The sequence below is a fragment of the Thermocatellispora tengchongensis genome (assembly GCF_014202315.1).
Classification (GTDB): domain Bacteria; phylum Actinomycetota; class Actinomycetes; order Streptosporangiales; family Streptosporangiaceae; genus Thermocatellispora; species Thermocatellispora tengchongensis.
In genome coordinates this window covers 514143-571263 of record NZ_JACHGN010000003.1, presented here as the reverse complement: position 1 = coordinate 571263, position 57121 = coordinate 514143, and the positions used below count along the sequence as shown (strand labels likewise).

48 protein-coding genes (1 of these 48 running past the window's edge) are annotated in these 57121 nt (G+C 73.4%); 23 read left to right on the top strand and 25 right to left on the bottom strand.

The features are described from left to right. Positions 1-84: 84 nt before the first annotated feature. Both HNP84_RS08860 and HNP84_RS08855 read right to left on the bottom strand, forming a co-directional pair. Positions 85-1617, bottom strand: a complete 1533-nt coding sequence (locus tag HNP84_RS08860; protein WP_185048882.1) for a protein kinase domain-containing protein — start codon at positions 1615-1617, stop codon at positions 85-87. A gap of 280 nt (positions 1618-1897) precedes the next feature. After that, positions 1898-2905: an alpha/beta hydrolase gene (locus tag HNP84_RS08855; protein WP_185048881.1), complete on the bottom strand. Its 1008-nt coding sequence runs from the start codon at positions 2903-2905 to the stop codon at positions 1898-1900. A 318-nt stretch (positions 2906-3223) separates the two neighbouring features. Here HNP84_RS08855 and HNP84_RS08850 point away from each other — a divergent pair, with 318 nt between their 5' ends. Genes HNP84_RS08850 through HNP84_RS08840 form a run of 3 tightly spaced genes read left to right on the top strand, consistent with a single transcriptional unit; the run spans position 3224 to position 5664 of the window. Continuing rightward, positions 3224-4069: an ABC transporter permease gene (locus HNP84_RS08850; RefSeq protein WP_312924163.1), complete on the top strand. Its 846-nt coding sequence runs from the start codon at positions 3224-3226 to the stop codon at positions 4067-4069. Further along, positions 4062-4850: an ABC transporter permease gene (locus HNP84_RS08845; RefSeq protein ID WP_185048880.1), complete on the top strand. Its 789-nt coding sequence runs from the start codon at positions 4062-4064 to the stop codon at positions 4848-4850. Before HNP84_RS08850 ends, HNP84_RS08845 begins: the two co-directional genes overlap by 8 nt. A gap of 7 nt (positions 4851-4857) precedes the next feature. After that, positions 4858-5664 carry an ABC transporter ATP-binding protein gene (locus tag HNP84_RS08840; RefSeq protein ID WP_185048879.1) on the top strand — a complete coding sequence of 269 codons (807 nt, stop codon included), beginning with the start codon at positions 4858-4860 and terminating at the stop codon, positions 5662-5664. Here the strand turns inward: HNP84_RS08840 and HNP84_RS08835 are convergent. Further along, on the bottom strand, positions 5658-6137 hold the full coding sequence (locus HNP84_RS08835; protein ID WP_185048878.1) for a hypothetical protein: 480 nt from the start codon (positions 6135-6137) through the stop codon (positions 5658-5660). The genes HNP84_RS08840 and HNP84_RS08835 overlap by 7 nt on opposite strands. Positions 6138-7262: 1125 nt before the next feature. Here HNP84_RS08835 and HNP84_RS08830 point away from each other — a divergent pair. Continuing rightward, positions 7263-7877, top strand: a complete 615-nt coding sequence (locus tag HNP84_RS08830; RefSeq protein WP_185048877.1) for an MFS transporter — start codon at positions 7263-7265, stop codon at positions 7875-7877. A gap of 77 nt (positions 7878-7954) precedes the next feature. Then, positions 7955-8695: a YcnI family copper-binding membrane protein gene (locus tag HNP84_RS08825; RefSeq protein WP_185048876.1), complete on the top strand. Its 741-nt coding sequence runs from the start codon at positions 7955-7957 to the stop codon at positions 8693-8695. Between the two features lie 48 nt (positions 8696-8743). Here the strand turns inward: HNP84_RS08825 and HNP84_RS08820 are convergent, their stop codons facing one another. From HNP84_RS08820 to HNP84_RS08810, 3 genes are all read right to left on the bottom strand, one after another. Next, complete coding sequence (locus HNP84_RS08820; protein WP_312924161.1) at positions 8744-9613, bottom strand: DUF2705 family protein; 870 nt, start codon at positions 9611-9613, stop codon at positions 8744-8746. Positions 9614-9722: 109 nt separating this feature from the next. Next, positions 9723-10712, bottom strand: coding sequence for an ABC transporter ATP-binding protein (locus HNP84_RS08815; RefSeq protein WP_185048874.1), 990 nt, complete (start codon positions 10710-10712; stop codon positions 9723-9725). After that, on the bottom strand, positions 10709-11845 hold the full coding sequence (locus HNP84_RS08810; RefSeq protein ID WP_246517924.1) for a LolA family protein: 1137 nt from the start codon (positions 11843-11845) through the stop codon (positions 10709-10711). The genes HNP84_RS08815 and HNP84_RS08810 overlap by 4 nt, the downstream gene beginning before the upstream one ends. Before the next feature lie 211 nt (positions 11846-12056). Here HNP84_RS08810 and HNP84_RS08805 point away from each other — a divergent pair, with 211 nt between their 5' ends. From HNP84_RS08805 to HNP84_RS08785, 5 genes are all read left to right on the top strand, one after another. After that, positions 12057-12731 (top strand): response regulator transcription factor, encoded by a 675-nt coding sequence (locus HNP84_RS08805; protein ID WP_185048872.1) that lies wholly within the window; start codon positions 12057-12059, stop codon positions 12729-12731. Continuing rightward, on the top strand, positions 12721-14235 hold the full coding sequence (locus HNP84_RS08800) for a sensor histidine kinase (RefSeq protein WP_185048871.1): 1515 nt from the start codon (positions 12721-12723) through the stop codon (positions 14233-14235). Before HNP84_RS08805 ends, HNP84_RS08800 begins: the two co-directional genes overlap by 11 nt. Positions 14236-14268: 33 nt before the next feature. After that, positions 14269-14898 carry a TetR/AcrR family transcriptional regulator gene (locus tag HNP84_RS08795; protein WP_185048870.1) on the top strand — a complete coding sequence of 210 codons (630 nt, stop codon included), beginning with the start codon at positions 14269-14271 and terminating at the stop codon, positions 14896-14898. Positions 14899-15019: 121 nt separating this feature from the next. Further along, the gene (locus HNP84_RS08790; RefSeq protein ID WP_185049038.1) at positions 15020-16384 is read left to right on the top strand and encodes a pyridoxal phosphate-dependent decarboxylase family protein; all 1365 of its coding nucleotides are present in this window, start codon (positions 15020-15022) and stop codon (positions 16382-16384) included. A 133-nt stretch (positions 16385-16517) separates the two neighbouring features. After that, positions 16518-18128 (top strand): FAD-binding oxidoreductase, encoded by a 1611-nt coding sequence (locus HNP84_RS08785; protein WP_185048869.1) that lies wholly within the window; start codon positions 16518-16520, stop codon positions 18126-18128. A 10-nt stretch (positions 18129-18138) separates the two neighbouring features. Here HNP84_RS08785 and folP read toward each other — a convergent pair whose 3' ends face one another. Both folP and HNP84_RS08775 read right to left on the bottom strand, forming a co-directional pair. Continuing rightward, on the bottom strand, positions 18139-18978 hold the full coding sequence (gene folP, locus HNP84_RS08780) for a dihydropteroate synthase (RefSeq protein WP_185048868.1): 840 nt from the start codon (positions 18976-18978) through the stop codon (positions 18139-18141). Positions 18979-19083: 105 nt separating this feature from the next. Continuing rightward, the gene (locus tag HNP84_RS08775; RefSeq protein WP_185048867.1) at positions 19084-19953 is read right to left on the bottom strand and encodes a LysR family transcriptional regulator; all 870 of its coding nucleotides are present in this window, start codon (positions 19951-19953) and stop codon (positions 19084-19086) included. A gap of 302 nt (positions 19954-20255) precedes the next feature. Here HNP84_RS08775 and HNP84_RS55915 point away from each other — a divergent pair, with 302 nt between their 5' ends. Together HNP84_RS55915 and HNP84_RS08765 are read left to right on the top strand one after the other, a co-directional pair. Beyond that, on the top strand, positions 20256-21704 hold the full coding sequence (locus tag HNP84_RS55915) for a neutral zinc metallopeptidase (protein ID WP_312924158.1): 1449 nt from the start codon (positions 20256-20258) through the stop codon (positions 21702-21704). Positions 21705-21855: 151 nt separating this feature from the next. Beyond that, complete coding sequence (locus tag HNP84_RS08765) at positions 21856-24060, top strand: LCP family glycopolymer transferase (RefSeq protein WP_246517999.1); 2205 nt, start codon at positions 21856-21858, stop codon at positions 24058-24060. A gap of 45 nt (positions 24061-24105) precedes the next feature. Here the strand turns inward: HNP84_RS08765 and HNP84_RS08760 are convergent, their stop codons facing one another. Next, positions 24106-24759 carry a TetR/AcrR family transcriptional regulator gene (locus HNP84_RS08760; protein WP_185048865.1) on the bottom strand — a complete coding sequence of 218 codons (654 nt, stop codon included), beginning with the start codon at positions 24757-24759 and terminating at the stop codon, positions 24106-24108. A 76-nt stretch (positions 24760-24835) separates the two neighbouring features. Between HNP84_RS08760 and HNP84_RS08755 the strand changes: the two genes are divergently transcribed. The 3 genes from HNP84_RS08755 (at position 24836) to HNP84_RS08745 (ending at position 28467) form a co-directional block, all read left to right on the top strand. Continuing rightward, a complete protein-coding gene (locus HNP84_RS08755) occupies positions 24836-25585 on the top strand; it encodes an ABC transporter ATP-binding protein (RefSeq protein WP_185048864.1) in 750 nt (249 codons plus the stop codon). 5 nt (positions 25586-25590) lie between these two features. After that, positions 25591-26313 (top strand): ABC transporter permease, encoded by a 723-nt coding sequence (locus HNP84_RS08750; protein WP_221336078.1) that lies wholly within the window; start codon positions 25591-25593, stop codon positions 26311-26313. 90 nt (positions 26314-26403) lie between these two features. Continuing rightward, positions 26404-28467 carry a spermine/spermidine synthase domain-containing protein gene (locus tag HNP84_RS08745; RefSeq protein ID WP_185048862.1) on the top strand — a complete coding sequence of 688 codons (2064 nt, stop codon included), beginning with the start codon at positions 26404-26406 and terminating at the stop codon, positions 28465-28467. Here HNP84_RS08745 and HNP84_RS08740 read toward each other — a convergent pair. The 5 genes from HNP84_RS08740 to HNP84_RS08720 all read right to left on the bottom strand — a co-directional run bounded on the left by HNP84_RS08740 (position 28464) and on the right by HNP84_RS08720 (position 34389). Beyond that, complete coding sequence (locus HNP84_RS08740) at positions 28464-30014, bottom strand: sensor histidine kinase (RefSeq protein ID WP_221335989.1); 1551 nt, start codon at positions 30012-30014, stop codon at positions 28464-28466. The two genes, HNP84_RS08745 and HNP84_RS08740, sit on opposite strands and share 4 nt — an antisense overlap. Continuing rightward, positions 30011-30742, bottom strand: coding sequence for a response regulator transcription factor (locus HNP84_RS08735; RefSeq protein ID WP_185048861.1), 732 nt, complete (start codon positions 30740-30742; stop codon positions 30011-30013). The genes HNP84_RS08740 and HNP84_RS08735 overlap by 4 nt, the downstream gene beginning before the upstream one ends. Next, positions 30739-32463 carry a hypothetical protein gene (locus HNP84_RS08730; RefSeq protein ID WP_185048860.1) on the bottom strand — a complete coding sequence of 575 codons (1725 nt, stop codon included), beginning with the start codon at positions 32461-32463 and terminating at the stop codon, positions 30739-30741. The genes HNP84_RS08735 and HNP84_RS08730 overlap by 4 nt, the downstream gene beginning before the upstream one ends. 166 nt (positions 32464-32629) lie before the next feature. Beyond that, on the bottom strand, positions 32630-33478 hold the full coding sequence (locus HNP84_RS08725) for an ABC transporter permease (RefSeq protein WP_185048859.1): 849 nt from the start codon (positions 33476-33478) through the stop codon (positions 32630-32632). Further along, positions 33475-34389, bottom strand: a complete 915-nt coding sequence (locus HNP84_RS08720; RefSeq protein WP_185048858.1) for an ABC transporter ATP-binding protein — start codon at positions 34387-34389, stop codon at positions 33475-33477. The genes HNP84_RS08725 and HNP84_RS08720 overlap by 4 nt, the downstream gene beginning before the upstream one ends. Positions 34390-34612: 223 nt before the next feature. Between HNP84_RS08720 and HNP84_RS08715 the strand changes: the two genes are divergently transcribed. After that, positions 34613-35401, top strand: a complete 789-nt coding sequence (locus tag HNP84_RS08715) for an ion transporter (protein ID WP_185048857.1) — start codon at positions 34613-34615, stop codon at positions 35399-35401. Positions 35402-35432: 31 nt separating this feature from the next. Here HNP84_RS08715 and rpsD read toward each other — a convergent pair whose 3' ends face one another. Next, a complete protein-coding gene (rpsD, locus tag HNP84_RS08710; protein WP_185048856.1) occupies positions 35433-36047 on the bottom strand; it encodes a 30S ribosomal protein S4 in 615 nt (204 codons plus the stop codon). Between the two features lie 77 nt (positions 36048-36124). Here rpsD and HNP84_RS08705 point away from each other — a divergent pair, with 77 nt between their 5' ends. Beyond that, positions 36125-36886, top strand: a complete 762-nt coding sequence (locus tag HNP84_RS08705; protein ID WP_185048855.1) for a DUF2470 domain-containing protein — start codon at positions 36125-36127, stop codon at positions 36884-36886. Here the strand turns inward: HNP84_RS08705 and HNP84_RS08700 are convergent. After that, a complete protein-coding gene (locus HNP84_RS08700; RefSeq protein ID WP_185048854.1) occupies positions 36842-38092 on the bottom strand; it encodes an ROK family transcriptional regulator in 1251 nt (416 codons plus the stop codon). The two genes, HNP84_RS08705 and HNP84_RS08700, sit on opposite strands and share 45 nt — an antisense overlap. A gap of 158 nt (positions 38093-38250) precedes the next feature. On the opposite strand from HNP84_RS08700, the gene zwf reads away from it, so the two are divergent. Genes zwf through eda form a run of 4 tightly spaced genes read left to right on the top strand, consistent with a single transcriptional unit; the run spans position 38251 to position 43224 of the window. After that, the gene (zwf, locus tag HNP84_RS08695; protein WP_185048853.1) at positions 38251-39747 is read left to right on the top strand and encodes a glucose-6-phosphate dehydrogenase; all 1497 of its coding nucleotides are present in this window, start codon (positions 38251-38253) and stop codon (positions 39745-39747) included. Beyond that, the gene (edd, locus tag HNP84_RS08690) at positions 39744-41618 is read left to right on the top strand and encodes a phosphogluconate dehydratase (protein ID WP_185048852.1); all 1875 of its coding nucleotides are present in this window, start codon (positions 39744-39746) and stop codon (positions 41616-41618) included. The genes zwf and edd overlap by 4 nt, the downstream gene beginning before the upstream one ends. Further along, positions 41615-42595: a glucokinase gene (glk, locus tag HNP84_RS08685; protein ID WP_185048851.1), complete on the top strand. Its 981-nt coding sequence runs from the start codon at positions 41615-41617 to the stop codon at positions 42593-42595. Before edd ends, glk begins: the two co-directional genes overlap by 4 nt. Before the next feature lie 14 nt (positions 42596-42609). Further along, positions 42610-43224, top strand: a complete 615-nt coding sequence (gene eda, locus HNP84_RS08680) for a bifunctional 4-hydroxy-2-oxoglutarate aldolase/2-dehydro-3-deoxy-phosphogluconate aldolase (protein ID WP_185048850.1) — start codon at positions 42610-42612, stop codon at positions 43222-43224. A 275-nt stretch (positions 43225-43499) separates the two neighbouring features. On the opposite strand, the gene HNP84_RS54785 is transcribed toward eda, so the two are convergent. Continuing rightward, a complete protein-coding gene (locus HNP84_RS54785) occupies positions 43500-44393 on the bottom strand; it encodes a carbohydrate kinase family protein (RefSeq protein WP_185048849.1) in 894 nt (297 codons plus the stop codon). A 22-nt stretch (positions 44394-44415) separates the two neighbouring features. Further along, the gene (locus tag HNP84_RS08670; protein ID WP_185048848.1) at positions 44416-45438 is read right to left on the bottom strand and encodes a LacI family DNA-binding transcriptional regulator; all 1023 of its coding nucleotides are present in this window, start codon (positions 45436-45438) and stop codon (positions 44416-44418) included. Positions 45439-45958: 520 nt separating this feature from the next. Here HNP84_RS08670 and HNP84_RS08665 point away from each other — a divergent pair. Beyond that, the gene (locus HNP84_RS08665; protein WP_185048847.1) at positions 45959-47248 is read left to right on the top strand and encodes an ABC transporter ATP-binding protein; all 1290 of its coding nucleotides are present in this window, start codon (positions 45959-45961) and stop codon (positions 47246-47248) included. Between the two features lie 3 nt (positions 47249-47251). Here the strand turns inward: HNP84_RS08665 and HNP84_RS08660 are convergent, their stop codons facing one another. From HNP84_RS08660 to HNP84_RS08630, 7 genes are all read right to left on the bottom strand, one after another. Next, positions 47252-47971, bottom strand: a complete 720-nt coding sequence (locus HNP84_RS08660; RefSeq protein WP_246517923.1) for an ACT domain-containing protein — start codon at positions 47969-47971, stop codon at positions 47252-47254. Between the two features lie 669 nt (positions 47972-48640). Then, positions 48641-49951 carry a right-handed parallel beta-helix repeat-containing protein gene (locus HNP84_RS08655; protein WP_185048845.1) on the bottom strand — a complete coding sequence of 437 codons (1311 nt, stop codon included), beginning with the start codon at positions 49949-49951 and terminating at the stop codon, positions 48641-48643. A 158-nt stretch (positions 49952-50109) separates the two neighbouring features. Next, entirely contained in the window at positions 50110-51156 is a 1047-nt protein-coding gene (locus HNP84_RS08650; RefSeq protein ID WP_185048844.1) for a LacI family DNA-binding transcriptional regulator, read from the bottom strand. Further along, complete coding sequence (locus tag HNP84_RS08645; RefSeq protein ID WP_185048843.1) at positions 51146-52783, bottom strand: glycoside hydrolase family 13 protein; 1638 nt, start codon at positions 52781-52783, stop codon at positions 51146-51148. Before HNP84_RS08645 ends, HNP84_RS08650 begins: the two co-directional genes overlap by 11 nt. Before the next feature lie 61 nt (positions 52784-52844). Beyond that, positions 52845-53705 (bottom strand): sugar ABC transporter permease, encoded by an 861-nt coding sequence (locus tag HNP84_RS08640; RefSeq protein WP_185048842.1) that lies wholly within the window; start codon positions 53703-53705, stop codon positions 52845-52847. Further along, positions 53702-54691: a carbohydrate ABC transporter permease gene (locus HNP84_RS08635; RefSeq protein WP_312924153.1), complete on the bottom strand. Its 990-nt coding sequence runs from the start codon at positions 54689-54691 to the stop codon at positions 53702-53704. The genes HNP84_RS08640 and HNP84_RS08635 overlap by 4 nt, the downstream gene beginning before the upstream one ends. A gap of 25 nt (positions 54692-54716) precedes the next feature. Then, on the bottom strand, positions 54717-56012 hold the full coding sequence (locus HNP84_RS08630) for an extracellular solute-binding protein (protein WP_185048840.1): 1296 nt from the start codon (positions 56010-56012) through the stop codon (positions 54717-54719). A 489-nt stretch (positions 56013-56501) separates the two neighbouring features. Between HNP84_RS08630 and pulA the strand changes: the two genes are divergently transcribed. Then, positions 56502-57121, top strand: the start of a protein-coding gene (pulA, locus tag HNP84_RS08625) for a pullulanase-type alpha-1,6-glucosidase (protein WP_312924150.1). Its footprint extends 5032 nt past the window's final position; only the first 620 of its 5652 coding nucleotides appear in the window; the start codon lies at positions 56502-56504; its stop codon lies beyond the right edge, outside the window.

Genomic DNA, 57121 nt, shown 5'->3' with positions numbered 1-57121 from the left:
CCCCACGTTCTCCCGTCGATTCGCAGGGAGCCAGCTTAGGAGAGCGGCGATCACGGCGGCCCCCCGCCCCTCCGGGGTCCGCCCTCAGGACGGCGTGGGCGTCGGAGTGGGCGTGAGGGTGACCGACGGCGTCGGCGTGGGGGTCTCCTCCCCGTCGCCCCACTGCGGCTCGGTGCTGATGCCGCCGCTGGGCCGCGGCCGGGGGCCGCCGCCGCCCTGGCACGGGCGCGGCTTGCCGCGCGGGTTGTAGCACGTCGAGGGGGCGCCCGACGGCTGCGGGCCCGGCTCGTACGGGTCCGACGCGCCCGGCTGCGGCGCGGTCCAGGTGCCCTGCGGGGTGGGGTAGGGGGGCGGCTTCAGTGCGGTCCGCGTGGTCGTGACCACCACCACGGGGGGCGTCCGCGTGCCGCCGTCGAGCCGGCCGGGTCCCACGGAGGTGCCCGCCACCCGCGGTTCCGGCGGCCTGGCGGTGGACAGCGCGGTGCCGTCCTGGCTCGCGTACGCGCCGCCGCCGTACTGGCTCGCCTCCCCCACCCCGGTCCCCCCGCCGCTCGCCGCGATCACGGTGACGGCGGCGATGGACACGGTGGCCAGCGCGGCGAAACCGGCGTGGGACATGTTGTTGCCCTGCCGCCGCCGCGCGGCCCTCCTGTCGCGCCCGTCGCGCTTGCGCTCCGCCCCGTCCCGCGGCGGCGGGGCGGGCCTGGGCGCCAGCCGTACGACGCCCGCCCCCGGCGGGTACGGCACCGGCGTCCAGATCTCCTCCAGCACCCCGGCGACCGCCTCGCGCAGGTCCCAGGGCGCGCCCACGCCCCCGGCGGCCAGCAGCGCGCCGAGCAGTTCGGCGGCCTCGGGACGCTCGGCCGGGTTCTTGGCGAGGGCGGCCTGGACGGCGGGGGCGAGGAGCGTGGGGACCCCGGTGAGCCGCGGCGGCTCGACCAGGATGCGACGGGTCACCACGTCCGCCTCGCCCGAGCCGAAGGGGTGGCAGCCGGTCGCGGCGTACGCGACCAGGCACCCCCACGCGAAAATGTCCGACGCCGGGAGCGCCGGGCCCCCGGTCAGCCGTTCCGGCGCCACCCACCCCGGGCTGCCCATCACCTGGCCCGCCTGGGTGTGCGCGGTCACCGTGTCCACGTCCCTGGCGATGCCGAAGTCGATCACCCGCGGCCCCTGGGGCGACAGCAGCACGTTGGCGGGTTTGAGGTCCCGGTGGACCAGCCCGGCCGCGTGCACCGCGACCAGCGCCGCGGCGGCGCCGAGCGCGACGCCGTACGCCAGGTCGGGGGTGAGCGGGCCGCGCGCCGCGACGACCTGCGACAGGGCGGGGCCCTGGATGTACTCGGTGACCAGGTACGGGCGGTCGCGGTCGGTGCCGTCCTCGATCACCGCGGCGGTGCAGAACGGCACGACCCTGCGGGAGAACTCGACCTCCTCGGCGAACCGCGCCCGCAGGGTCGGGTCCTTGAGGTGGACGGCGTGCGGGGTCTTCAGCGCGACCAGCCCGCCCTTGGGGTGCTCGGCCAGGTAGACCACGCCCATGCCGCCGGCGCCGAGGCGGCCGAGGAGCAGGTAGCGTCCGATGATGACGGGGTCGCCCACCGTCAGGGGACGCACGCCTGGCGGCATACCGTTCGCAGGACTGGATCCACCGCGTGCCATCCGGGTCTGGCCTCTCCTTCATGGGTTCCGGCAAGCACACTGTGGCTGGATATGGGCGATATTTGCCCGTAAGTAGTACCAAGCAGCATCGAAGGTAAGGCGACTGATACCCGCGGGTTAGGAACCAGTGTGACTGCGCTGGTCAGCGGGGCGGAACGGATCGTTGTGACCGGCCGCCGCAGACAGGTCCGGCGGGGGTTCAGGGGGCAGGAGTCAGGCGAGGGTCAGGCGAGGGTCAGGCAGCCGCCGTGCCGGCACCGGGGCCGTCGGGGGACGTGCAGACGGGCTCCGGGATGGCCTGCGCGGCGGCCAGGAAGCGGGAGATGTGCCGGAACAGCAGGCGGGCCTCCGGCATGACGTCGGCCAGGATCGCGAACACGTGCGGCATCCGGCGCCACTCCTCGTAGCGCACCGGCACCCCGGCGCGGCGCGCCTGCTGGGCCACCCGGCGCGCCTCGTCGCGCAGCACCTCGGTGGAGCCGGTGACGATCATCAGCGGGGGCAGGCCGGTGTAGTCGCCGTACGCCGGCGAGACCAGCGGGTCCTTGGGGTCGAGCCCGTCGGTCCACCGGCGGGCCAGCCACTCGACCCGGCCGGCGGGCAGCATCGGGTCCAGCCAGCGGTTGGTCTGGCGGGGGGCGTCGGTGAGGTCCGTCCACGGGGACAGGCAGATCGCGGCGGCGGGCAGCGGCATCCGGGAGTCGCGCAGCGCGAGCAGGGTGGCGAGGGTGAGGTGGCCGCCGGCGGAGTCGCCGCTGAGGATGATGTCCGAGCCCGAGTAGCCGCGGCCGAGCAGGCACTCGTACGCCGCCACCGCGTCGGTCAGCGACTCGGCGAGCGAGTACACCGGCCCCTGCCGGTAGTCCAGGGCCAGCACCGGGCGCCGGGAGACCGCCGACAGGCGCCAGGTGATCGGCCGGTGCGTGGCCGGGGAGCAGAAGAAGTAGCCGCCGCCGTGGAAGTAGAGCAGCACCTTGCCCTCGTCTAGATCCTCCCCGGCGCGCACCCACTCGCCGCCGCACGCCCCGAAGCGCTCCTCCGCGATGCGGACGTGCTCGGGCAGCCGGCTCGGCAGCCTCCGGGTGAGCTCGACGGCGCGGCAGGCCATGGTGAGCGCGGCGGGATGGCGCAGGAAAATGCTGGAGATCGGTCGCATGGTGCTTCGCATCAGGCTGATCATCGCCACCGCCTGCCAGCTCACGGGGTAGTCTGGCCGCACGTCCTTGTCGATCTCGCGGTGCATTTCAGGGACCTCCGAACCGGACGATGCCCCACGTAGAACGTGTTCTACCGATCAGTAAGTATATTCTCGCTTACACGGACATTACACCTGAGTTTCGGTGATGTAACACGCCCGGCACACGAGAATCCCCTGCTCAACGGCTATCCGGCCCCCTCTCCGCTCGCGTCCCAGGCGCTCCCCGGCACCTGCGGCCGGGGCGCGAGCCGTACGGCGTGATCCTGCTCCTCTGCCCACACGCGCGCGCCGTGCACCCCCGCTCCGAGACCCGCCGCTGAATTCGATTGCCCGCCTCCCGGGCCCGGTGGCAAAGTCGGAGGGTTGCCCATCTTCCGAAACCCGCCGCGGATCGCGCCCGCGGCCGCACCCCGGGAGGTCGTCTTCCAGCTCTATCTGCGAGTCGCCCGATACGGCTTCCGCAAGCACGCCGCCTACCGCGCCGCGGCCGTCGCCGGAGCCTTCACCAACACCGTATTCGGCATACTCCGGGCGTACGTCCTCATCGCCCTGTGGGAGGCCAGGCCCGGCCTGGCCGGCTACGACGTCGCCCAGGCGGTCACGTTCTGCTTCCTCACCCAGGCGTTCATCGGCCCCATGCAGGTCTTCGGCGGCGGGATCGAGCTGGCCGAACGCGTGCGCAGCGGCGACGCCGCCATCGACCTGGTACGCCCGGCGTCCCTGCAGCTCTGGTCGCTGGCCGACGACCTCGGACGGGCGGCGTACCTGTTCCTGATGCGCAGCGTGCCGCCCACGCTCGCCGGCGCCGCCCTGTTCGGCATCGTCGTGCCGCCCTCCCCCGCCGCCTGGGGGCTCGTCGCGGTCAGCGTCGTGCTCGGCATCGTGGTCAGCTTCGGCGTGCGCTACCTGCTGGCCCTGTCGGCCTGCTGGATCCTGGACGACCGCGGCCTGCAGCAGGTCGCGCTGGTGCTCATGATGTTCTTCAGCGGCATGGTCGTGCCGCTGCGGATCATCCCGGGCTGGCTCGGCGCCCTCGCCGAGGCCCTGCCCTGGGCGGCCATGGTGCAGGTCCCGGCCGACGTCTACCTCGGCGCGACCGACGTGCCCCGGGCGCTGGCCTTCCAGGCCGCCTGGGCCGTCGCGCTGCTCGCCCTCGGCGCCCTGCTCACCAGGGCGGCCCGGCGCAAGGTGGTGATCCAGGGTGGTTAGGACGTACGCGCTGCTGGCCGCGACCTGGATGCGCGCCGCCGCGCAGTACCCGGCGTCGCTGGTCATGCTCACCGCCGGCTCCTTCGCCGCCAACGCGCTGGACATCGCCGCCATCTGGATCATCTTCCGGCACACCGGCACGCTGGGCGGCTTCACCCTGGCCGAGGTCATGTTCCTCTACGGCACCGGCGGCGTCTCCTTCGCCCTGGCCGACATGCTCTTCGGCAACGTGGACAAGCTCAGCCGGCACATCCGGGCCGGCTCCTTCGACACCATGCTGATCCGCCCGGCGAGCCCGTTCGTGCAGATGGCGGTGGACCGCTTCACCCCGCAGCGCTTCGGCAGGCCGGCCCAGGCGGTGGTCGTCCTGTGGCTGGCGCTCGCCGAGCTGCACGTGCCCTGGTCCCGGGCCTGGATGATCCCGGTGATGATCCTGTGCGGGACCGTCATCTTCACCGCGGTGTTCACCCTCGGCGGCGCGCTGCAGTTCCTGCTCACCGACGCGCCCGAGGTCGCCAACGCCTTCACCTACGGCGGCAGCACGCTGACGCAGTACCCGCTCAGCGTCTACGGCGCCGAGCTGGTCCGCGCGGTCACGTACATCGTGCCGCTCGCGTTCGTGAACTGGCAGCCGGGCCTGTACGTGCTGGGCCACGAGGACCCCTTCGGCCTGCCGCACTGGCTCCGGTACGCCGCCCCAGTGGCGGCGCTCACGCTGGCGGGGGCGGCGGCGCTGGCCTGGCGCGCCGGCGTACGCCGCTACCGATCGACGGGAAGCTGAGGGGGACATGGAAGCACCGCGTACACCGGAGACCGTCATCGAACTGGCCCAGGTGGGCCGGACCTTCACCGTGAGCAGACGCACCGGCGTGCTGCGGCGCGAGCGCCGCGTCGTGCACGCCGTGCGCGACCTGTCCTTCACCGTGCGGGCCGGGGAGTTCGTGGGCTACCTCGGGCCGAACGGCGCGGGCAAGTCCACCACGATCAAGATGCTGACCGGCATCCTCGCCCCCACGGCGGGCCGGATCAGCGTGGCCGGCCTCGACCCGGCCCGGCGCCGCACGGCGCTGGCGCGACGGATCGGAGTGGTGTTCGGGCAGCGTACGACGCTGTGGTGGGACCTGCCGCTGCGGGACAGCTTCGAACTGATCCGGCACCTTTACAAAGTAGATCGCGTCCGGTACCGGGAGCGGCTGGACCGGCTCACCGAACTGCTCGGCCTGGGCGAATTCCTCGCCACGCCCGTACGCCAGCTCAGCCTGGGCCAGCGGATGCGCGGCGACATCACCGCCGCCCTGCTGCACGACCCGGCCGTGCTCGTCCTCGACGAGCCCACCATCGGCCTGGACGTCGTCAGCAAGGCCGCCATGCGCGAGTTCCTGCGCGACCTCAACGCCCAGCAGGGCACCACCGTCCTGCTGACCACGCACGACCTGGGCGACATCGAGCGCCTGTGCCGCCGCGTCATGCTGATCGACCACGGCCGCCTCGCCTTCGACGGCACCCTGGACGACCTGCGCGCCACCGCCCCCGGCGAGACCTCACTGGAGGCCGTCGTCACCCGCCTCTACACCCGCGACAGGCTGTTTCAGTAGTAGCCCTGCTCGGTGGACTCCCCGTACTCCTCCTCCTCGTCGTCCTCCAGCCGCCCCGCCCACCGCGACGGCATCAGCACCGGGATGAACAGCGCGACGCCCAGCAGCGCGAACACGCCCGTCGTCAGCAGCGCGGTCACCCCATTGCCGGCCTGGAGGAGGAGTTCGTGCATCGTGGGGTCGTCGGGCACCAGCGACAGCGCCCGGTTCATGTCCAGCGCGTACACCACGGTCCAGGCGAGCAGCACCATCGACGGTACGAACGTCGCCAGCGGCGAGACCCGCCCGGCCACCACCAGCCCCACCACGAGCCCGACCCCCGCCATCGCGCCGAGCGCGATCCACAACTGCACGTCCCCCGTAGTGGCCGGCGTCGCCCCCTCGGCCATCGCCTTCTGCATCGCCCACCCCCCGCCGAACAGCAGCACGGCGGTGACAACGACGCCGATGAGCACTCCCACGAAATGCCGCATGATTACCACCTAGCGTCCAGGGGGCGCAGCACACGCACCGACGACCCACGGGCCGCCGCCGAGCCACGATCGCCGCAACCCTAGCGACAATTCCTCCAATCCGTAATCCAACCCCACAACCCCCCAGCTTTCCCCACATCCACCGCACCCCGTATGACCCGAACCCCCGGCCCACAAGGCGCTCCGGGCACGAGCCGACGAACCCAAGCGGGCCGGCAAACCGGCGCGAGAGGGTGAACCAGCGCGAGCGGGCGAACCAGTGGGGAGTGTCCGGGCGACAACGGGATGGACGTGGATGCCGGAACCCGCGGAAGCGCGTCGCCCTCCCCGCCCGCCTCCTCCCGAACGGGACCCACCTAGCCGGTTCGGGGGGAGCGGTACGCCGAGAACCCGTCCCGGTCCTGGCGGCCCGGCAAGCGAGCGGCGTCGCCCCGGCAGGTGGGGAGCGGTGGATCTTTTACAAGGCGGGATTGGGGGTGGATACCGGAACCTGCGGACATGCGAGGCCCTCCCTGCCCTCCCCGGGAGTGTCCGGGCAACGTTGGATCTTCCGCCGGCGGGGCCGGCGCCTCCTCCCGAACGGTGACGCACCCCCTCCCGAACAGGGACACACCCGGCAGGTGTGAACCCGCCGCCGGGCGGGCGTCACCCTTTCCGTATGGCGGGGTGCGCGCGGTTGAGGTCGTGCGTCGGCGCGGCAGGCGTGAACCTTTCACGACTCGGGGTAAGAAATCGCGGTCCTGCCGGGGGGCACTGAGCACTTTTGGCCAGGCCCAGCAGGCCATGTGACAGGTCCTTGGCGGTGGCGCCACCGGGTGCCGCAGGGGCCACCGTGTCCGGCGGGCAGCGGGCGAATTCTGGGCGGCGGCACCGTCCTATCAGGTGAATGGGCGCTGGGCGACGGTGTCGCCATTCCGCAGGTGAACGGGGATCGGGCGCTTGGACGCGGGGCGCCGCTCTTCCGTCCCGGAGGGCGGTGTCCGGGGTGCGGGGCGATCGAGAGCGGATGAGCAAGAGAGACGGCCCTCGGGGCCCTGCCGGTGCGGAGCATGGGCCGCGGGCGCGGTTCGAGCGCCTCCGAATGCGAGGCGGCGGCTGCGGGATCGGCCATAAAATCGACGCGGCATGCGTGCTCTCGTCCCGCTTCGGATCATGCGGGCGGCCGTGTTCTCGGTCGTCTGTGTGGTTCTGGCCGCCCTGGGGCATGTGGTGGCCGGGGGGAGCGGGCCGGCGCCGTGGGCGGTGGTGGCCGGGGGGCTGGGGGTGCTCGCGGTCGCGGCCGGGATGGCGGGGCGGGAGCGGAGTGCGGCGGTCATCAGTGTGAGCCTGGCGGGGGCGCAGCTCGTGTTGCACGAGTTGTTCGCGTTCGGCTCGCCCGCCGAGGAGGACATCTCGCTGGTCCTGCATCTGCACGGTGAGAGCGCGGGGCTGGGCGAGAGCCTGGGGATGCTGATCGCCCACATGACGGCGACGCTGCTGACGGGGTTGTGGCTGGCGCGGGGTGAGGCCGCGCTGTGGGCCACGTTGCGGCGGCTGGGCGCCTCGCCGGTCGTGCGGCGGCTTCGGGCCGCCGTGGTCCGGCGGCTGCGGCGGGCGCTGGCCCTGCTGTGGGAGGCCGAGGGCGGGGCCGCGCGTCCCGCCTGGGCGGTGCTCGACGGACGTTCTCCCGCCTTCGCGCCCGCGGAGGCGCTGCTGCGGCACTCGGTCATCCGGCGCGGTCCTCCACTCCCCGCCGCCTGATCCAGACGCCGTCCCCTGCCGGCGCGCGCCTACCGCCGCGCGCCGGGTTCCCCGTTGCCTGAGTGGAGAAGATTCGCATGTCGTTCACTGCCGTACGCCGTCGTGCCCTCGCCGTCGCGGCCGGAGCCGCCGCGCTCACCCTGGGGCTGGCGCTGCCCGCGCTGGCGCATGTCACGGTCAACCCCGGGACCGCCGAGCAGGGCGGGTTCACCAAGGTCGCCTTCCGGGTGCCGAACGAGCGCGACGACGCCTCGACCACCAAGCTGGAGGTCGAGCTGCCCAAGGACCACCCGCTGGCGTTCGTGTCGGTGCGGCCCGTGGAGGGGTGGAAGGTCGAGGTCACCGAGAGCAAGATCGAGCCGCCGGTGAAGACCGACGAGGGCGAGATCGACGAGGCCGTCACCAAGATCACCTGGTCCGGCGGGAAGATCGAGCCGGGCCAGTTCCAGGAGTTCGAGGTGTCGATGGGGTTCATGCCCAAGGACACCGACCAGCTCATCTTCCCGGCCACCCAGACCTACTCCAGCGGCGAGGTCGTCAAGTGGGCCGATGAGCCCAGGGCCGACGGCACCGAGCCCGAGCGCCCGGCGCCGGTGCTGAAGCTGGTGCCCGCGAGCGGCGACGGCGGCCACGGGGCCCCGGCGTCGCCCACCCCCGCGTCCGCGGCGTCCGGCGGGGGGCCGTCGGTGGCGCCCGTCGCGGCCGAGCAGGCGGCCGGGTCCGACACCACCGCGCGGGTCCTGGGCGCCGCCGGGCTGGTGGCCGGCCTGGCCGGCGCGGTGATCGGGTTCCTGGGGCTGCGCCGCGCCCGCGGCTGAGCCGGCGCGCCGCCTGGACGCCCCCGCAGCGCGGCGCGGCGGGGGCGTTCAGGCGGTGATGTCCTTGGTGGTGAAGCGGGCCCAGGCGGCCGAGCCGCACACCACGGCGTACGCCGCGAAGACGAGCAGGCCCTGGCCCATGTCGTCCAACGCCATCGGGGCGCGCAGCGCGCCGTCGAAGCCGAGCCACCACGACGGCAGCAGGTACGGCTCCACCGGGGCGAGCTGCGGGATCGCGCCGAGCACCTGGGTCACCACGACGAGCACCAGCGTGGCGGCGATGGCACCGATCGAGATCTCGGTGAGGGTGGACAGCAGCAGCGCGAGCGCCGCCAGCGCGGCCATGCCGGCGGCGACGTAGCCGACGGCCACCAGCACCCGCACCAGTCCTTCGGCCAGCGGGATCGTGCTGCCCGACAGCAGCGTGATCGGGCCGACCGGGAACAGCAGGAAGCCGGTGATCAGGGCGGACGCGGCGACCAGCGCGGTCGCGGCCAGGCCGAAGACGACCGCGTTGGCGTACTTGACCGCGAGCAGCCGGGTGCGGCCGGCGGGCGCGGCCAGCAGGTAGCGCAGCGTGCCCATGCCGGCCTCGCCCGCCACCGAGTCGCCCGCGACCACGGCGACCGCGACCGGCAGCAGCAGCGGCACCAGCACGAACAGCGCGGCGAAGGTGAGCATCATGCCGTTGCCGGCGACGGCGGTGATGATGGAGCCGGCGCCGCCCTCGGCGCCGTCGTCGCTCACCACCCGCAGCACCACGCCGATGATGACCGGGACCGCGGCGAGCACCGCGAGCATGGCGATGTTGCGCGGGCGGCGGAAGGTGAGGCCCAGCTCGGAGCCGAGCAGGCGCAGCGTGCCGCCCGCGGTGCCGCGCCGTGCGGGGGCGGCCCGCTCCGGCGCGCCGTTCGCCACCGTCTCGGCCTCGGTGGGCTGTGTTTCTGTGGGCCGTGTTTCTGTGGGGTGGGTTTCTGTGGGCTGGGTCTCGGTTGGCGGGGTCTCGGGGCGGGTCTGTGCTGGGGTGTCAAGCCTCGACATCGAATCCCTCTCCGGTCAGGCCGACGAAGACGTCCTCCAGGCTGGGCCGCTGCACGGCCAGCCCGCGTACGGCGACGCCGCGCGCCACCAGTTCGGCGTTGACGCGTTCGGGCGCCTCGGCGCCGAGGTCGGCGCTGACCTCGCCGTCGCCCTCGCGCACACCGGTCAGGCCGAGAGCCCCGAGCACGCGGGCCGCGGCGGCGGGGTCGGGGGTCTCGATCCGGATGCGCGGCTCGCCGCCGGAGCGCAGCTCGGCGATCGGGCCCTGCGCGACCAGCCTGCCCGTACGCATCACGCCGACGTGCGTGCACATCTGCTCCACCTCGGCCAGCAGGTGGGAGGAGACGAACACGGTGGTGCCGGCCTCGGCGATCTCGCGGACCAGGCCGCGCATCTCGCGGGTGCCCTGCGGGTCCAGGCCGTTGGTCGGCTCGTCCAGGATGAGCAGCTCGCGCGGGACGAGCAGGGCGGAGGCGATGGCCAGGCGCTGCCGCATGCCCAGGGAGTAGGCGCGGTAGCGCTTGCCCGCCGCCGCGGTGAGGCCGACCCGGTCGAGCGCGGCGGCGATGCGGTGCGCGGCCGTGCGCCGGTCGGAGGTCGGGTCGGCCGCGTCGATGCGGCGCAGGTTGGCCTCGCCGGACAGGTAGGGGTAGAAGGCCGGGCCCTCGACCAGCGCGCCGACCCTGGGCAGCGCCCCGGCCAGCCCTTCGGGCATCGGCTCGCCGAGCACCTCGCACCCGCCCGACGTGGGGCGTACCAGCCCGAGCAGCATCCTGATGGTGGTGGTCTTGCCCGACCCGTTGGGGCCGAGGAAGCCGAAGACCGATCCCGCGGGCACCGCGAGGTCGAGGGAGTCGACGGCCACCTGGCCGCCGCGGAAGCGCTTGGTCAGCCCCCGGGTGACGATCGCGTGCCCGGTCCCCCGGGGCGGGGGCGCCCCTGCGGACGCCCCCGGGACCTCGATGGTCAGGCTCACTTCTTGCCCGCCGCCTCGTACAGGACGTCGGGGGTGACGGCACCGGCCAGGAGCCAGCCGTCGTCGGTCAGCAGCGCCGTGGCGAGCTTGGTCTGGATCAGCCTGCCGCTGCCCCAGGCGCCGCTCACCGGCTTGGCCGCGTCGAGCACCCCTGCGGCCAGGCCGGCCGCGCCGGGCTCGGCGCCGCGGCCCTCGTCGCCGCCGTCGCGCAGCGCGGCGAGGTCGCCGGACGAGAACGGCGCGACCGCGACCGTGGTCCAGCCCTCGCCGACGGTCTTGATGCCGCTCAGCTCCTCGGCGTGCTCGCCGAGCTCCTCGGCGGTCTTCTCGTCGTGCCGGGCGCGCTCGCCCAGGTTCTGCTCCTCCACCTTGGCCCCGGCGGGCGGGGTGAAGGCGAAGTTCTCGGGCGCGGGCGGGGAGAACGTCACGGAGGTGTAGCCGACCTCGAAGGCCGGTTCGAGCGCGTCCTTGGCGTAGACCTGGACCCGCAGCGGCACGTACGTCTCGCCGTCGAGCGCGAGCCGCACCTCCTTGACCAGGCTCCCCGTCTGCTTCGGAGTGAGCACGAGCTGGTATGCCGACCGCCCGGCGACCTGGTCGTTGGCGGTGACGCTGACGGCGGCGTGGTCGTCGGCGGCGTCGAGCAGCCGCTTGGCGGCGTCCTGCGGCGTGACCGCCGTCGGCAGCGGCGACGGGGGCTGGTGGCGCTCGGGCTCGCCCGCGGGCACCTTGATCCGGGTCGCCGTGTTGGCGGCGCTGTCCCACAGCCACACCTGCTCGCCGTTGACGATCAGGTTGGTCTCGCTCATCCGGCCCGGCAGCGCGACCCGCACCTTGTCCTCGCCGCCGTACCAGACCTTGGCCTCGTGGGAACCGGACAGCAGCGAGATCGGCGAGCTGGACTCGCCGGTGACCTCGGGCAGCCCGGGGATGCCCAGCGAGGCGGTCTCGACGACGGTGCCCGACATGGGCGGCACCTGGCCCTGCTGGGCGGTGCGGGCCACCTCGGTCAGCAACTGCTCGGCGGTGCGCTCGGGCAGCACCGGATCCCCCTGGACGGCCGCGATGACGGGGCCCGTCCCGACGGCGGCTCCGACGACCACCACGGCGGCGACGGGCACCCCCCACCTCACGGCGCGGCTCCGTCTCGATTGCGTCGGCATGTCACTCCTTTACGGTATGTCGTGCGACTGTGTCGTTCGCAGTCATTCGCAGCCTGCTTGGCCGGTCCTGTGCGCACGCTGAGACAAACTGAGAACGGCCACAGGGTTCTCAGCGGGGTCACAGGCGACGCCCGGGAAGATGGGGCCGACACACGCGGAACGAGGGGAAGGGGCGCGGCCGATGCGGGTTCTCGTCGTCGAGGACGAGCGGCGGATGGCCGCGGCGCTGCAACGCGGCCTCCAGGCCGAGGGGTTCGCCGTGGACCTCGCCCACGACGGCGAGGAGGGGCTGCACCTCGCCCGCGTCGGCGAGTACGACGTGGTGGTGCTGGACATCATGCTGCCGCGGATCTCCGGCTACAACGTGTGCAAGCAGTTGCGCGCCGAGGAGAACTGGGTGCCGATCCTGATGCTGTCGGCCAAGGACGGCGAGTACGACATGGCCGACGGCCTGGACCTCGGCGCCGACGACTACCTCACCAAGCCCTTCTCGTACGTCGTGCTGGTGGCGCGGTTGCGGGCGCTGCTGCGCCGCGACGCCGGGCGGCGGCCGTCGGTGCTGCGGGCGGGCGACCTGACGCTGGACCCGGCGCGGCGGCGGGTGTCGCGGGGCGAGACGGCGATCGAGCTGACCCCGCGCGAGTTCGCGCTGCTGGAGTTCCTGATGCGGCACCACGACGAGGTGGTGTCCAAGAGCGAGATCCTGGAGCACGTGTGGGACACCTTCGACACCGATCCCAACGTGGTCGAGGTGTACGTGGGCTACCTGCGACGCAAGATCGACGCGCCCTTCGGCAGGAACGCGCTGCAGACGGTGCGCGGGGCGGGATACCGGCTGGCCGGCGATGGCGGCTGACGCCCGCGCCGTGCCCGCGGCCGGGGCCCTGGCCGGCGGGGCGGCCGATGCCCGTGCTCCGGACGCCCGGGGCGGCGGGGCGGAGGGGCGGGGGCGGCGGGCGCCGGGGTGGTGGCGGCGCAGGAGCCTGCGGTTCCGGCTGACCGCGGCGGCGTCCGCGGTGCTGGCGCTGGCCCTGGCGATGTCGGCGTGGGTGCTGGTCGGGGTGCTGGGCCGCTCGCTGACCGAGACCATCGACGAGTCGGCGTTCCAGCGGGCCAATCAGGTGCGGGCCGACGCCGACGCGGGCAGGCTGCCGCGCGAGCTGACCAACACCGACGGCACGATGATCCAGGTGCTCGACGCCGGCGGGCGGATCACGCACGCCACCGTGGGCACCGACAGGCTGGTGCCGCTGCTCGGGCCGCAGGCGCGGGCGGAGGCGGTGCGCTCGGACCGGGCCAGGTTCCTCGACGGCCGCCCGCACGGCATCCCGGCCCGGCTGCGGGTGCTCGCGGTGAGCGCCGACGGCGGCCAGACGGTGATCGCCGCGCGGTCGTACGCCGAGGTGGAGCAGTCGCTGGGCGCGGCCAGGCACGTGCTGGTGCTCGGCACCCCGATCCTGATCGTGCTGCTCGCGGGCGCGAGCTGGATGATCATCGGTGGCACGCTGCGGCCGATCGCGGCGCTGCGCCGGGGCGCGACCGAGATCACCGGCACCGCGCGGGCGCGCCGGCTGCCGGTGCCCGAGGCGCGCGACGAGGTGCACAGCCTGGCCACGACGCTGAACGACATGCTGGCCCGGCTGGAGGCGGCCGAGACGCGGCAGCGGGCGCTGGTGGCCGACGCGGCGCACGAGCTGCGCAGCCCGCTGGCGAGCATCCGGCTGCAACTGGAGGTGGCCCTGGGCCATCCCGAGGGCCAGGACTGGCGCGAGACCGCCGAGGGCGTGCTGGAGGACACGATGCGGCTGTCCCGGCTGGCCGAGGCGCTGCTCGCGCTGGCCAGGCTGGACGAGCGCGGCGGGCGCCCGGCCCGGCGCGAGCCGGTGGACCTGTGCGAGCTGGTGCGCTCGGGGGTGGAGCGGTACGCCGAGAACCCGGTGCCGGTCGTGGCGGCCGTCCACCCCGGGGCGGAGTCCATCAGGGTCGCCGGCGACGCGCTCGACCTGAGCCGGGTGCTGACCAACCTGATCGACAACGCGGTGCGGCACACGGCGACGTCGGTGACGGTCGAGCTGCACGCCGAGGACGGCGGGGCCGTGCTGGCGGTGCGCGACGACGGGCCGGGCATCCCCGAGGCCGACCGGGAGCGGGTGTTCGACCGGTTCACCCGGCTCGACAGCGCCCGCAGCCGCGACGAGGGCGGCGCGGGGCTGGGGCTGGCGATCGTGCGCGAGACCGTCCGCGCTCACGGCGGCACGGTGAGCCTGGAGGACGCCGAGCCGGGCCTGCGCGCCGTGGTCCGCCTCCCTGCCGACAATTCGGACGAATCCTTGGCAGGAGCTTGTCCATCAAGTGATTGACCGGGAGGACCGCCGGGGCGTACGGTCCCCGTCATGACCTCCGCCGAGAGCACGCAGGCCGAGGCGATCGTCCAGGTCGCGACCCGCCTGTTCGCCGCGCTCGGGTACGACGGCACCACCACCCGGCAGATCGCCGAGGCCGCCGGGCTGAACATCGCCACGGTCAGCTACCACGTGGGCGGCAAGCGCGAGCTGTACCTCGCGGTGATGGAGAACGCCCACCGCGTCGAGCGGGCCGCGCTGGAGTCGGCCATCGCCGAGTTCTCCGGCCGCGACACCGCGACGCTGGTCCACGGCATCGTGGACCGCTACCTCGACTTCTGCGTGGCCCACCGCGACGTGGCCACGCTGTGGATGCACCGCTGGCTGTCCGACGCCGCCGACATCTCCGACCTGGAGCAGCGCTACACCCACCCGCTGGCCACGCTGGTCCTGGAGGCCGTCGAGGGGGCCGGGGGCGGGGGCGTGATCGCCCCGGACGTCGATCTGCCGTACGCGCTGCACACCGTCGTGTGGTGCATCAGCGGGTTCGGCAGCGGCGGCGTGGTCGGCCCGGACGGGCGGCGGCACGGCTTCGACGACCCGGCCGCGCTGAGCCGGTTCCGCGCGCACCTGCACCGGCTCGTGCACCGCATGCTCGCCCTGCCCGGCGACCCGCCCTGACGCCCGTGTCCGATGCGACACCCGCATCCGACGCCCGCACCTGAACCAAGGAGATCATGTGACCCCCGGACTCCCCCCGGCCGGGCGCCCGATCGGCGACCTGCTGTCCGACGTGGCCAGGATGCGGCAGGACGACCTGCCGGTGCGCGGCGGCAAGGTGACCGCGTACGTCTACGACACCGGCCGGCCCGAGGTGCACGAGGCCGCCGCCCGCGCGTACGCGGAGATGCTGGAGGTCAACTGCCTGGACCCGACCGCGTTCCCCAGCATCGTGGAGATGGAGCGGCAGGTCGTCGGCGCGGTGGCCGCCGAGCTGGGCGGCGGGCACGGGATCTTCACCAGCGGCGGCACCGAGTCGATCATGCTGGCGGTGAAGGCCGCCAGGGACTCCCGGCCGGTCGCCGGGCGGCCGGCCCTGGTCGCGCCGGTCACCGCGCACCCGGCCTTCCACAAGGCCGCCCACTACCTCGGCCTGGACGTCGTGCGCACGCCGGTCGATCCGGGCACCTTCCGCGCCGACCCGGCGGCCGTCGCCGCGGCGATCACGCGGGACACCGTGCTCGTGGTGGCCTCCGCGCCGTCGTACCCGCAGGGGGTGCTCGACCCGGTCGCCGAGATCGCCGCCGCGGCGGCGGCGCGCGGCGTGCCCTGCCACGTGGACGCGTGCGTGGGCGGCTGGCTGCTGCCGTGGCTGCGTGAGGCGGGCGCCGAGGTGCCGCCGTTCGACCTGTCGGTGTCCGGGGTCACCTCGCTCTCCTGCGACCTGCACAAGTTCGGGTACGCCCCGAAGGGCGCGTCCGTGGTGCTGTTCCGCGACCCGGCCATGCGGCGGCGCGCGTACTACGCCTCGGCCGCCTGGCCCGGCTACACCGTCATCAACGCCACCGTGCAGAGCTCCAGGTCCGCCGGCCCGCTCGGCGGCGCGTGGGCCACGCTGCAGGCGCTGGGCCGTGAGGGCTACCTGCGGCTCGGCCGCGACACGCTGGCCGCGGCCCGGCTGCTGCGCGAGGGGGTGGCCGGCATCCCGGGCCTCCGCGTGCTCGGCGACCCGGTGTCGTCGCTGGTGGCCATCGCGGGCTCGGACGAGGTGGACGTGTTCGTGCTGTCGGACGAGGCCAGGAAGCGCGGCTGGTTCCTGCAGCCGCAGCTCTCCTACGCCGGCATCCCGGCCAACATCCACATCACGGTCACCGGCGCGACGCTGGCCGGAGTGGACGCGATGCTGAAGGTCATCGCCGAGTCGGCCGCGGCCGCCCGCGAGCGCGGCCCCGCGACCCCGCCCCCGGGCCTGGTCGAGCTGGTCGCCGGGCTGGACCTGGACGCGCTGGACGACGCCGCCTTCGGAGAGCTGGCCGCCTCGGTGGGCGTGAACCTCACCGGAGGGGGTCAGCCGGAGATGGCCGTGGTCAACGCGATCCTGGACGCGCTCGATCCGGAGACGCGGGAGTCCATCCTCATCCGGTTCCTTTCCACCATCTACGCCTGATCCGCGGCACACCCCGGGACACTCCCGAATCCGGGTCCGCGTCGCACCGTGCCCGCACGGCTACCGTGAGCTACGGTGAGCCGCGGACGACGGTGATCATGGCGATCACCCGCAGGACCGGGGGGATCATCCGATGGGGGAAGTGGAAGGACGCCCGGCCGGGCCCGGCGCGGACGGCGAAGGGGGCCCGCTGGACCGGCGGGCCCTGCTCCGGCTCGGCGCGGCGGTCACGGCCGCCGGAATCGGCGCGACCCTGCTCCCGGCAGGCGGCCGCGCGTACGCCGAGCCCGGCGCGGGGCCGTACGCGGGCGGGGGCGCGGACCCGGGCACGGGCGCCGGGCCGTACGCGGCGGACGCGCCCGACGCGCTGGCGTGGCGGGAGCTGCGCACGATGCTCGGGCCGGGCGGGTGGCTGCACCGGCCCGGCGACGCCGGCTACGGCGCGCTCGCCCCGCCGCAGAACCGGCGCTACGCCGGCGTGCTTCCGGCCGGGATCGCGAGCTGCGCCTCGACGGCCGACGTGCGCGCGGCGGTGCGGTGGGCCAGGAAGCACGGCGTGCCCCTGGTGCCGAGGTCGGGCGGGCACAACTACGCCGGATACTCCACCACGCAGGGGCTGCTGCTGGACCTGTCCCGGATGAACGCGGTCACCGCGCGGCGGATCCGGGGCCGCGGCCACCTGCTGGTGGGCGGCGGCGCCACGAACTCCGACGTCTACCGGGCGCGCGCGGCGAACCTGTACGTCCCGGGCGGCCGGTGCCCCGGGGTCGGCGTGGCGGGGCTCACGCTGGGCGGCGGGCTCGGCTTCAACGACCGCAAGTGGGGGCTGACCTGCGACAACCTGGTGGAGACCCGGCTGGTGCTCGCGGACGGTTCGCTGGTGCGGGCCGACGAGCGGGAGAATCCGGACCTGTTGTGGGCCTGCCGCGGCGGCGCGGGCGGCAACTGGGGCGTCAACACCGCCTTCGTCTTCGCCGCCGCGGACGTCTCGCACCAGGTCGCGACGGTGTTCGAGCTGCGGTTCGACGTGAGCCGGGGCCCGGCGCTGCTGCGCGCGGTGCGCGAGATCGTCGAGCGCGACCGGCACGACGACTTCGACTGCCGGATCGCCTTCGTCGGGCGGGCCGAGGCGTCGCTGGAGATCCTGGGCCGGTTCCTCGGCCCGCAGGAGCGCCTGGAGCGCCTGCTCGCGCCGCTGCTGGCGCTGCGCCCGGCCACGCGGTTCATGGAGCAGGGGCACTTCTGGCAGGCCCAGGAGCGGCTGTCGGCGCGGCCGTCGGTCACGGCGCTGGCGTCGAAGTCGCTGGTGCCGCACACCTGGCCGGACGAGGGCGCCGCCCTGGCGATGGCCGAGTGGGCACGCCGCTGGCGGCCCGGCACGCACAGCAACATCTGCTACGTCACGCTGTTCGCGATGGGCGGCGCGACGTCCCGGCTGACGCCGTCGGACACCGCGTTCCCGCACCGCGCCGCGACGTTCGTCCTCGACGTGGGCACCGCGTGGCCGCAGGGCGCGCCCGACGAGGTGGCGGCGCGCAGCCTGCACGCGATCGGGGAGATGTACCGCGACCTGCGCCGCCGGCTGCGCACCAGCGCGGCGTACGTGAACTTCCCCGACCCCGACCTGCCGCTGTGGTGGGAGGCGTACTACGGCGGGAACTACCGGCGGCTGGTGGCGGTCAAGCGGCGCTACGACCCGGCCGGCTTCTTCAGGTACGGGCAGAGCGTCGGCTCGGCGCCGTAGGGCGTGAGGCTCACACCTCGCTCCTGAGCCGGGCGACGGTGGCCAGGGCGGCGCGGGCGGAGGCGGCGTCGTGCACGCGGAACACCCGCGCCCCCTGCCAGGCCGACACCGCGAGCGTGGCCAGCGTGCCCGCGTGCCGCTCGGCGACGGGCAGGCCGCCCAGCGACTCGCCCACGAAGTCCTTGTTGGAGACCGCGACCAGCACCGGCCAGCCCGTGGCCACCAGCTCGTGCAGGCGGCGGCTGACCTCAAGGGAGTGCCAGGTGTTCTTGCCGAAGTCATGGGCCGGGTCGATCAGGATGGCGTCGCGGCGGACCCCCGCGCGCACGGCGCGCTCGGCGAGCTCGACGGTGTAGCCGACGACGTCCTTGACCACGTCGTCATAGGCGATGCGATGGGGCCGGGTGCGCGGCGTGACGCGGCCCGCGTGGGCGCACACCAGGCCGATGCCGTGGCGCGCGGCGACCTCGGCCAGCCGGGGATCGACGCCGCCCCAGGTGTCGTTGAGCAGGTCGGCGCCCGCCTGGGCGACCACCTCGCCCACCTCGGCGCGCCAGGTGTCGACGCTGATGACCACGTCGGGATGGCGTTCTCTGACGGCGGAGACCAGGTCGGCGACCCTGCGGATCTCCTCGGCCGGATCGACCTCTTCGCCGGGCCCCGCCTTGACGCCGCCGATGTCGATGATGTCGGCGCCGCCCGCGACGGCCTCGTCCACGGCGTCGAGCGCGGCGTGGAAGCCGTAGGTCCTGCCTCGGTCGAAGAAGGAATCGGGAGTGCGGTTGACCACCGCCATCACCGCGAACTCTCCGGCGCGGAACTCCCTGTCGGCGAGGCGCAGAGTAGACATCACCACGAGCCTACCGCCTCGCCCTGCCACTGATCGCCGGCGGTGCCGCCCCACCCGGCACCGGATCTTGGAACGCTCCTGGGAGCGATCAGGGCGATTGCGCGGCTATGCCGCGGTGCCTCCCTCGGCGAGCGCCAGGAAGTCCTGGACGATCACCGGGAGGCGGCGCCGGGCGTGCACGATGGCGATCACCCGGCGGATCGGCGGGTCGAGCGAGCGGACGACGAGGCCGGCCCGCATGGCCTGCTCGGCCATGCCGCGGTACCACAGCAGGGACCCCACCCCCGCGCGCACCGGCGACAGCCAGCCGCCACGCTCGTCGGTCTCGGCGGCCGCCACCGGCCGCACGCCGTACTTCGCGAACATCTGCTCGAACTCCCTGCGCCGGGCGCTCCCCCGGGCGGGCAGGACGAGCCTCATGCCGGTGAGCCTGCTCATCGGCACGCTGTCGGGCAGATCCAGGCCCGGCGGCGAGATCAGCACCACCTCCTGTCGTTCCAACGGATGGCTGATCAGGTCGGTGGGGACCGGCAGGTCGGTCAGGCCAAGATCGGCCCGCTGGTCCCTGATGGCGCTCACGACGCCGTCCCTTCCATCACAGCGGACGATGTGCACGCGCACGGCCGGGTTCTTCTCGGTGTACGCGGGCAGCAGGCGTCCGGCCAGCCCCGGCTCCAGGCTCGGAGTCGAGGCGATCCGGAGCTCGGTTTCGGCCGAGCGACCGTGACTGGCGAGCGACTCGATCTCGTGGACGGCGTCGAGAGCCTCCCTGGCGAGCTTGACGACCCGGCGTCCCTGCGCCGTGACCACCACTCCCCGCCCGGAACGCGCGAACAACGTCATCCCGAGTTCGCGCTCCAGGTCTCTGATCGCGCGTGAAAGCGCAGGCTGCGCGATGTAGAGCGACCTGGCAGCGTCTGTCATGGTGCGGTGCTCCGCCGTCGCCACCACGTAGCGGAGCTGCTGCAGATTCATGCCTTCGAAGCTAGGACACCATGTGCGGCTCGGTCTGGGACATTGCGGAGATCACCTCGAATGATTTCGGAGTGTGACCGAACGGGGCTACATCCGTGACGGGTGATAAATCAGTATGCTTCTGCCCCAAATTCGGCAAAGGTCCGGCTCGCTCTGCCCATACCGGACGAACCGTGTTAGGGGGCGACAACATGGCATCCAACGGGCAGTATCCCCCGCCGCCACCGCGGCAACCCGAGCCTCCTCCGCCCACTCCGACACTCCGGCTCCCTCCCGACGCGTACGGCCCCGAGGGCCCCTTCGTGCAAGCCGCGCCTCCTCCCGGCGGCCCGCCGCAACCCCCGTACCCGCAGCCTCCCGCGCCGGGGCCCCAGTACCCGCCGCCACCCGCCCAGCACGGCCCGTACCCACCACCGGCCCCGCAGCCGCCGTACCCGCAACCACAGCAGCGGCACCCGCAGTATCCGCAGGCGCCCTACCCGCCGCCGGCCGGGCCGCACTCCCCCGCCCATCCCGCGCCGCCGGCGCATCCGCCGCACCCCCGGCAGCAGCCCCCGTACGGGCAGCCGCCGTTCCCGCAGCAGCCGCCGTATCCGGGGCCTCACCACCCTCAGCAGGCTCCGGGGCCGTACCAGCAGCCGGGGTACCCGGCTCCGCCCCACCGGGCGCCGCAGCCGCCTCCGCCGCGGCCTCCCGCGCCTCCACGGGGCCCGTACGGCCCGCCGTACCCGCACGCCGTCCCGCGCAGGAAGCCCGGCGGCGGGGCCGGGGCCGGGTTCGTCATCGGGGCGCTGTTCGGCACGCTGGCGCTGGCGTTCGTGCTGGTGGTGATCGTGGCGGCGCTGCTGGACTCGGCCGGCGACCCCGACTCGCTCTCACCGCTGGCGATCCCGACGTACACGCCGCCGACCTACACCCCGCCCAGCGACGACCCGCCGACGCCGCGGTCACGTGAGGACGACTCGTCCGACCGGCAGGAACGGGAGGAGCGGGAGCGGCCCGACACCCAGGTGCGCCTGAACACCTCGCTGCAGAACAACACGCTCTACCAGGCGGGCGCGCTGCCCACGGTGAAGTGCCCGGCGGGCTCGGCCAACATCTACAGCCACGCCCAGCTCAAGGCGCTGATCCTGAAGACCTCCAAGTGCATGGACGCGGCCTGGTCGCGCACGCTGGAGAAGGAGGGCATCGACTGGCGGGCGCCCGGGTGGGCCATCGCGGCCAAGCGCGGCCGGGGCGCGTGCGGCGACTACCCGTCGCCGGGGAGCATCGTGCCGTACTACTGCCCGCGCAACGAGACGATCTACGCGTCCACCTCCGCGATGGCCCGCGGCTCGGGACGGTCGCTGGGCTACGGCGGCCTGACGTCCTGGCACGGCGGGATCATCAGCATGATGGCCCACGAGTACGGCCACCACGTACAGCAGCTCTCGGGCCTGACCGACTCCTGGTGGCGCAAGACCCTCGACTCCACCAGCAGCAGCGGCAGGCTCGCCCTCAGCCGCCGCTTCGAGCTGCAGGCGACCTGCCTGGGCGGGATGTTCATGCGCTCGGTGTCGGCGACCTATCCGGTCACGCCGGCGCGCAGGGAGACCTTGTACTACTTCTACTCGCGGGTGGGCGACCACCCCGGATATCCTCGCGATCACGGCACCCCCGCGAACAACAACCGGTGGTTCCGCCAGGGGTACGAGAAGAACAAGACCCACCAGTGCAACACCTGGTTGGCACCGTCCAACACGACGTCGTAGATTAACGGGCTATTCACCCCAGATTGGGCATCTGTCAGTGATGTCCAACTATGGGGCGTAGAATCCTGGACAATTGCCCGCCAACGGGGGGTCAAGGGTGCGTTTTGCCTGGTTGGCCCGGGGGCGCGACGAGCGAGAGAGCGGTGTGAGCATGCGCGTGGGGCACGGTTCGGGGGGGTCCGCCGACGACGACGGGCAGCGGCGCCCCCGGCAGCGCCCCACCCGTTCCGGCCGCGGCGGCACGCCGCCCGCCGCCCCGCCCCGCGCCGACGGCCCGTCCACGCGCCCCCGTCCCGCCGACCGCCCGGACATGTCCCCCCGCCCGCGCCCCGGCGACGCCCCGCGCTCGCCGTCCGGGCCGGGCGGCGACGACTCCGGTACGCCCTCCCGGCCGCGCCCCGACGGCCCGCCCGCCCGCGGACGCTCCCCCGAGGCCCGCGCCGACGGCCCTGGCTCGGAGACCCGCCCTGAGGCCCGTCCGGAGACCCGCCCTGAGGCCGCCGCCCGTTCCGGGCGTCCCCGCAGGCGCCGCGGCGAGGGTTCGCCCCCGCGCCGCCCCGACGGCCCGTCCGGACACCGCCCCGAGAACGGACACCGCCCCGAGAACCCGGCCCCGCACCACCACGACGACTCCCCCGCCCACCACCCCGACGGCCCGGACGGCTCGGACGGACACAGGGCGGGCGGCTCGCACACCCCTGACCCGCACGCGGCGCGGCCGGACGGCCCGTCCGCGCCGCCCCGCCGCGAGCGGGCCGCCTCCCCGCCACCGGGCCCGTCCCGATCCGGCGAGCGGTCGCGGCGGCCCGGCCCCGGGACCGCCTCCTCCCCCTCCCCTGAGGCCGAGCGGCCCCTCCCCCAGGGCCCGCGGCGTCCGTCCCGCGGGCCGCAGTACGCGCGGCGCATGAGCCCGGCGTCCGTGATCGGCTGGACCATGCTGTCGATCGTGGTGCCCGGCGCCGCGCACCTGAGGTCGGGGCGGCGGCGCATCGGGTTCGCGCTGCTCGGCGTGTTCCTCGCGCTGATCGTCGCCGGCGTGGTCGTCGGCGTCTCCATCGTCGGCAACCCCGGCGCCCTGGTACGGGACAGCACGCTGATCACCACCTCGGTCCTGGCCGGCGTGGGCGCGCTGGCGTGGTTCGTCCTGGTGCTGACGTCGTACATCACGCTCAAGCCCGACCGGCTCAACGGCACCGGCCAGATCGTCACCGGCATCGTCGCCGGCGTGCTGTGCGTGGCGGTGATGGCGCCGTTCGCGTCGGTCACCAACCTGGTGATCGTGGGCCGCGACACGGTCAATCAGATCTTCGCCGGCGACCCGGAGGGGACCACCGCGCCGATCAAGCAGCACGACCCGTGGAACGGCCGCGACCGGGTCAACTTCCTGCTCATCGGCGGCGACGCCGCGGGCAACCGCACCGGCGTGCGCACCGACAGCATGACCGTGGCCAGCGTGCACGTGAAGACCGGCAACACGGTCATGTTCAGCCTGCCGCGCAACCTGCAGCACGTGCACTTCCCCCCGGGCACCCCCATGGCCAGGCAGTTCCCCAACGGGTTCATGGCCGAGCTGCCCAACGGCGGCCTGCTGAACGAGGTGTGGCAGTACGCCGAGGACAACCCGCAGGTGGCGGGCGGCAGGCACAGAGGCGCGCGGGTGCTGATGGACGCCATCGGCCACACGCTCGGCCTGCACATCGACTACTACGCGCTGGTCAACATGTACGGCTTCGCCGCCCTCGTGGACGCCATCGGCGGGCTGAAGATCCGCGTGGAGCGGGACATCAAGTGGGGTGGCCTGTACGGCACGGCCGGCACGATCAAGGCGGGCTACCGCACCCTGTCGGGCGAGGAGGCCCTGTGGTACGGCCGCTCGCGCGTGGGCAGCGACGACTTCTCCCGCATGGCCCGCCAGCGGTGCGTCATCGGCGCGTTCGCCCAGCAGGCGACGCCGTCGGTGATCCTGACCAACTTCAGCAGGATCGCCAACGCCACGAAGCGGCTCGCGAGCACCAACATCCCCCGCGACCTGCTGGAGCACCTCGCCAACCTGGCCCTGAAGGTCAAGGACGCCGAGATCACCAGTCTGCAGTTCGTGCCGCCGCTGATCGCGACCGGCAACCCCGACTGGCAGAAGATCCGCCGTGAGACCTCCCGGGCCCTGCACGAGTCCGTCCAGCCGGACCGCCGCACCCTGGCGGCCGACGTGACCGCGAGCCCCGGCGCCACCGGCCCGAGCGCGACCCCCTCCGAGCGGCCCACCGCGCGCACGACCCCCAAGGCCCGCCCGTCCAAGAACAACGCCGCCAGGAACAACAGCTCCGCCAAGAGCCTCGACGAGCTGTGCGGCCTCTAGCGACGTGACCGCCTGACCGGGACGGCCGCCGCCTGCCCCTGAGCCCTACCCCTGCTCGCGCGGTCTGCGGGCGTACGGGCCGATGCCGCACTCCAGGGTGCGGAAGGCGATCTCGGCCTGCTCGCGGATGCCGGGGGCGATCTGCTCGTGGGTCTCGCCGGCCAGCCTGCGGCGGGTGAAGTGCGTGGTCAGCAGGCGGAGCACGGCGCAGATCTGGGCCGCGGCGAAGGAGGGCATCAGGTCGTCCGGATCGGCGCCGGTCTCCTCGGCCAGGGTGGCGGCCAGGGCGCGCTCGCGCTGCTCGTGCATGCTGAGCAGGCGGGTCTGCAGGCAGTGGCTCTCGCCCACGAGCCGGGCGAACACGTCGGCGCCGTCGTTGAAGCCGTGGCGCCAGTCCCTGGTCTCCAGTGCCTCGAAGAAGTCGCGCCGCAGCGCGTCGAGCGCGCTCTCGCCGGGACGGCGGGCGCGTACGACCTCGCCCAGGCTCGCGACGGCCTCGTCGGAGCGGTCGAGGAACAGGTCCTCCTTCGTGCCGAAGTAGTTGAAGACCGTGTTGACCGACACGTCGGCGGCCCTGGCGACCTCCGCCACGGTGACGTTGTCGAAGCCCTTCGCCGCGAACAGTCCCATCGCGACGTCCGCGATCCGCCGCCGCGTCTCGCGCTTCTTGCGCTCGCGCAGGCCCAGTTCCTCCGCCATGCCGTCATTCTATGGGGTGGCCAAAACTTTGCAGTGGATCTAAGTTTGGTGCTGCACTATCTTTGGAGGCGATGAAATGATCGAAGTGAGAGGGCTCCGCAAGTCCTTCGACGGGGTCGAGGCCGTGCGCGGCGTCGACTTCGCGGTCGAGGCCGGCGAGATCGTCGGCTTCCTCGGGCAGAACGGCGCGGGCAAGACCACCACCATGCGCATGCTGACCACGCTGCTGCGGCCCACCTCGGGCACCGCGGTGGTGGCGGGGCACGACCTGCTGACCGACCCGCGGGGCGTGCGGCGGCGGATCGGCTACGTGGCCCAGGGCAACTCCACCAACCCGCTCAACCCCGTCGGCGACGAGCTGGAGCTGCAGGCCATGCTGCACGGCATGCGGGCGGCGGAGGCCCGGCAGCGGGTCGCCGAGGTGCTGGACCGGCTCGACCTCACCGGCCTCGCCGGCCGGGTGGGCGGGGCCCTGTCGGGCGGGCAGCGGCGGCGCTTCGACATCGCGTTCGGGCTGCTGCACCGGCCGCCGCTGCTGTTCCTGGACGAGCCCACCACCGGGCTCGACCCGCAGAGCCGCGCCGACCTGTGGCGGCACATCCGGGCGCTGCGCGACGAGCAGGGCATGACCGTCTTCCTCACCACGCACTACCTGGAGGAGGCCGACGCGCTGTGCGACCGGCTGCTCATCATCGACGCCGGGCGCATCGTGGCCGAGGGCACGCCCGAGGAGCTCAAGCGCCGCGTCGCGGGCGACGATCCCGACGCCCCCGTCCCCACTCTCGACGACGTCTTCCTGACGCTGACGGACAAGGAGAGGGTGTGAGCGGCATGCGCGACACGTACCTGATCTTCCGGCACAACATGCGGATCCAGCTCCGCCACAAGAGCGCGGTCCTGTTCGGCGCGGCGCAGCCCGCCCTCTTCCTGGTCCTGTTCGGCCCCCTGTTCACCTCGGTCGGCACCTGGGAGATCCTGGTTCCCGGCCTGATCGTCCAGCTCGCCCTGTTCAGCGCGGGCCTGGCCGGCTTCGGCATAGTCTTCGACGTCCGCTTCGGCGTGCTCGACCGCCTCCGGGTCACCCCGGCCGGCCGCACGCCCCTCCTCCTGGGCCGGGTCCTGGGCAACGTGGCGGTCCTGCTGGTCCAGACGGTCCTGCTGCTGGCGCTCGGCTACGCCTTCGGCCTGCGCGCCCCGCTGCCCGGCGTGCTGCTCGGCCTGGCCCTGATCGTCCCGCTCGGCGTCAGCCTGGCCTCCCTGTCGTACGCCGTGGCGCTGACCATCGACCAGGAGACCTTCGCCCCGATGGTGAGCACCGTCATCGTGCCCCTCACCCTGCTGTCGGGCGCGTTCCTGCCCATGTCCATGGCCCCGCCCTGGCTGGACGCGGTGTCCCGGCTGACCCCCTTCAGGTACGTGGTGGAGGCCCTGCGTGAGATGTTCACCGGTCACTACGCGACCCCTGCGGTGGCCGCCGGCGCCGCCGTGACCGCCGCCCTCACCGCCCTGTGCCTCGCCCTGGCAGCCCGCGTCTTCGCCCGCGCCACGGCCTGAGCCGGCTCCGGCCCGGGATCGGCCGATCCGGAGGGCGCGGGTGGTGCGTGAGCCTGCGTATCGCCGGGCAATCGCAATAGGCTACGCCCCATGACTGCAGCGGCTGAGGCTACGACCGCTCCGCGCCCGTCCGATGCTCAGCCCGCGTGGCTGCCCGTTCGGGGGCGCCTGGTCCTGGCCAGTGGGTTCATGCTCTTCCTGGAGCTGGCACTGATCAGGTGGACCGGGTCGAACATCGTGCACCTCAGCTATTTCACCAACTTCGTGCTGCTGGGGTCGTTCCTGGGCATCGGGCTGGGATTCCTGCGGGTGGGGCGGACGAAGCGGCAGCCGTACTACTCGCCCATCACCCTCGCCGCGCTGGTCCTGATCATCCTGATGTTCCCGGTGACGGTGGACCGCGACACCGAGGGCGTCCTGTACTGGACGAGCCTGTCCACCACCGGGCCGCCGGCCTGGCTGATCCTGCCGGTGATCTTCTGCGCGGCGGCGGTCGTGCTGATGGGGCCGGCCGAGCTGGTGGGGCGGTGCTTCCCGGAGCTGCCGCGGCTGGAGGCGTACCGGTACGACCTGATCGGCAGCCTGAGCGGGATCGCGCTGTTCACGCTGCTGTCGTTCCTGAGCGCGCCGCCGGTGCTGTGGGGCACCGTGGCGGCGGTGGCGTACATCGTGCTGCTGTGGCCGCGCCGGCCGCTGGGACAGGTGCTGGTGATCCTCCCGGCGACGGTGGTGGTGGCGGCGCTGTCGGTCGAGACTCTGACGGCCGGGGCGCTGTGGTCGCCGTACTACAAGGTGACCAGCGACAGGTTCCAGTACGACGGCGTGCCGGTGATGGACATCCAGGTCAACGGCATCCCGCACCAGCAGGCGATCCCGGCGGAGCGGCGGCTGGAGTGGGAGCGGCAGTACGCGCTGCCGTACGAGCGGGCGGCGGCCGCGTCCGGGCGGCTGGACGACGTGCTGATCGTGGGCGCGGGCAGCGGCACCGACGTGGCCATCGCGCTGAGCAAGGGCGCCAAGCGGGTGGACGCCGTCGAGATCGACCCGCAGTTGCTGCGGCTGGGCCGGGAGTTCCACCCCGACAAGCCGTACGACGACCCGCGGGTCACCACGCACGTCACCGACGGGCGGGCGTTCCTGGAGCGCACGTCCAGGAAGTACGACCTGATCCTGTTCGCCCTGCCCGACTCGCTCACGCTGGTGTCGGGGGCCAGCTCGCTGCGCCTGGAGAGCTACCTGTTCACGCAGGAGGCGATGCGGGCCGCGCGCGAGCACCTCAAGCCGGGCGGCGCGTTCTCGATGTACAACTACTACCGCGAGCGCTGGCTGGTGGACCGGCTGGCGTCCACGATGCAGGCCGCCTTCGGGCACAAGCCGTGCGTGGACGTGGTGACCGAGGCCGGGCAGCAGGCGGTGATCACGGCCGGGGTGACCACGGCCGACCAGCGCTGCGGCGCCGAGTGGCCCGGGGCCGCCGCGGGCACCCCGCCCCCGGCCGGTGACGACCGCCCGTTCCTGTACATCAAGGACCGCGCGATCCCGCAGATCTACATCGTCACGCTGCTGCTGATCCTCATCGTGTCGCTGCTGGCGGTGCGGGTGGTCGCGGGCCCGTACGGGCGGATGCGGCCCTACGGCGACCTGTTCCTGCTGGGCGTGGGCTTCCTGCTGCTGGAGACCAAGAGCGTGACCGGATTCGCGCTGCTGTTCGGCACCACGTGGGTGGTCAACGCGATCGTGTTCGCCGGCGTGCTGGTCGCGGTGCTTGCCGCGGTGGAGGTGACCCGCCGCTTCCGCACCCCGCCGCTCCCCGTCATGTACGCCGTGCTGGCCGCGGGCCTCGTACTGGCCTGGCTGGTGCCCAACTCGTGGCTGCTGTCGCTGCCCGTGCCGGTGCGCGCCGTGGCCGCGGTGGTGATCGCGTTCCTGCCGATCTTCGCGGCCAACGTCGTGTTCGCCAAGCGGTTCTCCGACAGCTCCGACAGCACCCTCGCGTTCGGCGCGAACCTGCTGGGCGCCATGGTGGGCGGCTGCCTGGAGTACCTGGCGCTGCTGGTCGGCTACCGCGGCCTGCTGGTCGTGGCGGCGGTGCTCTACCTCGGCGCGTTCCTGCTGCTGCCGCGCCGCGGCCGGGCGGCGGTGGCGAGCGGCTAGCTTGTTCCCCGCGGCAGGGCGATGCGGAACGCGGCGCCCTCGCCCGGCGCCGTGCGCAGGGTGACCCGGCCGCCGTGCGCGGTGACGATGGAGCGGACGATGGCCAGGCCGAGGCCGGCGCCCCCGTGGCCGCCGCCGGTCGCGTCCTGCGGGCCGGCGGACCGGCCTCGCGAGGCGTCCACGCGGTAGAAGCGGTCGAAGACCCGCGCGGCCTGCTCCGCGGTGAGGCCGGGCCCCCGGTCCTGGACGACGAGCACGGCCTCGCCGCCGCAGGTGCCGACCCCGACGCGGACGGGCGTGCCCGGCGGGGTGTGCGCGACCGCGTTGCCGACCAGGTTGGCGACCACCTGGCGCAGCCGGGCCTCGTCGCCGAGCACCGGCGCGCGGCCGGGGTCGCCGCCGTCGGGGCCGGTGAGCTCGACCGGGCGCGAGGGGTCCAGGGCGCGCAGGTCGTGCCGGGCGTCGGCGGCGAGGGTGCGCAGGTCCATCGGGGCCAGGTCCATGGGCAGGGCGGCCTCGCCCTCGTCGAGCCGGGCGAGCAGCAGCAGGTCCTCCACCAGGCCGGCCAGCCGGGCCGACTCGCTGCGGATGCGGGCCATGGTGCGGTCCACGTCGCCCTCGCCGGACAGGCCGCCCATGGCGTACAGCTCGGAGAAGCCCTTGATGCCGAACAGCGGCGTGCGCAGCTCGTGGCTGACGTCGGCGACGAAGCGACGCATCCGCGCCTCCGACTCCTCCCGGGCGGCGAACGCGGCCTCGATCTGGCCGAGCATGCCGTTGAGCGCGGCGGACAGGCGGCCGATCTCGGTGGACGGCGGCGCGCTCTCGGGCACCCGCCGGGTCAGGTCGCCGCCCGCGATGGCCGCCGCGGTCTCCTCGATGTCGTGCAGCGGCCGCAGCCCGGCGCGTACGGCGAAGCGGCCCGCGACGGCCAGCAGCGCGAGCAGGGCCGCGCCGGTGAGCACGCACACCAGCGTGAGCCGCGCGACGGTGGAGTTCACCCCGGCCATGGAGACCGCGACGACCACGCCGCTGCCGGGGACGGGCGGAGTGGCGGCGGGGCCGAGCGGCCGGTCGGCCCGGGGCAGGGCGATGGCCCGCCACCGGCCCTCTCCACCGGCCCCGGGCACCTCGAACGGCTCGCCGCGCAGGGCGGCCACGGCGGCGGTGTCGAGCCGGGGCAGCGCGGGGCCGGGGGCGCCGGGGCGGCCCAGCCGATCGATCCTGCCGTCGGGGGTCAGGTAGGCGACGTGCGCCTCGCTGACCAGGTCCAGGCCGCCGGTGAGCGCGTGGACCGCGCGGCGGGCCTCCCCGGAGGTGATGGGGCGCAGGATGTCGGGGGAGATCCGGGCCGCGGCGTACGCCAGCGGGCGGAGCTGGTCGTCCACCCGTTCGATCAGGTGGCTGCGCAGCGTGCCGACCGCCACCGCCGAGCTGATCAACAGCCCGGTCACGAGCATCGCCAGCGTGATCGCCAGCAGCCGGGCCCGCAGCGACAGCCGCCGTCCGCCCCGGCGGCGGAACCGGCGTGCGAGGCCGCGGCTCACGGGCGCGGCCTGCGCAGGACGTAGCCCACGCCGTGCACGGTGTGGATCAGCTTGGGCTCGGCCGTGTCGAGCTTGCGGCGCAGGTAGCTGACGTAGGTGTCCACGATGCTGCTGTCGCCGTTGAAGTCGTAGCGCCAGACGTGCTCCAGGATCTGCGCCTTGGACACGACCCGGCCCGCGTTGACCGCGAGGTAGTGCAGCAGCCGGAACTCGGTCGGCGACAGGCGCACCGGGTGGCCGGCCCGCAGCACCTGGTGGCCCTCGGGATCGACCTCCAGGTCGCCGACGACGATGGTGCCGGCCGGGCGCCCGCCGCCGGTGCGGCGCAGGATCGCCTGGATACGGGCGATCAGCTCCTCCAGGTCGAAGGGCTTGGTGACGTAGTCGTCGCCGCCCAGGGTGAGCCCGTTGATCTTGTCGGCGGGCGAGTCGCGGGCCGAGAGGAACAGCACCGGGACCTCGGGGCGCAGGCCGGTGGCGGCCCCCTGCTGGCCGCGCAGGCGGCGTACCACCTCGAAGCCATCCATGTCGGGCAGCATCACGTCGAGCAGGACCAGGTCGGGCGGCGTGTTGCGGGCCGACTCGACGGCCTGCGCGCCCGTGGCGGCGGACTCGACGCTGAAGCCGGCGAAGCGCAGGGTGGCCGACAGCAGCTCGCGCACGGTCGGCTCGTCGTCCACGACGAGGAGCCTCGCCCCCGCCGCCCCGCTCACGCGCCCGTCCATCATCCCTTCACCGCACTTCCCGTCAACTGCTTCGAGGATAGGGCGGCGCGGCGGCGGAGGAGCCGGGTGAGCAGCGCCGCCACGGCCCCGGCGCCCCCGCCCGCCGCCAGGCCGATGCCGAGCGCCAGGGCCGGGTCGCCGGTCAGCGCCAGGTCCAGGACCGGCATCTCCATCTGGAACAGCGCCAGCCCGGCCCGCACTCCGCCGCCCGCGGCCCAGGCCACCAGGGTCAATACCGCGCCGGTCACGAGCGCCATGGCCGCGGCGGAGGCGGGACCGAGAGCGTGCGCCGGCGTACGCCGGGCGGCGAGGACGGCCGCCAGGAGCAGCACGACCACCGCGACCACGGTGAGCAGGCCGGGCACGTCCACGGTCCCCGCGGGCACCCGCCCCGCGAGCCCGTCGGCGAGGGCCCCGTCCACGGTGCTCGTCCATGGCACCCCGGCCCCCGCCGCCAGCCCCGCCAGCGCGACATTGGGCCCGCCCAGCAGCATGCCCCCCGCCACCGCTCCCACCCCACGGAAACCGGCGAACACCGCCCCGCCCACAGCCGCCACACCTCCAAGCACCACCAACACCAGCACGACCACCCGCACCGCAACCCCCAGCGCCACCACCAGAGACGGCACCCCGGTCCCATCGCCCCCGCCAGAGGGGACACCCCGGGTGCCCCGGTCGCGGTCCCGGTCGCGCACGCCAGAGGCACCATCCGAAGCATCGCGGTCGTGAGCGGAGGCGCCACGCCCGACACCCCCGGCCCTCCGGCCGCGGGCCCAAGCGCCACGCGCGACACCCTCGGCGTCCCGGTCGTGATCGCGCCCGCCACGCACTACACCCGCCACACCCCGGCCGTCATCGCGCACGCCATCAGCAACACCCACGGCCTCCCGCTCGCGGGCACGCGCGTCATGTGCGACACCCTCGGCGTCCCGGCTGCGGCTTCGGGCGGTCCGGATGAGGCGGCGGGCCTTCCCGATGCGATCGTGGGCGGGCGGTAGGAGGGAGGCGGTCCATGCGAGCGCGGCCACTGCGAGCGTGAGCACGAGGCCGCCGGCCAGTGCCGGGATCACGTGGGGCGCGAAGTGCAGGACTCCCCCGCCCGATCCACCACCCCCTCCAGGGAGACCGAGCCCTCCAGGGAGACCGAGCCCACCAGGAAGGCCGACCCCACCAGGAAGGCCGACCCCACCAGGAAGGCCGACCCCACCGGGAAGACCGACCCCACCGGGAAGATGGCCTTCGCTGGGGAGACCGCCCCTGCCGGGGAGGCCGAGTGCGCCGGGGAGGCCGAGTCCGGCCGCGGCCGGCAGGGGGGCCGAGCCCCGGCCCAGCAGGCCCAGCGCGGCCAGGCCGGCGAGGAACGCCGCTCCGGCCGTGGTGACGCGCAGGGGCCAGTGCGGGCGCGCGGGGCGGCGCAGGCCGGTGGCCAGGACCAGCATCCCGGTGATGGTCACGGTCAGCGGGAAGACGGCGATCTCGCCGCGCATGGCCAGGTCGAGGGCGCCCGCGCGGGCCGGTTCCAGGGCGAGGTCCGGTTCCAGGGCGACCCCTGCCCGGCCGCCGGTCGCCAGGGTGGCGACCGTGGCGGCGGCCGGGAGCAGGGAGGACGGCGCGCGTACGCCGAGCAGGTACAGGCCGGCGGCGGCGAGGGCCGCCATCGCCAGGACGGCCGCCGCACCCGTGGCCACGCCGCCCAGCGCCGCCCGGCCCGCACCACCGAACACCCCGCCACCGCGCCCAACCCGGCCCGCACCACCGAACACCCCGCCACCGCGCCCAACCCGGCCCGCACCACCGAACACCGCACCACCGCGCCCCGCCCGGCCCGCACCACCGGAGACCGCGTCGGTGGTGGTGGCCCTGGGGCCGTGGGCCGGGGGGCGTGTGTCCTCAGACATCGCGCCGGCGGAAGACGTACACGGTCACGGCCGACAGCACGGCGAGGAAGCCGCACATCAGCAGGTAGCCCTGCCAGCCGGACGGGAGGTCCGGGTCCGGGACGAACGCGGACAGACGGTACCCGGCCAGTGTGGGCCAGTACTTCATGACCGGCTCGGCCAGCCACTCCGGGTAGATGGGCGCCATCGCCGGGATCAGGAGCAGGCCGACCCCGAGCGTGGCGACCGCGCCGGCCGAGACGCGCAGCAGGGTGCCCACCGCGATGCCGAGGACGGGCAAGGTGCCGAGGTACAGGCCCGCGCCCGCCACCGGGCCGATAGCGCCGGGGTCGGCGAGCGTGAGCGAGGGCACGCCCTGCCCGGCGAGCACCGAAGTGCCCACCAGGAAGGTGCCGAACGCGGTGATCTGGCCCACGACCAGCATCACGGCCGTGACCACGAGGGTCTTGGCCGCCAGCAGGCGGGTGCGGCGCGGCACGGCGGTCACGGTGGTGGCCATGGACCTGGACCGGTACTCGACGGTGACCATGAGCGCGCCCACCAGGGCCGCGGTGATCTGGGCGAGCACCAGGCTGCGCATCGCGACACCGCCCGGATCGAAGGCGGCCTGGTCGGCGGGCGTGGCCTCAAGGTAGTCCCGCGCCCCGGAGAGGCCGAACATCACGGCGTAGGCCATGCCGAGCACGGGGGTCGCCAGGGCGTTGATCACGGTGGCCCGCATGGTGCGGAACTTCAGCCACTCCGCGCGCACCGCGTCGGCGAACGTCGCCGGCCGGAACTCCCCCACGGCCGCGGCCCGCCGGTGCCCCACGTCGGCACGCGCGATGGTCCCGGTGCTCACGCCTTCGCTCCTTCCTGGTGGCCGAACTCGACGGTGTCCCTGGTCAGCTTCATGAACGTCTCCTCCAGTGAGGCGCGGTGCGGGGTGAGCTCGTGCAGCACCAGGCCGCGCGCCGCGGCGACGCCGCCGATCGCGGGGGCGTCCAGGCCGGAGACCTCCAGAGCGCCCGCGGGGCCGGGGGTGACGGTGGCGCCGGCGGCGGTCAGGGCGCGGGTCAGGGCGGACTGGTCGGCGGCGCGTACGTGGACGGTGGTCCCCGCCGAGGCGGCCAGGGCGTCCAGGCTCGCGTCGGCGACGAGGCGGCCCCTGCCGATGACGATCAGGTGGTCGGCGGTGAGGGCCATCTCGCTCATCAGGTGGCTGGAGACCAGCACCGTGCGGCCCTCGGCGGCCAGGTCGCGCATCAGCGTGCGGATCCACACGATGCCCTCGGGGTCGAGCCCGTTGACCGGCTCGTCGAAGATGAGCACGCCGGGGTCGCCGAGCAGCGCGGCGGCGATGCCGAGGCGCTGGCTCATGCCCAGGCTGAAGCCGCCGATCCGGCGTCCGGCCGCGCCTTCGAGGCCGACGATGCCCAGCACCTCGTCCACCCGGGCGCGCGGGATGCCGTTGGCGGCGGCGAGACAGCGCAGGTGGGTGCGCGCGCTGCGCCCGCCGTAACCGGCGCGTGCGTCGAGCAGCGCCCCGACCTGGCGCATGGGGGACGGCAGGTCGGCGTACGGCACGCCGTACACGCCGGCCGTGCCCGAGGTGGGCGCGTCCAGGCCGAGGATCATGCGCATGGTGGTGGACTTGCCGGCGCCGTTCGGGCCGAGGAACCCGGTCACCAGGCCGGGCCGTACGTCGAAGGTGAGGTCGGCGACCGCGGTCACGTCGCCGTAGCGTTTGGTCAGGCCGCGAATCTCGATCATGACGGGCTCCCGCCCGCCGCACCGTACGTCTGCATGTGAGACAGGCTGGCGCGGCGGGTTGAGCAGGTCAGGAGAGGTTCTGTGAGGTTCCTGTGAGCCGGCCCGGCACGGGCACAGGTGCCGGCGGACCCGGATCGAGCGGACATCCCGCTTTCACAGGCATCTCCCAGGACATCCATTAAGATCTTCGTGCAACTCCGACCTCTCGGGAGAGTCCCTGTCGATGCGCGCCCGCGTACGCGCCCACCTGGAGTCCGCGGGATTCCAGCGGTTCATCACCGCGGTGATCCTGATCAACGCCATGACGCTCGGCATGGAGACCTCGCCGTGGATGGTGGAGCACTACGGCGGCCTGCTGGCCGCGGTGGACCACGCGGCGCTGTACATCTTCGTGGCCGAGCTGGCGGCCAAGGGGTACGCGTACCGGGTGGCGTTCCTGCGCGACCCGTGGAACCTGTTCGACAGCGCGATCGTGGCCGTGTCGCTGCTGCCCACGGCGGGCGGGCTGTCGGTGCTGCGCGCCCTGCGGGTGCTGCGCGCGCTGCGGCTGATCTCGGTGGTGCCGAGCCTGCGCCGGGTGGTGGGCGCGCTGCTGACCGCGGTGCCCGGCATGTCGTCGATCGTGCTGCTGCTCGCGCTGGTGCTCTACGTGGCCGCGGTGATGAGCACCAAGCTGTACGGCGCGACGGCGCCGGAGTACTTCGGGTCGCTGCCGACCTCGCTGTTCACGCTGTTCCAGATGATGACCGGCGACGCCTGGTCCGACATCACCCGCGAGGTGATGGCCGTGCACCCCTCGGCGTGGGTGTTCTTCGTGCTGTTCATGCTGGTGTGCACGTTCGTGGTGCTGAACCTGTTCATCGCGGTGGTGGTCAGCGCGATGGAGGAGGAGCAGAGGGAGGCGGCGCGGGAGGAGGAGGCGTCCGACGCCGCCGTGCTGGCGGAGCTGGCCGCGCTCCGGGCCGAGATGCGCGAGCTGCGGGAGGCGCTGTCGGTGCCGGAGCGCGGCTGAGGGAGCTCCCCCTCGGCGGGAGCAGTGCTCGTCAGCGGGAGTAGTGCTCGACGACGAGCTGCTCGTCCACCGGCACCCGCACCTGGGCCCGCTCGGGCTTGCCGACCAGGGTGAAGCGCAGCTCCTTCAGCTCCACCGCGAGGTAGGGCGCGGTGACCTCGTCGGCGTACACGCCCTCGGCCGCCGCCACGAACGGCTGCATGCGCCGCGACCGCTCCCGTACGGCGACGACCTGGCCGGGCTTGACCAGGTAGCTGGGGATGTCCACCTTGCGGCCGTCCACGGTGATGTGGCCGTGCGAGACGTACTGGCGGGCCGCGTAGATCGACGGCGCGAGCCCGCTGCGCAGCACCAGCGAGGCGAGGCGCGTCTCCAGCAGCACGACCAGCTCGGCGCCGGAGCTGCCGGGGCGGCGCAGCGCGAGGTCCCAGTAGCGGCGGAGCTGGCGCTCGGAGACGTCGTAGTACCAGCGCAGCTTCTGCTTCTCCATCAGGCGCAGGCTGTAGTCGCCGGCGGTGCGCCGGTTGGTCTTGCGGCCGTGCTCGCCGGGCGGGTACGGCCTGGCCTCGAAGTAGCGCACCGCCTTCCTGGTCAGCGGGACGCCCGCCCTGCGGGACAGCCGCACCTTCGGCCCGGTGTAGCGCACGATGTCTCCTTTGTGCTTAGGTAAGACTAACTAAGGCAAGCCTAACCTTACAGGAAGTCGGAGCCGAAGGAGCCCCCATGCCGCTCGTCGCCCCGCCCATCCCGGAGCGCGTACGCACGCTGGCCGCGACCGCCGTCCCCACGCACGTCTCCCTGGCCGGATCGCCGCGCCCCGCCGTGCCCGCGCGGGGCGGCGTGGACCGCGCCGGCCGCCCCGTCCTGCTGCTCCCCGAGGAGCACCCCCTGTACGCCGTGGAGCCGCAGACCGTGGCCACCGTGGACCTGATCGCGACCAGGGAACTGGCCGGAGCCGCCCGCCCGCGCGGCATGCTGAAGGCGCAGGGGTGGCTGGAGCCGGTGCCCGCCGCCGACGTGCGCCGTTCGGCGGTCGCCATCGCCGAGACCTGCCCCGACGAGGGGCTGTTCGCGGCCGTCGAGGCGGCCGCAGCCGAACTGGACGGCGACTCCCCCGCGCCCGGCACGCCCCGGCTGCTCCGGATGGACATCGGGCAGGTGATCTACCTTGTGGGCCAGGAGTCGGGCGTGCTGGACGCCGAGGAGTACCTGGGCGCGGCCCCCGACCCGCTGATGGCCGCCGCGGAGGCGATGATCCGGCACGTCAACGGCTGCCACCGGGAGCAGCTCGCGCACGCCGTGGCGCACCTGGCCGGCCCGCTGGACGGCGAGGTGTGGATCTGGGAGCTGGACCGCTACGGCGTGACCGTGCGCGTGGGCCTGGCCGACCCGACGCTGATCCGGCTGCCCTGGTCGCGGCCGGTCGCCACGCAGCGAGGACTAGAAAGCGCCCTGCACGGTCTTATCCAGCACGCCCAGACCTGACGAGCCGGGCAGGCCCCCCGAGGCGCCCGCGGCGCGCGCGATGGCGGCGTCCACGGCCTCGGGGGCCAGGATGTGGTCCAGCACCATCAGGGCGCAGCCGGTGATGCCCGCCCCCGGGCCGAGCCTGCTGCGCTCGATGCGCAGGTTGCGGGTGGCCAGCGCCGTCGAGCGCCGGTAGACCACCTCGCGCACACCCGACACCAGCGGCTGGAACGCCTCGGCCACGTCGCCGCCCAGCACGACCACGGCCGGGTTGAGCAGGTTGACCGCGCTGGCCACGACCTCGCCGAGCCGCCGGGCCGCCTCGCGGATCACCGCCATGGTCTCGGCGTCGCCCGCGCGCACCAGCGCCACCACGTCGGCGATGCCGGCGACGTCCTTGCCGCGGGCGCGCAGGTCGCGCAGGATCGCGGTGCCGCTGGCGACGGAGTCGAGGCAGTCGAGCGTGCCGCAGCGGCACAGCACTCCCCCGCCGTCGCGCACCGGGATGTGCCCGATCTCGCCGGCCGCGCCGAGCGCGCCGCGCAGGATGCGCCCGCCGGCGATCACCCCGGAGCCGATCCGGGTGGAGACCTTCACGAACAGCAGGTCGTCGGCCTCGCCGGCGTACACCACGTGGTGCTCGCCGATGGCGATCACGTTCACGTCGTTGTCCAGGAACACCGGCACCGGGAATCTGGCGGCGATGACCGGGGGGATCACCACGCCGGTCCAGCTCGCCATCACCCGGGCGCTCTCGGTGCGCCCGGCCGCGAACTCCACGGTCGCCGGCACGCCCATGCCCACGCCGCACACGTCGGAGACGGGCCGCCCGCCGAGCAGCTTCTCCCAGGTGTCCATCAGCAGCGGCAGCACGACGTCGGGGCCCTCCTCGACGTCGATGGCGATCTCCGAGCGCTCCACGACCTCTCCGGCCAGGTCGCACACGGCGATCTGGGTGCGGCTGGCGCCCAGCGAGGCGACCAGCACGACCCCGCCGGAGGCGTTGAAGCGCAGGCGGGCCGGCGGGCGCCCGCCGGTGGACGGGCCCTCGGTGTCCTCCACGACCAGGTTGCTGTCGAGCAGCTCGGTGACCCGGAGCGCGACGGCGGGGCGGGACAGCCCGGTGACCCGGCCGATCTCGGCGCGAGTGACTGCCTCGCCGGTGCGGATGAGGCGCAGCACCTCACCGCTGGTGGCGAGTGCGGCGGCTGAACGTCGTGCCATCCGCTCAGTCAACCACATCTGCTTCGGCTATGAATAGTCACGACTTATTCATCTCAGATAGCAAAACTCAGCTTGTCTAGAGCCGAAGATAGGGCTAGTGTCCGATCTGTCCTGCAGATGGTAGATCCCTAGTTGCCAGATCATCGGAGCGTTCCATCGTGTCCTCCCCCGTGCCGGCATCCCCGGCCGCCCCGCACCGCGCCGACCTCGTGGTGTTCGGCGGCACGGGTGACCTGGCCATGCGCAAGCTGATCCCGGCCCTGTACCACTGCGACCGCGACGGCCTCCTCGCCCCGGAGACCCGGATCATCGCCATGTCCCGCGGCGGGCTCGCCGACTCCGACTTCCGCGGCAAGGTGGACGCGGAGGTGCGCGGCGCCGTACCGGTCGAGGACCCGCAGGTGTGGGCGCGCTTCCTGGGCCGCCTGCACCACATCACCGTGGACGTGTCCGCCGAGGGCGGCCACGCCGCCCACCCCGGCTGGGGCGAGCTGGCCGCCCTGCTGTCCGGGCACGAGGACCGCGACCGCATCTTCTACCTGGCCAGCCCGCCGATGACGTTCGGCCCGTTCTGCCGCGACGCGCGCGCCGCCGGCGTGGTCACCCCGCGCTCGCGCGTCGTGCTGGAGAAGCCGATCGGACGCGACCTGCTCAGCGCGCAGCGGATCAACGACGAGGTGGGCGAGATCTTCGCCGAGCCGCAGACGTACCGGATCGACCACTACCTCGGCAAGGAGACCGTGCAGAACCTGCTCGTGCTCCGCTTCGCCAACGCCTTCCTGGAGCCGGTCTGGAACTCGCTGTGGATCGACCACGTGCAGATCTCGGTCACCGAGACCGTCGGCACGCCCGGCCGCCGCGGCTACTACGACCACGCCGGCGCGCTGCGCGACATGGTGCAGAACCACCTGCTGCAACTGCTGTGCCTGGTGGCCATGGAGCCGCCCGCGCGCAACGACCGCGAGTCCATCCGCGACGAGAAGGTCAAGGTGCTCCAGGCGCTGCGCCCGATCAGCGGCACCGAGGCCGACCGGTTCACCGTGCGCGGCCAGTACACCGAGGGCCCCGGCATGCCGGGCTACCTGGACGAGCCCGCGAGCACCCCGCCGACCGCGGCCTCGCGCCGGGTGGAGACCTTCGCCGCGATCCGCGCCGAGGTGCGCAACTGGCGCTGGGCCGGGGTGCCGTTCTACCTGCGCACCGGCAAGCGGCTGCCCACCCGCCGCTCGGAGATCGTGGTGCAGTTCAAGGACGTGCCCCACTCGATCTTCCCCGGCGGCAGCCCCAACCGGCTGGTGCTGCGGCTCCAGCCGAGCGAGGGCATCCACCTGCACCTGATGGCCAAGGAGCCGGGCACCGGCGAGGTCGCGCTGCGCCCGGTGCCGCTGAGCCTGGACTTCGCCAGCGCGTTCGCGTCCCGGGTGCCCGACGCCTACGAGCGGCTGCTCCTGGACGTGATGGCGGGCAACCCCACCCTGTTCATGCGCCGTGACGAGGTCGAGGCGGCGTGGCGGTGGATCGACCCGATCCTGGCCACTTGGGAGGCCAGCGGCATGCCGCCGGAGCCGTACCCGGCCGGAAGCGCGGGGCCCGCCTCCGCGCACGAACTGCTCGCCCGCAGCGGGCGCGCCTGGCACGAGGAGGAGACCGCGTGAACGCCGTCCTGGAAGAGGTCACCGAGAGGCTGCGCGAGCGCAGCAGGGCGAGCCGCGCGGCGTACCTGGCCCGTCTGGACGCCGCCGCCGAGGAGGCGATGGAGCGCGGCCCGGCGCGCGGCGCGCTGGGGTGCGCCAACCTGGCGCACGGCTTCGCCGCCAGCCCCGAGGCCGACAAGCGCGACCTGCGCGGTCTGAGCAAGCCCGGCGTGGCCATCGTGACCAGCTACAACGACATGCTCTCGGCGCACCAGCCGTACGAGACGTACCCGCCGGTCCTGAAGCGGGCGGTGCGCGCGGCGGGCGGCGTGGCGCAGGTCGCGGGCGGCGTGCCCGCGATGTGCGACGGGATCACCCAGGGCCGGGCGGGCATGCAGCTCTCGCTCTACAGCCGCGAGGTGATCGCGATGGCCACCGCCATCGCCCTCTCGCACGACATGTTCGACTCCGCGCTGATGCTGGGCGTGTGCGACAAGATCGTGCCCGGCCTGCTCATCGGCGCGCTGCACTTCGGGCACCTGCCCGCGGTGTTCGTGCCCGCCGGGCCCATGACCTCGGGCCTGCCGAACAAGGTCAAGGCCCGCGCCCGGCAGGCGTTCGCCGAGGGCAGGATCGGCCGCGAGGAGATGCTCGACGCCGAGGCCAAGTCCTACCACTCCCCCGGCACCTGCACCTTCTACGGCACCGCCAACTCCAACCAGGTGCTGGTGGAGGTCATGGGCCTGCACCTGCCCGGGGCGACGTTCGTCAACCCGCGCACCGAGCTGCGCACGGCGCTGACCGAGGCCGCCGGGCGGCGCGCGGTGGAGATCACCGCGCACGGCGCGGAGTACACCCCGGTCGGCCGGGTCGTGGACGAGAAGGCGATCGCCAACGCGGTGGTCGCGCTGCTGGCCACCGGCGGCTCCACCAACCACACCCTGCACCTGGTCGCCATCGCCGCCGCGGCGGGCATCGAGCTGCAGTGGGACGACTTCGCCGCGCTGTCGAAGGTCGTGCCGCTGCTGACCCGGATGTACCCCAACGGCCAGGCCGACGTGAACCACTTCCAGGCCGCCGGCGGCATGCAGGTGCTCATCGGCGACCTGCTGGACGCCGGGCTGCTGCACCGCGACGTGCTCACCGTGGCCGGGCGCGGCCTGGACCACTACCGCTCCGCGCCGGTGCTGAAGGAGGACGTCGGCCTGGTGTGGGAGGAGCGCACCGAGCCCAGCTCCGACCCCGACGTGCTGCGGCCGGTCTCCGACCCGTTCTCCGCCGACGGCGGCATCCACATGCTGGAGGGCAACCTGGGCCGCGCGGTGAGCAAGGTCTCCGCGGTCAAGCCCGAGCACCTGGTCATCGAGGCGCCGGCGAAGGTCTTCGACGACCAGGCCGAGCTGCTGCGCGCCTTCGAGGCCGGGGAGCTGGACGGGCAGGACTTCGTGGCCGTCATCCGCTACCAGGGCCCCAGCGCGAACGGGATGCCCGAGCTGCACAAGCTCACCCCGCCGCTGGCCGTGCTGCTCGACCGCGGGCAGCGGGTCGCGATCGTCACCGACGGCCGGATGTCCGGCGCGTCCGGCAAGGTGCCCGCGGCCATCCACCTCTCCCCCGAGGCCGCCCACGGCGGGCCGATCGCGCTCGTCCGCGACGGCGACCCGATCCGGCTGGACTCCGCGGCGGGCACGCTGTCGCTGCTGGTACCGGAGGAGGAGCTGGCCCGCCGGACGCCCGAGGGCGCCCCGCCGAGCGACGCGGAGTGGATCGGCACCGGCCGCGAGCTGTTCGCCGCCTTCCGCCGTTCGGCCGCCCCGGCCGAGCGCGGCGCGGGCATCTTCCCGCTCAACGGCGCCTTCGCTACGGCGACGGCCGCAGGCGCGGCGAGGTGACCGCGTACCACTATCCCTGGCTTGTCGCCGACATCGGCGGCACCAACGCCCGCTTCGGACTGGTCACCGGTCCCGGCGGGCGTCCCGAGGCGATCGCCGTGCTCCGCGGAGCCGATCACGAGGGCCTGCCCGAAGCCGTAGCCGCCTATCTCGCAGACCATGCGGGCGGAGTTCGGCCGGGTGCGGCGTGCCTCGCGATCGCGGGGCCGGTGGACGGCGACCGCTATCGGCTCACCAACGCCGGGTGGTCGGGGTCGGTACACGACCTCGGCCTGCCGGACGCCTCGCTGCTGAACGACTTCGAGGCCCTGGCACTGGCCCTGCCGCACCTGGACGGGCCGGACCTGGCGCACGTGGGCGGACCCCAGGCCCCGGCCAAGGACGTGCCGGACGTCAAGGCCGTGCTCGGGCCGGGGACCGGCCTGGGCGTGGCCGGCCTGGTGCCCGTGGACGGCGGCTGGCTGCCGGTCGCGTCCGAGGGCGGCCACGTCAGCGCCCCCGTCGCCACCGAGCTGGAGGCGGAGGTCGTGGCCGCGCTGCGCCGCGACGGGCTGGCGTACGTCGTGGCCGAGCACCTGCTGTCCGGCCCCGGCCTGGTACGCCTGCGCCGCGGCCTGGCCCTGGTACGCGGCGAGGACGCGCCCCCGCTCACCGCCTCGCAGATCACGGCGCGGGCGGACGACGACCCGCTGTGCGGGCAGACCGTGGACATGTTCTGCGCGCTGCTCGGCGGCTTCGCGGCCAACGTCGCGCTCACGCTCGGCGCGCGCGGCGGTGTCTACCTCGGGGGCGGCATCCTGCCCCGGGTACGGGAGCGGCTGCTCGGCAGTGACTTCCGGCTCCGGTTCGAGGCCACGCCCACGCTCGACGGCTACCTCGCCGCGATCCCCACCCACCTGATCGTCGACTCGCAGCCCGCGCTCACGGGGGCCGCCGCATGGCTCGCGCAGCGATCGGCGACAATGATACGCACCTGACTACGGAGGACCGCATGCCCCTGCTCGACCTCGCCCCCGTCGTGCCCGTCGTCGTCGTGGAGGACGTTGACACCGCGGTGCCCATGGCCCGCGCCCTGGTCTCGGGCGGCCTGCCGGTCATCGAGGTCACGCTGCGCACCGCGCCCGCCCTGGAGGCGATCCGGCGCATCGCGGCCGAGGTGCCCGACGCGATCGTGGGCGCCGGCACCGTGCGCACGCCCGCCGACGTCGCCGCCTCGCTCGACGCGGGCGCCAAGTTCCTGGTCAGCCCGGGCACCTCCCCGGCGCTCGTGGACGCGATGGTGGGCAGCGAGATCCCGTTCCTGCCCGGCGTGGCCACCGCCACCGAGGTCATGACCCTGGCCGAGCGCGGCATCGGCGAGATGAAGTTCTTCCCGGCCGAGCCCGCTGGCGGCCTGGCCTACCTCAAGGCGCTGGCCGGCCCGCTGCCCGAGGTGCGCTTCTGCCCCACCGGCGGCATCCGGCCCGAGAACGCGCCCGCCTACCTCGCCCTGCCCAACGTGGGCTGCGTGGGCGGCACCTGGCTGACCCCGGCCGACGCGCTCGCCTCCGGCGACTACGCGCGGATCGAGAAGCTCGCCGCGGAGGCCGCCGCGCTCAAGCCCTGACCCACCGGCGGCCACGCGGCGGAGTGAGCCCGAGTCGTGACCGCTAGCATGCACAGGCGTGATCGTTCAGGGGTGACCCTGCAACAGCGACGCCGGCGCCCGGCCTCCCTCGGGCAGCCGGTGGCCATGGACGGCGCCGCGACCCGGCGCCGGGATCATGGAATGGGGCCCGTGGCCGCCTGACCGGCGCCACGGGCCCGCCCCATTTTCCGGCCGGCCGCAGGTCAGCGGCCGGCCGGCGGCACGGGCCCGCCCCGTTTCCGGCCGGCCGCAGGTCAGCGGCCGGCGCGGCGCAGCAGTGTGCGCTCGTCGATCGGGGCCTCGTGGGTGCCGGTCGTGGCGCAGGCGTGGGCCCCGGCGATGGCGCCGAGCCGCATGCACTCCTCCACGTCGCGCCCGCGCAGCCTGCCGTACAGGAAGCCGGAGACGAACGCGTCGCCGGCGCCGTTGCTGTCGGCGACCGGGCCGGGCAGCGGCGCGGGCGGGGTGTGCCGCGGCTCGCCGTCGGGGTCGGTCAGCAGGTACGCCCCGCGCGCCCCGGCCGTGCAGATCACGGCCTCCGCCCGTCCGCCGCGCAGGATCGCGCGCATCGTCTCGCCCATGTCGTCCAGGGCTGCGGCCGACAGGAACACCAGGTCGGAGCCGTAGGCGAAGTCCTTCTGGTAGTCGGCGCGGCCGTCCCAGTCGTGCAGGTCGGTGGAGCAGGGCACGCCCGCCTCGCGCACCTCGGGGTACAGGTGGCGGGAGAAGTCGGTGATCGACAGGTGGACGTGCCGGGCCGCGGCGAGGTCGTCGCGGTAGCTCGCGGCCGAGAGCCGCTCGCCGGGCGTGAACCGCGGATCGTACAGCGACAGGCGGCGGCCCTCGTCGTCCACCAGCAGGACGCTGCGCCGGGTGCCGGCCGCGGAGACCTCGTAGGCGAACGGGACGCCGCGCGCCTCCATCGTCTCGCGTACGAGCCGGCCCTGCGGGTCGTCGCCGATGATGTCCACCAGCTTGGCGGCCAGGCCGAGCGCGTGGCAGCCGAGCACGACCCCGGCGCCGGTGTTGCCGATGCGGTCCACGATGGGCGGCACGGCGTACGTGTCGGCGTAGGGTAGGGGCAGCACGGGGACGTAGACGGTGGTGTCCACGCCGGCGCCGCCGACCACGAGCACGTCGAGGCTCACGAAGGGCACTCCTGTCGGATCGTCAGCGGCTGACACGGGGGCCGGAGCCGGTGGAGCCGCGCACCACCAGCTCGGGCTGGAAGACCAGCTCGACGTGCTTGGCCGGGGCGCCGTTGATCCCCTCCAGCAGCGTCTCGACCGCCGCGGCGGCCATCGGGCCGATCGGCTTGCGCACGGTGGTCAGCGGCGGGTCGGTGAAGGCGATCAGCGGCGAGTCGTCGAAGCCGACCACCGACACGTCGCCGGGCACCGACAGGCCGCGGTCGCGGCAGGCCCGGATCGCGCCGAGGGCCATCAGGTCGCTGGCGCACACGATGCCGGTGCAGCCGCGTTCGAGCAGCGAGCCCGCGGCGGCCTGCCCGCCCTCGACGGTGAACAGCGAGTGGGCGATCAGGTCGTCGGCCGAGCCCGGCCCGAGCAGCCGCTCCATGGCCTGGGTGTAGCCCTCGATCTTGCGGATGACCGGCACGAACCGGCGCGGCCCGGCCGCCAGCCCGATGCGCTCGTGCCCGAGGTCCACGAGGTGCTGCACGGCCAGCCGGGACGACAGCCGGTCGTCGGGGGAGATGAACGGCGCCTCGATGTGCTCGTTGTAGCCGTCGACCAGCACGATCGGCAGCCCGCGCTCGGTGAGCTTCTGGTAGCGGTCCATGCGGGCGGTGGTGTCGGCGTGCAGGCCGGAGACGAACACGATGCCGCTGACGCCGCGGTCGATGAGCAGCTCGGTGAACTCGTCCTCGGGGGCGCAGCCGGGGAGCTGGGTGCACAGCACCGGCGTGTAACCGTGCTGGGTGAGCACCTTCTCCACCGCCTGGGCGAACGCCGGGAAGATCGGGTTGTCCAGCTCCGGGGTGACCAGCCCGATCAGGCCGTTGCTGCGCTGGCGCAGCCGCTGCGGGCGCTCGTACCCCATCAGGTCGAGCGCGGTGAGCACGGCCTGCCTGGTCGCCTGCGACACGCCGGGCTTGCCGTTCAGCACCCTGCTCACGGTCGCCTCACTGACCCCTGCCTGGGCTGCGATGTCGGAGAGCCTGGTGCCGTTCATGGACAGTACTTTACGCGCGCGCCCACCTGTGCTCGCGTACGCCGAGCGGCGCCGCGGCGGGTGTGACGGCGCCGTGACATCGCGGTGAAATCGGGCTCGGCCCCATGGAGTGCGATGACTTAGAACGTGACAACCGGTGAACCTCGGACGGCAAGACGGCGAAACTTTCGGCAAGCAGTTCCAGATCACGGTTTCAGGGGCGAACGCGCAGCTCAGCGGCTCGGCCCAGGGCAGACCCCGATTTTGTGCCGGGCCGTAATCGGGCGGAACCGGCCTCGGGGGGCCGGTAACGGGATCGGCTACAGCACGGTTACCGGCAGGCCGGAAATGTCACGTCGAAACACCATCGATACAGAAATTTCTAGCCATGTATGGACACAGAGCGCTCGCTCGCGATGTACTACCTCATCAATCAGCACCGCCACAGCCGGCGCCTGGCGCCCGTACTCGGACCTGCGGATCAGCGGCCCCACTGTGGGGGGCTGATCAGACATTTCACAAACGTGGGCGGAGCAGGCCAATGAGTACGGTCGTCCTCGACAACGTGACCAAGGTGTACCCGGGCGGGTACCTCGCCGTGGACCGACTGAATCTTCGCGCCGAGGACGGTGAACTGCTCGTACTCCTCGGCCCGTCCGGATGCGGCAAGTCCACGCTGTTACGGATGATCGCCGGCCTGGAGGACATCACGCAGGGCGACCTGTGGCTCGACGGCCGCATCGCCAACCACCTCGCACCCCGCGACCGCGACGTGGCCATGGTGTTCCAGAACGGGGCCCTCTACCCGCACCGCACCGTGCGCGGCAACCTGTCGTTCCCCCTGGAGATCGCCAAGGCCGACCCCAACCTGGTCAGGGAGCGGGTCACCGAACTGTCCAAGGCGCTGCACATCGACGAGACCCTGGAACGCCGCCCCGGAACCCTCTCCGGCGGCCAGCGCCAGCGGGTCGCGATGGGCCGGGCGATCGTGCGCCAGCCCTCGCTGTTCCTGATGGACGAGCCACTGTCCAACCTGGACGCCGGCATGCGCACCGAGCTGCGCATGGAGATCTCCTCGCTGGTGCGGGCGCTCGGCGTCACCACGATCTACGTCACCCACGACCAGGTGGAGGCGCTGACGCTGGCCGACCGCATCGCGATCATGAACCGCGGGGTGCTGCAGGACGTCGGCACCCCCGGGCAGGTCTACAACGACCCGGCCACCGCCTTCACCGCGGCCTTCCTCAACTCCCAGCAGCTCAACCTGCTCGCGCCCGAGGTGCACACCCCGCAGAACCAGTACATCCTGCTGGACTTCGGGCCGAGTCAGCTCACCATCCAGTGGACCGATCCGCGGGCGTACGCGGTGTCGAAGTACACCGGGGGCCACATCATCGTCGGCATCCGGCCGGACGCGCTCGCGCCGGTGCCGGAGAACTACGACGGCCCGTGCTTCTTCGGCCGGGTGCGCACCCTGGAGTACCACGGCCACGAGTGGCTGGCCTACATCGAGGCGGGCCTGCCCTCCGTGCCGGTGCCCGAGCCGCCGGACCCCCGGCAGGCCAGGGCCGCCGCCAACGGCGGGTCGGCCGGCAGCCGGGCCCGCTCCATGATCCGCCGCCTGATCAACGGCTCCGCGCCCGAGCCCGAGCACGACCCCACGGCCAACGGCAACGGGCACAGCGGCAGCCACCGCCGCGCCGACCTGATCGTACGGCTCGGGTCGCGCCCCGTATGGCGGGCCGGCGAGTACGCCAAGGTGGGCGTGGACCTGAACCGCATCATGCTCTTCACCACCGACGGCAACCGGATCGACCCGCCGCGGCGCTGAGGCTCACACTGTCCCCTCCGCGGCGGGCTCCTCCTTCCCGGTCATCGCCATCTCGACCTCCGCCCCGACACCGGCGGCGGCGACCGCGGCGGCTCGTCCCGTACGGGCCAGCATGGTGATGATCTCGGTCAGGCGCACCACCCGGTCCAGCTCGGCCCGGTGGAAGGCGAGCCCCACGCCCTCGGCGCGCCCCACGAACAGCCACAGCCCGGTGTCGGCCAGCGGCACGCTCATCAGCCGCACGTCGCCGTCCCTGAGCGCCGCGGCCCGCGGGGAGAGCGGCTCGCGCAGCTCCAGCACCTCGGGCGCCCGCCAGCTCCGGTGCACCACCGCCGGCCTGGCCCCCGGCGCGACGTCCGCCGCCGGCACGGTGAGCGCCCAGTCGGCCCCCACGAGATCCGGCAGCGCGTCCACCAGCGTCGTGAAGGCCCGCACCGGCTCGGCGGCCACATGCCGCAGCAGATCGTAGTCCGGCGCCGACCCGGGCACCTCCCGGGTGTGCCACGCCCCCTCAACGTGCACCCCCGGCACCGCCGACAGCCGGTCCCGCACCTCGTCCTGATCCGGCGCCCCCGGCCAGGACACCGTGAAGTCGTCCACGGCCCTCCCGGCCTCCCGGTCCAGCACCGTGACCTGGTGGATGTCCGCCCCCAGAGCCCCCAGCGCCCTGGCCACCTGCCCCAGCGCCCCGGGCCGGTCCGGCAGCGACACCCTCAGCCGCATGAGCATCGACGATCACCCCTCTTTCGCCACACACACTGTCGTAAGCAGGTTTCCAGCACGTTCCACGGAAATGTCCGGCATGCTGCCACAACCCCCCCACCCCAACATCCCCGCCCCCACCCCTGCCAACCCCCCATTTACCCTTTCCCTCCCCATTCCCGAAACTCCCCCTCAAACCCCCACAAACCCACCCAGACCCCCCACCCGCCAAGAGCGAGTCGGACGCGCCGGGCCGGTGCGGGCAGGCCGCAGGTGCCCGACGACCCCGAGGAGGAGGACGGACGAACCCTGGGCCCGGATCGGGACCGGCCCCGGAAGGGGGCGGGGCGGACGCATGGACCGGCACGGCGGAAGGACGGCACAGTCGAAGGGCAGCACGGCCGAAGGGCGACACGCCCGAAGGGCGACACGCCCGAAGGGCGACACGCCCGAAGGGCGACGGCCCCGAGAAAAGGGCGGATCAACCCGCAACAGCCAAGGCGACCGCCTCAAGGCCCCGAGGGGAGCCTGATCCGGGGCGACCCTAAGACCGATCACCCGGGTGACCTGGCCGCCTCACGCACCCCACGCCGCGCGGGCCGGAGGCGGGTAGCGACCGGAGCGGGCAGCACACGCGGGCGCGCCCGGAACGGGCCACACGCACCGTTCCGGACGGGGGGGCGGGTGGGGTCAGCGGGGGGTGGGCTGGTAGGCGCCGGAGGCGGGGTCGGCGGGGAGGGGGCGGCCCGTCACGTCCTTCTTCAGGGCGGCGCCGCCGAACCAGGCGGCGGGGAGGTCGGCGGCGCGGCCGAGGGCCGGGGAGCCGGGGCGGAGGCGGAGGTCGGTGCGGCTGCGGAAGCGGGGGTCGGCGATCACGGAGCCGGGGCCGAGGTCGAAGTCCTTGGAGCGGCCCTGGTAGACGTTGCCGCCCTCGTCGGCACCCTTGCCATCGGCGTAGCCCATCTCGCCGCCGACGACGATGATGTTGTTGCGCAGGCGGAGGATGCCGGGTGAGCAACCGTCGTGGCAGGACCAGCCGATGGTGTCGCGGGCGGGCAGGTAGACGGAGTTGTGCACCGCGATGGTGCCCTTGACCGGGCCGACGATGTGGCCGGGGCCGCGGGTGACGAGGAAGGCGCCGCGCTTGTTGCGCGAGGTGACCACGTTGTGGGCGAAGACGTTGCCGGTCGCGGTCTTGCCCTTCTCGGCGCCGAGCTCGGTGAAGGTCTCGTTGTCGCGGGAGATGTTGTGGGTGATGCGGTTGCGGTCGCCGTTGTAGATCTCCACGGCGGCGCCGTCGGTCTTGTAGTCGATGCTGGGGGCGTGGCTGCCGGAGATGGTGTTGCCGGTGACCAGGTTGTCGTCACCGTTGAGGAGCACGCCGAAGGCGCCGGAGTCGTTGTCGGGCTCGTCGTCGTTGACGCTCATCCGGTCGTTGTCGGCCATGGTGCTGTCGCGGATGGTGTTGCGCGAGCCGTCGGGGGTGACCCAGACGCCGGTGATGTTGTCGTCGGCGTACACGTCGACCAGCTCGTTGCGGTCGCCGGAGACCTCGAAGCCGGCCCAGCCGCACTTGGACGCCCGCAGGCCGCTCACCTTGAGGTACGTGCCGGAGACCACCACGCAGGCCGTGGCCTCCTCGCTGCGGCCGATCACCGGCCGGGCGCCGCTGCCGTACGCCGTGATGACGATCGGCTTGGCGGCGGTGCCGCGGGCGCTGAGGGTGAGCGTGCCGGTCCACTTGCCGCCGCGCCGGAACCGCACCGTGTCGCCGGGCTTGAGGTCGGCCGAGTTGACCGGGTCGAGGGTCTGCCAGGCCTGGCCGGGGCTGGTGCCGTCGTTCCCGTCGTCTCCCGAGCGGGAGTCGACGTAGTAGACCGCGCCCGCGGTCTTGCCCAGCGAGCCCGCCGCGAGCGAGCCGACCGCGCCCGGGGCGGCCAGGCCGGCGAGCAGCGGGCCGGCGGCGACGGGAAGAGTCCAGCGCACCAGGGGGTCGAGCATGGGCCACCATTCAGCGTGATTCGGGAGACTTGTGAGGTGCTTGAAAAGCTAACTATCCGCGGTGGATCACCGTACCGTCCCCCGGCCCCGCGCGGGAGGCCCATCAGGTCGTGTGTCGGTAACGTTCCAGGAACGGATCGCCCAGCGTCACGCCCCCGTCATCTGGCGATCTTGGGGCCGGAGCCGGTGGAGCCCCGCACGATCAGCTCGGGCTGGAACACCAGCTCGGAGTGGCGCAGCGGCGCGCCGGCGATGGCCTCCAGCAGCGTGTGCACGGCCGTGGTCACCATGGGCTGGATCGGCTGGCGGATGGTGGTGAGCGGCGGGTCGGTGAAGGCGATCAGCGGCGAGTCGTCGTAGCCGACCACCGACACGTCGCCGGGCACCGAGAGCCCGCGCTCGCGGCACGCCCGGATCGCGCCGAGGGCCATCAGGTCGCTGGCGCACACGATGCCGGTGCAGCCCCGGTCGAGCAGGGTGCGGGCCGCGGCCTGCCCGCCCTCGACGCTGAACAGCGAGTGCGCGATCAGGCCGTCCACCGGCTTGCCGAACAGGCGGGCCATCGCCTCGGTGAAGCCCTCGATCTTGCGGATCACCGGGACGAACCGGCGCGGGCCGACCGCCAGCCCGATCTGCTCGTGGCCGAGGTCGGCGAGGTGCTGCACGGCCAGCCGGGCGGCGGTGCGGTCGTCGGGCGAGATGAACGGCGCCTGTACGTCGTCGGCGTGCCCGTTGAGCAGCACGATCGGCACGCCCTGGCCGATGAGCTGGGTGTAGCGGTCGGAGCGGGCGCTGGTGTCGGCGTGCAGCCCCGACACGAAGATGATCCCGCTCACCCCGCGCTCGACCAGCAGCTCGGTGAACTCGTCCTCCACCGCCCCGCCGGGGAGCTGGGTGCACAGCAGCGGCGTGTAGCCGTGCTGGGTCAGCGCCCGCTCGAACGCCTGGGCGAAGGCGGGGAAGATCGGGTTGTCCAGCTCCGGGGTGACCAGCCCGACCAGGCCGTTGCTGCGCTGGCGCAGCCGCTGCGGGCGCTCGTACCCCATCAGGTCCAGCGCGACCAGCACGGCCTGCCGGGTGGCGGCGGAGACGCCCGGCTTGCCGTTGAGCACCCGGCTGACCGTGGCCTCGCTGACCCCGGCCTGCTCGGCGATGTCCGACAGCCGGGCGAAGCCGCCGCTGAAGGGCCCGTTGCTAGCCGCCATGACCGTCCCGGCGCTGCCACCAGGCGGCGGTGTCGGCCGCCAGCCGTACGGTCGCGCCCTCGGCCGCGACGGGGGCGCTGGACAGCAGCAGGTCGCCGTACGCGGGGAGCTCGGCCGGGCCGGGGCCGAAGTTGATCGCACACACCAGGCCGTCGCCGCGCTCGAAGGCCAGCGCGCCCGCGGGGGCCTCCAGCCAGCGCAGCGTGCCGTCGCCCAGGCCGGGGTGCTCGCGGCGGACGCGCAGCGCCTCGCGGTACAGCGACAGCATCGAGGACGGGTCGCGGCGCTGGGCCTCGACCGTGATCGGCGCCCACGACGGCGGCATGGGCAGCCAGCTGTCGTAGATGCCGGGCGGGGAGAAGCCGAACGGCGGCTCGGTGTAGCCCCACGGGAGCGGCACCCGGCAGCCGTCGCGCCCCTCGCCGGGGCCGCGCAGCCGCTGCGGGTCGCGCAGGTACTCCTCCGGCAGGTCCAGCACCTCGGGCAGGCCCAGCTCCTCGCCCTGGTAGACGTACGCCGAGCCGGGCAGCGCGAGCGTGAGCAGCGCGGCGGCCCGCGCCCGGCGCAGGCCGAGCTCGCCGCCGCCGTAGCGGGTGACGTGCCGCTTGACGTCGTGGTTGGACAGCACCCACGTGCTCGGCGCGCCGACGGGGGCGGCGGCGGCCAGCGACTCCTCGATGACCGCGCGGAAGGACGCGGCGTCCCACCGGGCGGTGAGGTAGTGGAAGTTGAACGCCTGGTGCAGCTCGTCGGGGCGCACGTAGCGGGCCAGGCGCTCCAGGGTGGGCGCCCACGCCTCGGCGACGCCGATCCGCTCGCCGGGGTAGGAATCGAGCAGCCGCCGCCAGTGGCGGTGGATCTCGTGCACGCCGTCCTGGTCGAAGTAGGGCAGCACCTCGGTGCCGAGCATGCGCGCCTGGCCGCTGCGGCCGATGTCGGGCAGGCCGGGCGCCTTGATCATGCCGTGCGCGACGTCGATGCGGAAGCCGTCCACGCCAAGGTCGAGCCAGAAGCGCAGGATGTCGTCGAACTCGGCGCGGACCTCGGGGTGCTCCCAGTTCAGGTCGGGCTGCTCGGGGGCGAACAGGTGCAGGTACCACTCGCCGTCGGGCAGCCGGGTCCAGGCGGGGCCGCCGAAGACCGACTCCCAGTCGTTGGGCGGCAGCTCGCCGTGGGCGCCGCGGCCGGGCCGGAAGACGTACCGGCCGCGGGCGGGCGAGCCCGGCCCGCCGGCGACGGCGGCGCGGAACCACGCGTGCTGGTCGGAGGTGTGGTTGGGCACCACGTCGATGATCACGCGCAGCCCGCGCCGGTGGGCGTCGTCGATGAGCGCCTTGGCGTCGCCCAGCGAGCCGAAGACCGGGTCCACGTCGCGGTAGTCGGCCACGTCGTAGCCGAAGTCGGCCATCGGCGAGGGGTAGAAGGGGGTCACCCAGATGGCGTCCACGCCCAGATCGGCCAGATAGTGCAGGCGCCCGCGCAGGCCGAGCAGGTCGCCGACGCCGTCGCCGTCGCCGTCGGCGAAGCTGCGCACGTACACCTGGTAGATCACCGCGTCGCGCCACCATCGGGTGGGCGGGGCCACGGCGGCCTCCTGTGCGCTCGGCTGCTGGACCAGCTCAGTCATAGGACTCCCCGGATCAGGCGCAATAGTGACATATTTCAGGGCGGAACAGGTGACCATCGTGCTACGCCTTCGTGGCTCCGGCAGTGAGCCCGGTCACGAGATGCCGTTGCACGAGCAGGAACACCACGGAGGCCGGCACCGCGATCAGCACGGCGGCGGCGGTGAGCAGGCCCCAGTCGGACCAGTGCTGGCCGATGAACTGCTGCAGCCCGGCGCCGAGCGTGCGCTTCTCCTCCGCGGTCATGAACACCGTGGCGTACGCGACCTCGCCCCACGCCGTCATGAAGGAGTAGAAGGCGGTGACCGCCAGGCCGGGCTTGGCCAGCGGCAGCACCAGGCGCCAGAACGTGCCGAACGGGGTGAGCCCGTCCACCATGCCCGCCTGGTCGATCTCCACCGGGATGGTGTCGAAGTAGCCCTTCATCATCCAGGCGCAGAACGGCACCGCCACCGTCATGTACGCGATCACCAGCCCGGGGATCTGGTTGAGCAGGCCCAGCCCGGCCATCAGGTTGTACAGCGGCACGATCAGGATCGCGACCGGGAACATCTGGGTGACCAGCAGCAGCCACAGCACCGCGCGGTGGCCGGCGAAGCGGAACCTGCTGATGGCGTAGCCGGTGGTGGCGGCGAGGAGCACGCCGAGCACCATGGTCAGCCCGGCGACGAGCACCGAGTTGAGCAGCCAGCCCGGGAAGTCGGTCTCGCCGATCACCCTGGTGTAGTTGTCCAGCGAGGGGCTGCGGAAGAACTCCAGTTCGGTGGACAGCCAGCCCTCGCGCGGCTTGAGCGAGGTCAGCACCAGCCAGACCACCGGGAAGATCGAGATCAGCGTGGCGGCGATCAGCGTGGCGTGCAGCGCGATCGAGGCGCCGAGGCCGCGCTCCCCGCGGCCCCGCGGACGTGCCTGTACGGCGGTCACCACACCTCCCCCTGCCTGCGCAGCGCGCGGCGGTAGCCGAGGGCGAGCAGGACGAGCAGCCCGAGGATGATCAGGCCCCACGCGGCGGAGCCGGAGTAGTTGCGCACGCCGGTGAACGCCTCGCGGAAGGCGTAGGTCACCAGGATCTCGGTCTCGCTGCCGGGACCGCCGCCGGTGACCAGGAAGATGACGGGGAACATGTTGAAGGTCCAGATCGTGCCGAGCAGGATCACGGTGCTGGAGACCGCGCGCAGGCCGGGCAGCGTGATGTGCCGGAACCGCTGCCCGGGGCCGGCGCCGTCCACCTCGGCCGCCTCGTACAGCTCGCGCGAGATGCCCTGGAGGCCGCCGAGCAGGGCGACCATCATGAACGGCACGCCCAGCCACACGTTCACCGCGATCACCGCGATGCGGGCGGTGGTGGGGTCGTCCAGCCAGCCGACCGGGCCGAGGCCCACCGCGCCGAGCATCGCGTTGAACACGCCGTAGTCGCTGTTGTAGAGGTAGCGCCAGATGAAGGCGGCCACGAACGCGGGGATCGCCCAGGGCAGGATCAGCAGCACCCGGTAGACCGAGCGGAAGCGCAGCCTGCGGTTGAGCAGCATGGCCAGGCCCAGGCCCAGGCCGTAGTGGAGGGCCACGCAGGCGACGGTCCACACGGCCGTCCAGGTCAGCTTGGCCCAGAACACGCCGCTGGTCAGGATGCCGGCGTAGTTCTCCAGCCCCACGAACTCGTACGACGCGGGGATGACGTTGACGCCGATGGTCCTGCCGATGTTCGCCTCGGTGGCGTCGGTCAGCGACAGGAAGATCCCCCGAGCCAGCGGCCAGCCGACGAGCGCGCACATCACGACCACGACCGGGGCGACCATCGCCCAGGCGTACCAGTGGGCGCGGATCGCCCGGCGCACGCGGCCGGGCTCGCCGCGCCGGTGGCCGCGGGCGTGCGCGTCGCCCGCGGCCCGGCCCCTGGCCGTGCTGCTCACACGTCCAGTGGAGATCGACACCTGGTCAGCTCCAGTCCTTGAAGATGCCCCGGTACCTCTGGTCCACGTTCTTGACCATCTGCTCGGGCGTCTCCTTGCCGCCGACGAGCGCCTGGTAGCCCTCCAGGAGGGGCTGGAAGAGCTGGCCGCCCTCGGGGATCCACGGCCGCGGCACGGCAGTGTCCATGATCGGCTTGAACACGGTGACGTCCTTGTTGGCCTTGACCGCCGGGTCCTCGAACACCGAGGCGCGGGGCGGCAGCAGGCCCAGCTCGGCGGACATCTTGGCCATGGCCTCCTTGGAGGTCATGAAGCGGACGAACTCGTAGGAGGCGTCCAGGTTCTTGGACCCGGCGTAGATGGCGAGGTTGTGCCCGCCGGTCGGGGCGCCGGCCTTGACCGAGCCGGCGGGGACCGGCGCGATGCCGAGGTTGTCCTTGTCCTTGAACTCCGCCCCCTGGTAGAGCTCGGAGAGCGCCCACGGCCCGTTGAAGATCATGGCCGTCTTGCCCTCCTTGATGGCGGTCATCGCGTTCACGTAGCTGTCGGTGATCGCGGGCTTGGCCGCCGCGCCGCTGGTGACGAGGTCGGAGACCGTGGCCATGGCCTTGACGTTGGCCGGGGAGTCGATCACGATCTTCTTGCTGCGGACGTCGAGCAGGTCGCCGCCCTCGCCGTAGATGAACGGCAGCAGGAAGTAGGAGTCGACGTTGAGCGAGAGCCCCGGCACGCCGGTCTTGTCCTTGACGTCGAGCGCGACCTGCTTGAGCTCGGCCATCGTCTTCGGCGGCTCCTCGTGGCCGGCCTCCTTCAGCAGCCGCTTGTTGTAGATCAGCGCGAGGGAGTCGGTGACCTGCGGCACGGCCCAGGTCTTGCCGTTGTACTTGGTGCTGCTCAGCGGGCCGGGCAGGAAGTCGCTCTCGGTGCCGTCGAGCGCCCGGGTGCCGTCGAGCGGCTGGAGATAGCCGAGTGAGGCGAACTGCGGCGTCCAGGCGACCTCGGCCCTGATCACGTCCGGCGCGCCGGTGCCCGCCTGGGCGGCGGTCTGGAACTGGTTCTGCGCCTGGTCGAACGGGACGTTGACGTAGTTGACCTTGATGCCGGGGTACTTGGCCTGGAACTCCTTGATCAGGGCCTGGAAGGTCGGCCCCTCGCTGTCGGGCCGGGTCGTGTCCCACCAGGTGATCTGACCGGTGATCTTGGACGGGTCGGCGGGGGCGCTCTGCGCGGGCGCCGCCTCCCCTCCGCCACCACCGCCGCAGGCGGAGACCGCCAGCGCGAGTGCCGCGACGATCGTCGCCGCCTGGAAGGCTCGCCGCATGTCTCTCTCCTCAGGTTCGGGGGGTCGGCCGCCGCGCGGACCGGGCAGGCGGGCACGCCGCCGCCCCGTGCGCCGGCCGGGAAATCGGAGTACGCCCGGACGTTACGCCGAGATGACGAGGATTGGAAGATCTTGCAGCAAGAGTCTGCAAAGTCGTTACAAAGGCCGTATCGGGGCCGCCGAACTCCCGAAACCCCCACCCTCTCCCTCTCCCGACATCAACCGCCATTGCAAGAAATTTCAGCAATGCATTGCATAGATCCGGATCTGTAAGTACCTTCCGGGCAACCCCCTCCATCCCCCCACCCCGTGGAGGTCCCGGTGGTGCTCTCCCCACGCGCGAAGGCCCGCTTGGCCGCCCTGGCCCTCCCCCTGCTCCCCCTCGCCCCGCCCTTGTCCGGGCCGTCGTCCCCGGTACAGACGGTGCGGGCGGCTCCAGTGCAGGGGGCCACGGTTCAGGCGGCCCCGGCGCAGGTGGCGTACGGGCCCGTGGCGGAGCCCCGGGACGAGGATCTGGCGCGCGACGCCCCGCGCGCCGACCTGACCCGGGAGCGGTTCTACTTCGCGATGACCGACAGGTTCGCCAACGGCGACCCCCGCAACGACCGGGGCGGGCTGTCCGGCGACCGGCTCGCCACCGGGTTCGACCCCACGCACAAGGGCTTCTACCACGGCGGCGACCTGAAGGGGCTGATCGGCAGGCTCGACTACATCAAGGGCCTGGGCAGCACCGCGATCTGGATCACGCCCGCGTTCGCCAACCGCCCGGTGCAGGGCGGCGGGGAGAACGCCTCGGCCGGGTACCACGGCTACTGGATCACGGACTTCACCCGGATCGACCCGCACCTGGGCACCAATCGGCAGATGAAGGAGCTGGTCGAGCAGGCGCACAAGCGCGGCATGAAGGTCTTCTTCGACATCATCACCAACCACACGGCCGACGTGATCGACTACAAGGAGAAGACCTACGGCTACCGGGCCAAGGGCCCCTACCCCTACCTCGACGCCTCCGGCAGGCCCTTCGACGACCGCGCGTACGCCGGGAAGGACTCCTTCCCGGAGGTGACCGCCGACTCCTTCCCCTACACCCCGGTCGCCCCCGAGAACGC

What these genes read in the sequence shown, in the direction of transcription:
- HNP84_RS08855 (WP_185048881.1), bottom strand. Translation starts at nt 2,905, where the DNA reads ATGCACCGCGAGATCGACAAGGACGTGCGGCCAGACTACCCCGTGAGC.
- HNP84_RS08840 (WP_185048879.1), top strand. Translation starts at nt 4,858, where the DNA reads ATGGAAGCACCGCGTACACCGGAGACCGTCATCGAACTGGCCCAGGTG.
- HNP84_RS08835 (WP_185048878.1), bottom strand. Translation starts at nt 6,137, where the DNA reads ATGCGGCATTTCGTGGGAGTGCTCATCGGCGTCGTTGTCACCGCCGTG.
- HNP84_RS08830 (WP_185048877.1), top strand. Translation starts at nt 7,263, where the DNA reads ATGCGTGCTCTCGTCCCGCTTCGGATCATGCGGGCGGCCGTGTTCTCG.
- HNP84_RS08825 (WP_185048876.1), top strand. Translation starts at nt 7,955, where the DNA reads ATGTCGTTCACTGCCGTACGCCGTCGTGCCCTCGCCGTCGCGGCCGGA.
- HNP84_RS08805 (WP_185048872.1), top strand. Translation starts at nt 12,057, where the DNA reads ATGCGGGTTCTCGTCGTCGAGGACGAGCGGCGGATGGCCGCGGCGCTG.
- HNP84_RS08800 (WP_185048871.1), top strand. Translation starts at nt 12,721, where the DNA reads ATGGCGGCTGACGCCCGCGCCGTGCCCGCGGCCGGGGCCCTGGCCGGC.
- HNP84_RS08795 (WP_185048870.1), top strand. Translation starts at nt 14,269, where the DNA reads ATGACCTCCGCCGAGAGCACGCAGGCCGAGGCGATCGTCCAGGTCGCG.
- HNP84_RS08790 (WP_185049038.1), top strand. Translation starts at nt 15,020, where the DNA reads ATGCGGCAGGACGACCTGCCGGTGCGCGGCGGCAAGGTGACCGCGTAC.
- HNP84_RS08785 (WP_185048869.1), top strand. Translation starts at nt 16,518, where the DNA reads ATGGGGGAAGTGGAAGGACGCCCGGCCGGGCCCGGCGCGGACGGCGAA.
- folP (WP_185048868.1), bottom strand. Translation starts at nt 18,978, where the DNA reads ATGTCTACTCTGCGCCTCGCCGACAGGGAGTTCCGCGCCGGAGAGTTC.
- HNP84_RS08775 (WP_185048867.1), bottom strand. Translation starts at nt 19,953, where the DNA reads ATGAATCTGCAGCAGCTCCGCTACGTGGTGGCGACGGCGGAGCACCGC.
- HNP84_RS08765 (WP_246517999.1), top strand. Translation starts at nt 21,856, where the DNA reads ATGCGCGTGGGGCACGGTTCGGGGGGGTCCGCCGACGACGACGGGCAG.
- HNP84_RS08760 (WP_185048865.1), bottom strand. Translation starts at nt 24,759, where the DNA reads ATGGCGGAGGAACTGGGCCTGCGCGAGCGCAAGAAGCGCGAGACGCGG.
- HNP84_RS08755 (WP_185048864.1), top strand. Translation starts at nt 24,836, where the DNA reads ATGATCGAAGTGAGAGGGCTCCGCAAGTCCTTCGACGGGGTCGAGGCC.
- HNP84_RS08750 (WP_221336078.1), top strand. Translation starts at nt 25,591, where the DNA reads ATGCGCGACACGTACCTGATCTTCCGGCACAACATGCGGATCCAGCTC.
- HNP84_RS08745 (WP_185048862.1), top strand. Translation starts at nt 26,404, where the DNA reads ATGACTGCAGCGGCTGAGGCTACGACCGCTCCGCGCCCGTCCGATGCT.
- HNP84_RS08735 (WP_185048861.1), bottom strand. Translation starts at nt 30,742, where the DNA reads ATGATGGACGGGCGCGTGAGCGGGGCGGCGGGGGCGAGGCTCCTCGTC.
- HNP84_RS08720 (WP_185048858.1), bottom strand. Translation starts at nt 34,389, where the DNA reads ATGATCGAGATTCGCGGCCTGACCAAACGCTACGGCGACGTGACCGCG.
- HNP84_RS08715 (WP_185048857.1), top strand. Translation starts at nt 34,613, where the DNA reads ATGCGCGCCCGCGTACGCGCCCACCTGGAGTCCGCGGGATTCCAGCGG.
- HNP84_RS08705 (WP_185048855.1), top strand. Translation starts at nt 36,125, where the DNA reads ATGCCGCTCGTCGCCCCGCCCATCCCGGAGCGCGTACGCACGCTGGCC.
- HNP84_RS08700 (WP_185048854.1), bottom strand. Translation starts at nt 38,092, where the DNA reads ATGGCACGACGTTCAGCCGCCGCACTCGCCACCAGCGGTGAGGTGCTG.
- eda (WP_185048850.1), top strand. Translation starts at nt 42,610, where the DNA reads ATGCCCCTGCTCGACCTCGCCCCCGTCGTGCCCGTCGTCGTCGTGGAG.
- HNP84_RS08670 (WP_185048848.1), bottom strand. Translation starts at nt 45,438, where the DNA reads ATGAACGGCACCAGGCTCTCCGACATCGCAGCCCAGGCAGGGGTCAGT.
- HNP84_RS08665 (WP_185048847.1), top strand. Translation starts at nt 45,959, where the DNA reads ATGAGTACGGTCGTCCTCGACAACGTGACCAAGGTGTACCCGGGCGGG.
- HNP84_RS08660 (WP_246517923.1), bottom strand. Translation starts at nt 47,971, where the DNA reads ATGCGGCTGAGGGTGTCGCTGCCGGACCGGCCCGGGGCGCTGGGGCAG.
- HNP84_RS08655 (WP_185048845.1), bottom strand. Translation starts at nt 49,951, where the DNA reads ATGCTCGACCCCCTGGTGCGCTGGACTCTTCCCGTCGCCGCCGGCCCG.
- HNP84_RS08650 (WP_185048844.1), bottom strand. Translation starts at nt 51,156, where the DNA reads ATGGCGGCTAGCAACGGGCCCTTCAGCGGCGGCTTCGCCCGGCTGTCG.
- HNP84_RS08645 (WP_185048843.1), bottom strand. Translation starts at nt 52,783, where the DNA reads ATGACTGAGCTGGTCCAGCAGCCGAGCGCACAGGAGGCCGCCGTGGCC.
- HNP84_RS08630 (WP_185048840.1), bottom strand. Translation starts at nt 56,012, where the DNA reads ATGCGGCGAGCCTTCCAGGCGGCGACGATCGTCGCGGCACTCGCGCTG.